Source organism: Acinetobacter amyesii, assembly GCF_023499985.1.
Taxonomy (GTDB): Bacteria; Pseudomonadota; Gammaproteobacteria; order Pseudomonadales; family Moraxellaceae; genus Acinetobacter; species Acinetobacter amyesii.
This window is the reverse complement of the sequence record NZ_JAMCOU010000037.1, coordinates 1-57,671: the sequence shown is the minus strand read 5'-3', so window position 1 is coordinate 57,671 and position 57,671 is coordinate 1. Positions and strand designations below refer to the sequence as shown.

The window sequence follows — 57,671 nt, the reverse complement described above, 5'->3', positions numbered from 1 at the left end:
TGGAAACAACCGAGAGAGCACTGAATTAATCTTCAGTGCGATCCGCATTACCTTTCAACACCATATAAATCAAACCGACAAAGATTAATAATGCACCTGCAAGGCTGCTGACACAGAATAAAACGATTCGGTTATAGGTGGTTAAGTTGAATAATTCATTGGCTAAAATGTAGCGCATGAACAACCATTGTACGACAGAAAAAACAATCAACACGATTGCACGACGACGGACTTCAGGACGCATAGCCATAGGAGAATCACTTAAAGTGGAAATTGAGGTTATTATGCCACTGTCGATAATCGATCTCAATTCAATAAGATTAATCCAAGCCTGTGGAACACAAATCTACAGGTTGAGATGTTCTCAGATCACCTTTATTTGCGGTACATATTGATATTGCCAAAGCAGACCCGAAAGCGTTTATAAGACCAGATATACTGTTCTGGTGCTTGGTTAATGGTGTCTTGCATCGCGATGTTGAGGGTGTCGACAGAGGATTGTAAGTCTTTAGATAAAATCTGGTCTGATAAGGTTTGGCAATGCACATCAAAGTACTGTAGGTTAGGTTGTCGGATACAACTTAAGCCGATGATATTGCATTGGGTTTTTGCAGCAAGCTTTGAAACAAGTGTGATCGATAAAGTATTTTGCCCAAAAAAATTGGAATAAATGCCGCCTGAAGGCTTTGGTAAATGGTCTGGTAAAATCACCGTTAGGCCGCCTTGTTTTAAATGTTTAAAAATGGCACGGATCCCTGTTTCATCTGTCGGGACTAAGGTTGCATTGAACTTCTCTCGTGCTTCTAACAGATACCGATTGATCCCTTTATTTTTATTCGGTTTATACATAATCATCGGTTCTGTATACAAGTTCAGCCATGCATTGAGTAGTTCCCAACAGCCAAAATGCGGAACCACAACAATGACACCTTTTTTATTCGCAAGTGCTTCCGTGAGGATATTTTCACCATAAATATTTTTCAGTAAGCTCAGGCTATAACTTGGTGGCATACCCCAACATTTAATAAATTCAATATAGGTCAAGCATTGGCTGCGGATACTTTGACTGACGAGCTGTCTCTTCGCTGTCGCTGACATATCTGGGTAGGCCAGTTGAATATTGATGCTAGTGATACGTTTGATTGATGAGTTAAACAGGTTAAGAATAAACGCGATCATCAAGGCCAAGTTTTGTAACAGCCAAAGTGGCAATAGCGCGATGATTTTGAATATAAAGTACATGGATCACAAGGTCTCAAAATTGACAGCATGGGATAAAATAAATTTTGCCAAGAGACCGCACTTATTCAGTGAAAAGTACAAAAAGATCTGAATCTAAAAACAAAATAATTGGAAGTGGAAAATTGAGCTGTCCATTGCTCAAAGGATGTAGTGAAACATCATAACGTACTTGAAGCGTTTTGATATTAGCAAAGTACATCAAATCTTAAATTTATGTTTTGTAGGTTTTCTACTACCTTTTGTAGGTTGACATAAAAAACCCTGCATAGCGCAGGGTTTTTTGAAACTTAAAATCTAAATCTTAAAATGTAAGATTATTTAGATTCTTCAGCTTTTGGTTTTTCACGTAAGCGAATACCTAAGTCACGTAATTGGTTCGCTTCAACTGGCGCAGGCGCTTGAGTTAAAGGACATTCCGCAGTCTTAGTTTTCGGGAATGCAATCACGTCACGGATAGAAGATGCACCAGTCATCAACATCACTAAACGGTCAAGACCGAATGCTAAACCACCGTGAGGAGGCGCACCGAATTTCAAGGCGTTAAGCAAGAAGCTGAATTTCTCTTCTGCTTCTTCTTCAGAAATACCAAGCGCTTCAAAGATCGCTTTTTGCATTTCTAGGTTATAAATACGAAGTGAACCACCACCGATTTCAGTACCGTTCAATACCATATCGTAAGCAACAGACAATGCCGCACCTGGATTGTTCTTCACTTCTTCAACGCTTGATTTTGGCAGCGTGAATGGGTGGTGAACAGATGTCCATTTGCCATCGTCAGTTTCTTCGAACATTGGGAAGTCAACAACCCAAAGTGGCGCCCACTCGCAAGTTGCAAGTTTCATGTCGTGACCGACTTTAATACGTAAAGCACCCATCGCATCGTTTACGATTTTCGCTTTATCTGCACCGAAGAATACGATATCGCCATTTTCAGCGCCAACACGTTTCAATAGATCAAGCACGATTGGCTCGATGAATTTAACGATTGGAGATTGAAGACCTTCAATACCTTTTTCAAGTTCGTTGACTTTGATGTAAGCCAAGCCTTTCGCGCCATAAATGCCAACGAATTTAGTGTATTCGTCAATTTGGCTACGTGGAAGCGCGCCAGCACCTGGTACGCGAAGCGCAACAATACGGCCTTTAGGATCTTTAGCAGGACCTGCGAATACTTTGAACTCAACGTCTTGCATCATGTCTGCAACGTCAACCAATTTCAAAGGAATACGTAAGTCAGGTTTATCAGATGCATAGTCACGCATTGCATCTGCATACGTCATACGTGGGAACTTGTCGAACTGAACGTTTAGAAGTTCTTTGAACATCTTAACCGTTAAACGTTCCATCAAATCCATAATGTCATCGTCACTCATGAACGATGTTTCAACGTCGATTTGTGTGAATTCAGGCTGACGGTCAGCACGTAAGTCTTCATCACGGAAACATTTCGCGATTTGGTAGTAACGATCAATACCACCCACCATCAACAACTGTTTGAATAGCTGTGGAGATTGTGGAAGTGCGTAGAAGCTACCGTTAGAAACACGACTTGGTACTAAATAGTCACGCGCACCTTCAGGAGTCGCACGCGTCAAAATCGGTGTTTCAACGTCTAGGAAACCATTTTCTTCGAAGTAGTTACGAATTAGGTTAGTCAATTTAGAACGGAAACGAAGACGATCTAACATTTCTGGACGACGGATATCCAAGAAACGATATTTCAAACGTACTTCTTCAGAAATATTTGTGTTGTCGTCATTCAATGGGAATGGCGGAGTTTCTGAACCAGCAAGCACTTCGATTTCTTTACCAAGAACTTCGATTTGACCGCTAGTCATATTCGCGTTTTCAGTACCTGCGTAACGACGACGTACACGGCCTGTAATTTTTAATACGAATTCTGAACGTGCTTTGTCCGCAGTTGCGAATGCTTCAGGAGTATCTGGGTCAATAACCACTTGAACAAGACCATCACGGTCACGCATGTCAAGGAAGATTACACCACCGTGGTCACGGCGACGGTGAACCCAACCGCATAATGTAACGGTTTGGTCAATTTGAGCTTCGGTTAAAGAACCGCAGTAATGAGTTCGCATCATAGCGTTAGAAATCCAACTATATGGGTTAAGGTCAGCGAATACGTAAACAGCGTACCGCTTTTATTCGAATATGGGATTATGCCTCTTTTTAGCTGTTTTGTCACAAGGACTTATTGCTAAAACAGCCAAATTTACAGCAAATTTTCGGTCAATGATGGGCTTAAGCCGATGACGTTGAAAAAATATTGGTGCTCTTGCTTAAGATCAGAAATATCAGACTACCGAAGCTAAACGTGGCTAAAAATGCACGGAAAAAATAATTAATGGCTTTGCCGACATAGGCATACAAGTCGTGTACAAAAGCATCTGAATAAATACTGTCAGCAAAATAAAAATAACTTGCGATTCCCGCAGCTAAAGACAGGGCCGCTAAACCATATACATAGACTTTGATGGATGTGGGGACGTTTGCAGTACTTCGATAGTGAAGATGATGACGATAAATCATCCATGCCATAACGGGGAGTGCCAAGCCAGATAATCCAATTTGCAACACACGATGTAGGGGATATGAATGACCAAAAAATGGAATCGGCAGACTTAAGAGATCTTTAAAAGCAAAGGTACGAAAGTCAACATGGGTCAAGCCATCCCAAACAATATGCGTCGAAGTTCCAATGATGAGTGCGAGGATGAGACTGAGCATAAACCCACAGCATTGATTGAAATTCTGTAGATTCAGCGGCTTATTTAAACCAAAAAAAGCAAATAACATCGGGCGATAGAGCACATACCACAGCACACAAAACAGCAAACCAAGGATTAAGTTTGGAACAATTAACCCCGACCATTGATGTGAACCTGCATAGTCAGCATTAGTAAATAAACGGAATAAATCTGGCACCATGCTACCAATTGCGAGTGCTGCAATAGGTAGGCGATTTCCGCTTAATTTGGAAATAGGCGGTGCGAGTACAGCATGGGATATGGTAAAAGGCATTGAACTAAAATAAATATATGAATAAATACAATGTGGTATCGGTGAGTGTATATGATTTGGGCAGATTAGAATGTTTTTTATTGCAAAAGTAATGAAATGTTATATTATAACATTATTCAAAATTAGCCAGATTTGAGTCTCTCCAAATGTCTTTTCATAAGAATTTAATCACAATCTCAATTTTTGCAGTGATTGCACCCAATATTTATGCTGATGATCAGCAACAACAGGTACAAACTTTAGAGGCGATTAATGTTCAGGTTCATCCTTTAAATCAAAGTGCTGCAGATTTTGCGGTTGCAGATAACATTATTAAGCATAAAGATTTGGCACAAGGTGGAGTCACTATTGGTGATGCCATTGCCGGACAACCTGGAGTGTATTCAAATCAGTTTGGTGCAGGCTCAAGTCGACCTGTAATACGTGGGCAAGATGGGCCACGTGTCAAAGTGTTGGAGCATGCATCTGAAACAGCAGATGTTTCAACTTTATCCCCTGACCATGCAGTGACGGTTGATCCAATTTTAGCGAAACAAGTAGAAGTGATTCGTGGGCCATCCACTTTATTATATGCAGCTGGGACGGTTGGTGGGTTGGTGAATGTTACCGATCAAAAAATTCCAACGCATATGCCTGAAAATGGTTTAGAGGGGCAGGTTGGGCTACGTTATAACTCAGGTAGCGACGAAAAATTAGTGAGTGCAGGTGTTACTGCTGCGCTAGGTGAAAATTTTGCACTGCGAGTTGAGGGATCAAAGCGTAAAGCCAATGACTATATCGTACCCAATTATTTCCATGATCATGATGGCGAATTAGAAAAAGAACGCCGAGTCGGTAATACTTTTGCAGAAGGGCAAAATGTCAGTGTAGGTGCGTCATGGATTCATGATCGTGGTTTTGCTGGACTGTCTTATAGCAACCGTCAAGACCAATATGGCTTGCCGGGTCATAGTCATGAATATGAAAGCTGTCATCCACATGATGACCATCTACACTGTGATGGTCATGATAACCATGGGCATACCGATGAGCATGACCATTCAGCGCATGACGAACATGATCACGATCATGATGCCGCAGGCCCATGGGTCGACTTAAAGTCAGAACGCTATGATTTCCGTACTGAATTAGCTGAGCCGTTTGCAGGATTCCAAAAACTACGTGCGCATGCGAGTTATACGGACTATAAACATGATGAAATTGAAGGTAACACCGCAGCAACCACTTTTAAAAGTAAAGGTTATGATGGCCGTTTAGAATTGGTCCATAACCCAATTGCTGAATGGGAAGGGGTAATCGGTACCCAGTACAATCAACAAAAGCTCAATATCAGTGGTGAAGAATCATTGATGAGCCCAAACAAAACGCAAAAATGGAGCGTGTTTGGTTTAGAGCATAAACAATTTGGCGATTTCCATGTCGAGCTGGGTGCCCGTGTAGATCAGCAAAAAATTGAGATTGACTCAGAACAAAAAGATTATGACGATTATGGTATTTCCTACTCAGGTGCTGTGAACTGGGCGTTTGCACCCAATTATAAATTATCCTTGGTGGGTTCTCATCAAGAACGCTTACCATTGGCACAAGAGCTTTATGCCAACGGTAAGCACTTTGCGACCAATACCTATGAACGCGGAAATGAAAATCTGGATGTGGAAAAATCCAATAATCTAGAACTGGGTTTCCATTACGAAAAAGATCAGTTGGATTATCACGTTCATGTTTACCACAACTGGTATGACAACTACATTTATGCTGCAACCAAAGATAATTTTGAAAACTTCCGCTTAGTTGATTACACCCAAGACAAAGCCAAGTTCTATGGCGCGGAAGCTCAAGTGGGTTATGCCATTAATGATATGTATAAACTCAGTGTCTTTGGTGATTATGTTCGCGGCAAAATTGATGGTGAAAATGCGCCACGTGTGCCTGCAGGGCGCTTAGGAACCAAGGTCGATGTTGACTTTGCGGATGGTTGGTCAGGCCAGGCAGAATATGTACATGTCTTTAAGCAAGATAAAATCACGGCGTATGAACAAGAAACTGACGGTTATAACATGGTTAATTTAGGTGTCGCTTATAGCGGTCAGTTAAAAGACCGTAATGATTACCATGTGTACTTCAAAGCCAACAACTTATTGGATGAAGATGTTTATTCACACAGTTCATTCATAGCCAATATTCCACAAGTAGGACGCAATTTTACGGTTGGTCTTGAATTTGGTTTTTAAGCTAAATGTGACTGAGTAAGGTGTTCTAATCAAGCTGAAGTCACAGAAATCCTCTTGAAAAATCAATGAATAGAACCTAGTCTGAGCGCATTAGACTAGGTTTTTTCTTATGCGCATCATTCAACGAATACATCACAAGCTCAATTGGTCACGTCGTCGCTATGTGGGTGTGGTCATTGGTTTATTGGTTTTAGGTTATTTGGCATCGGCAACCTATCACACGCTAAAACCACTCCCTGAAGGGCTGAACTACACGGGGAAACTTCGCCATGCTGAAGTGAACTTTTTAGTGGATGAAACCTATATCGATGCGCAAGGAAAGCAGCAACAGGAACATCGCATTTTTAAAGAAATGCTGAAAATGATCGAAGAAGCGCAGTCGACCATTGTGTTGGATATGTTTCTCTTTAATCCGCAAGTGGGCGACTCTCAATTAAAACATGAACAATTAACACAGGAGTTGACCGATGCGCTGATTTTGAAGCGTCGACTATCTCCTCAAGTGGAAATTTTTGTGATTACTGACCCGGTCAATTCGGTCTATGGCGGCATTCAACCCGAGCATTATCGTCAATTACGACAAGGGGGCGTTGAGTTGATCGAAACCAATTTGGTACCGCTTCGTGCATCCAACCCAGCATGGTCAGGTTTTTGGTATATCTGCTGTCAAGATATTGGCAATAATCCTGAACAAGGCTGGTTACCGAATCCATTAGGTACGGAAAAAGTGACGATTCGTAGTTATATGGATCTTTTCAACTTTAAAGCGAATCACCGAAAAACTTTGGTGGTAGATACCATCGATGGCTGGAAAGGTTTAGTCACCTCTATGAATCCACATGATGGTAGCTCACGACATTCCAATGTGGCCTTAACCGTCAAAGGCATGACCGCGATTGATCTGTTAAAGACCGAGCAAGCCGTAGGCATGATGTCCAAAGCCAATATTCCATTTGTGGTGATTAAGGATGTTGAAGCCGCGAAAACTCAGCCACAGGTTCAAGTGCTGACTGAAAAAACAATTTATGATGCCACACTCGACTTAATTGATAGCGCGAAGAAAGCTGGAACTGAAATTGATATCGCGATGTTCTACTTGTCAGAACGTAAAATTATCAAAGCACTCATTGCTGCGCATGAACGTGGCGTGAAAGTTCGGGTATTACTCGATCCAAACAAAGATGCCTTTGGTCGAACCAAAAATGGTATTCCAAACCGTCCTGTTGCTTCAGAACTACATAATGCCGGTATTGATGTACGTTGGTGTAATACCCAAGGTGAGCAGTGCCATAGCAAGATGATTTTAAAACGAACTGCTTATCAAGCCGATATGATTTTAGGTTCGGCAAATTTCACCGCGCGCAACTTGAAAAACTATAATTTAGAAACGGATTTACGCGTGATTGGTCTGAAAAATGCGCAAGTTTTTAAAGATGCATCGCAGTACTTTAATACGGCTTGGTCAAATCTGGATGGTAAACAAATGAGTGTCGATTATAGTAAATATGCGGATGAATCGACCTTGAAATATATGTTGTATCGCTTTATGGAATGGAGCGGAATATCTACTTTTTAGAATTGTCTTAATCTCCCAAATCCCTCTTTTAAAAAGAGGGACTTTCCTCCCTTTTTTAAAGGGAGGTTAGGAGGAATTTAATCAGTTTTAATTCTTCGGTACAGGATTCGGCGGAACGATTTGATCTAAATCTTTATCTGACATTTGATCCAATTCTTTAATATCGGTTTTGATTTTCCATTTATCGGCATCATCTACTGGTTGTGGCAAACGAGCTTCTAACCAGTCACAGATGACATCTGGTGGAAAATCGGCGTGGTTACATTGAATCACCCAAGACAAGAATTGTTTTGCTTCGCCATTCATATATGGTGGCGGAGAAACCGGTAAAAATTGAGTCGGTAAGCGTTCATTTTTAGAAATATAGTTCAATACATGACCCAATTCTTGAACGGTTTGCCATGCTAAAGGGTGATCTACATTAATTTGAAATTTGAACCACCACGCATTTTTGCCATCGGTGCCATATGAGTCGATTAAGGCTTCTTGGATACTTGGTACTTTCGAAAAAAATTGATGAAGTCGGTCAAAACTTAATTCAGACACAGCGTTTGATCCACTACGAAATAAAATCAATCTTAGCATAATCCAATCAAAAACAGGCTAGCATGAAGGTGCGATCAGCTTGGTCGGAAAATTAACAAATTCTTGCATTTGATGGATTTTTATTCATTTTTTCTCCTAAAATGGGTTTTATACTTAATCTATATACCGTGAAGGAGAGCTTGAGTGAAAGCAACATTATTCTATGCAATGGCAGGTGTGATGCTGATAATGACTTCAGCCAGTACTTTTGCGGAAAACAAATGGTCAAACTATCAAAGTGTGGATACATCAAAACCACAACACCGCCCACCGTCGATGAATCGGCCTGGCTATCCGCAGCATGCGCCGAATTATCCTCAACATTATCCTCATTATCCAAGTCGCCCGCCGGTTTATCCGCAATATCCAAATCGACCTTATCCGCAGTATCCACAAAGTGGCATTAGTATTCAATACAATGCGCCGACCACCATTACTCAAAATTCGCAGAGCTATAGTTGGGTGAATGGTGATCCTGCCAGCGCGAGTATTTCGAGTTCGACCTATACGTTTATCAGTGATTGGCAGCGTTTAGGTTTACCTGCACCCCCAAGTGGCATGTACTGGATCTTTGAAAATGGTCGCTATGTGCTGGTGCCTAATCGATAAGGTTTATAACCTCTCCCTTGCGTAGCAGTGCTACTCATCTCCTAAAAGGAGAGGGAACGATTTAGTGTTTAAGCCAATTCATCATCTTGTGGGCGAGGGGTTTTTCCTTCAGGCAGTGGCTTTTCGGAATGCTTGTCTCGAATAACCGAAGGGTAAGTCCAAGAGGCATAGCGCACAATCAAAATGGCCACAGCAAGAATGAGGATCGAACCTGTAGTAATGACCAAGCCCATATCTGCTTTATGGTCATGTTGAATGTCCGAAATCAGTAAACGGGTCAGGGCAGTAATGGCAATATAAATCAGGAAGCGTACTGGCATGTGGTTGGTTTTAAAATAAATACCGACCATGGCACCGAGTTCAAGGTAAATAAACAATAATAAAATATCGTCAATCGTGGCGAATTGTTTAACCGTAATAATTTCAAAAATGGTATGACCCGCAGACCATAAAATCATACAGCCGATGACAAACAGCGCAAGATAATGAAAACCTTCTACAGCAATATTGCCAAGTCGGTCGAGGAGGGCTTCGATTTTTTCTACTTTGGGATCACGATGTGTCATATATATTCCTCCTGTGTAAATTGCGTGAATATTCAATGAAGAACAAGTCATTAAATACCAAGCAAATTTCATGCACATGAAGCGCATATGACAAAAATATTTTTTAGGTTTAATAAAGTTTTTAATGTTAAGTTTGAGCTTAAATTTTGTCCTATAAGAATGAAGCGACGATGTATCAACCAACGCATTTTAAACATGATGAACTCCCTGATCTGATTGATCTTATGCGTAAGTATGCTTTGGCGACAGTAATACTGACTGCACCCAATGGTGAGTTGGAAGTGAATCATTTACCACTAGAATATGACGCTGAGTCAGGCGAATTGGGCATATTGCGCGGTCATATTGCCAAGGCTAATCCAATGTTTGAATTGCTAAATCAGTCAGCGCAAGCCTATGTGATTTTTCATGCCGATGATGCATATATTTCGCCAAGCTGGTATGAGGGAAAACAGGAGCATCATCGCGTTGTACCGACATGGAATTACCGCGTGGTACATGTCAAAGGCAAGATACGTAAAGTTGCAGATGAAAAATATATACGAGGTGTTTTGGCTCGATTGACTCGACAACATGAAGCTAGCCAACCCGTGCCATGGAAAATGGGTGATGCACCGAATGATTTTATTGCAGAACAACTGGAAAAAATTGTAGCAATTGAAATCGATATTCAGTCGATGATCGGGAAATTTAAATTGTGTCAAAATCGCAGCGCTATAGATGCGATGAATGTGGAAAAAGCTTTGGAAAGGTCAAATGCTGAAATGGTTGAGTCGATCAAAAAATTTTATCCCATGAAATAACAGGCTAAAGAATCATGCCCAATATGATTGAAACTGAACGTTTATGCCTGAGAAAGTATCAGTTAGGAGATGAAATTTCATTATTTGATACATATTTTTCGAATATAGAAGCAACTCGTTATCTGCAGCGGTTACCACATTTAACGATTCAACAGACGAAGAGTGTTTTAGAAAAGTGGGAAGATCATTGTTGGTCGACACATAATCCTGATTTTGCATGGGTGATTAGTGATAAGAATACGCAGTTAGCGATGGGCTTACTGTATTTCTTCAATCAAAAAAACCATGGAGAAATACATTTTGGGTTAGGGGTGAATTTTCATGGTTGTGGTTATATGACTGAGGCCTTAATTGGGGTAATTAAGTATTTAAAGCAGAATCATGTCACGAAGGTTGTTTCATCGTTTTGTGCTGAGGAACATCTAGCATCACAAAATGTCTTAATGAAGGTAGGATTTAAACAAGATAAAGATAAAACGCATTGGGCGAAATTTCCAATGCTAGACGATCAGTTCCATCCTTGTTTTACATATCGAATGGAATTAGGAGATTGTGAATAAGTAAGTATGCTTATGATTTTTTGAAAAAGTTGCACTCAGTGTTTATGTAATAAGAGCAGTAAAATAAAAAAAAATGCCCGATAAATCGGGCATTTTTGATTTTGTACGGCTAATTAAGCTTGGTTGGTAAAGTAATCTTCAGAGAAGTTCATGATCACTTCAGAACCTGCTTTTACTTTAGCAATGCGTAATGCCAATTCAGGTAAAATACGCTGCGTGAAGTAAAGAGTCAGTGCAAGTTTGTTTTGGTAGAACTCACCATCTTTGTCTTTTGCTGCATCTGCAATGCGGGCAAACATATAGGCAAAGCTGAGTAGGCCTACAGCATGTAGGTAATCAACTGCTGCTGAGTTCGGGAACTCAATGTTTTCACGAGCAGCTTCAAGTACATATTGAGTCACCGCTTCAACTTCAGCTGCTGCATCTAATGTTGCATCTTTGATGTAGTTCAAGCTGGCATCTAAGTTGTTGGCAAAATCACGAATTTCTTGGATATATTCAGCAATGAATTCACCATTGCACTTAATGGTTTTACGACCAATTAAGTCTTGAGATTGAACGCCGTTGGTCCCTTCGTAAATCTGTGCGATACGCAGGTCACGAATACATTGTTCCATACCCCATTCACGAATAAAGCCGTGACCACCGAAGACCATTTGGGCATCTAGCGTTGCTTGGAAAGCTGTATCTGTTAAATACGCTTTCGCAATAGGTGTTAACAGCGCAACACGGTTATTGGCTGCTTTGACTGCTTCTGGGTCAGTAGAGAACTTGGTAATGTCTAATTGTTGACCGACATAAACCGCAAATGCACGAGACGCTTCATTGTTGGCACGTGCGTTCAGCAACATACGACGTACATCACCATGAACTAAGATGCTGTCTGCAGGTTTTGCAGGTGATTGAACGCCAGACGCGCTACGGCCTTGTAAACGATCAGTCGCATATTGCGCTGCATTTTGATAAGCAAATTCAGAAGCACCTAGGCCTTGAATACCCATAGACAGACGTTCGTAGTTCATCATGACGAACATCGCTGCAAGGCCTTCATTTTCTTTACCAACCAGGTAGCCTTTCGCACCATCAAAGTTCATCACACATGTTGCAGACGCTTTGATCCCCATTTTATGTTCAATAGAACCAGGGCCTACAGCATTACGCTCTCCCAATGAACCATCTGCATTCACCAAGAATTTAGGTACGATGAATAGTGAAATTCCGCGTGAGCCCGCAGGCGCATCAGGCGTTTTCGCTAAAACTAAGTGGATGATATTTTCAGAAAGGTCATGGTCACCGCCAGTGATGAAGATTTTCGTACCAGTAATGTTATAAGTACCGTCTTCATTACGTTCAGCTTTAGTTTTGATAATACCTAAATCTGTACCTGCATGCGGTTCAGTTAAGCACATCGTGCCTGACCATTCGCCTGTATACATTTTTGGCAAATAAGTTTCTTTTTGCTCTTGTGATGCATAGCTGTTTAATGCCATGCCTGCACCTACAGAAAGAAGCGGGTAGAGCATGAATGATGGGTTGGTTGCAAACAGCATTTCGTCAGACAGAACAGTCAGCATTTTTGGCATGCCTTGACCGCCCCATTCTTCATCTGCGCCTAGACCAATCCAGCCGCCTTCTGCATATTGTTTAAATGCTTCTTTGAAACCAGCAGGAGTCGTGACATTGCCATTGCTATAGGTTGCGCCTTCTTCATCACCTGTGCGGTTTAAAGGATGAGTGACGTTTTGCGCAAATTTTGCCATTTCTTCAAGAATGGCTTCTGCAGTAGCAGCATCAACGTGAGCAAGATTTTCGTTGTTTTGCCAGAATTGTTCTGCTTTAAAAACATCATTTAAGATGAATTTCATATCTGCAAGCGGCGCATTATAAATTGGCATGTTCGTTCACCTGTTTATTGTTTGAATCTGTGGACTTGGGGCAATTTGTATCAACACAAAGCGTGGCGAAAATTGACCAAAGTAAAATTATGGGACTATTTATAAAGAAAAAGGACTGCCAATGCTATGACCGTCCTTTCTCTATTTCTGCACTCACGAGTACAATTTTTTGAATATGTTTTAGATATTCACATTAGAATGCAAAGTGTTCTGCATCCAATGCCATAAGAGGATCTAGGCCACCTGCAATCACTTCTACATGAGAGCGAACGCGTGGTAAGATTTTCTTGAAGTAGAAGCGAGCAGTCGTTACTTTTGCATTGTAGAAATCAACATCTGTTGTTCCTGCAGCTAAAGTTTCTTGTGCAACTAAGGCCATGCGAGCCCATAAATAAGCAAGCGTTACATAACCAGAGAAGTAGAGGTAATCGACTGCAGCAGCACCTACTTCTTCAGGGTTTTGCATTGCTTTCATACCAATCTGCATGGTTAAGTCGCCCCATTCTTTGTTTAGCGCAGCAAGCGGCTCAACAAATTCTTTCATGGCAGCGTTGTCTTTGTTAGCTTCAACAAATTTATGGATGATCTTGGTGAAGTCTTTCAACATTGCACCTTGAGTACCCAATACTTTACGGCCTAACAAGTCAATTGCTTGAATTTCAGTCGTACCTTCGTACAAGCAAGAGATACGTGTATCACGTACGATTTGCTCCATACCGTGTTCTGAAATGAAGCCGTGGCCACCAAATACTTGAACACCGTGTTTTGCAGATTCAGAACCTGTTTCAGTCAAGAATGCTTTAGCAATTGGAGTTAATAATGACAAGATATTGTCAGAGAACTTACGTTCTTCTTCAGTTGCACCTTGTTCCACGATATCGGCATGGAAAGACAATAAGTAAACCAGAGCACGACCAGCTTCAGCAAATGATTTTTGCGTAAGCAGCATGTTGCGCACTGCAGGGTGCACGATAATTGGATCTGCTTCTTTTTCAGGTGCTTTAGGGCCTGAAAGTGAACGCATTGCCAAACGGTCTTTTGCGTAAGCAAGTGCACCTTGGAAAGCGCCTTCAGAAGCTGAAAGACCTTGTACAGCAGTACCGATACGTGCAGTGTTCATGAATGTGAACATGCAGTTTAGACCGCGGTTTTCAGGGCCAATCAAGAAGCCTTTTGCGTTATCAAAGTTGATGACACAAGTCGCGTTACCATGGATACCCATTTTGTGTTCAATCGAACCACAACGTACCGCATTGCGCTCACCAATTGAGCCATCAGCATTTACATTGAATTTAGGTACGATGAATAATGAAATACCTTTCGTGCCTTTTGGTGCACCTGGAAGACGAGCAAGTACGATATGGATGATATTTTCAGCCATGTCGTGTTCACCAGCAGAGATAAAAATTTTCTCGCCAGAAATTGCGTAGCTACCATCTGCTTGTGGTTCAGCTTTAGAGCGGATAATACCTAAGTCAGAACCTGCATGAGATTCTGTTAAGCACATGGTACCTGTCCATTCACCTGAAACAAGTTTAGGCAGGTAAGTGTCTTTTTGTTCTTGAGAACCGTGATGTTCTAATGTGCGGACAGCACCGTGAGACAGACCAGGGTACATACCCCATGCCCAGTTCGACGTACCCACCATTTCTGAAATGATGTTACCTAGTGAAACTGGCAGACCTTGACCACCATACTGTTCTTCAGCAGACAAAGACGGGAAACCGAGTTCGATATATTTTTGATACGCTTCTTTAAAACCAGTTGGTGTTGTTACAACGCCATCATTCCAAGTACAACCTTCACGGTCGCCGACTTGGTTAAGAGGAGAAAGTTCATTTTCACAGAAGTCAGCAGCAGCTTCTAGATATTGGTCAACCAACTCACGACTTACGGTGTCAGAAAATGCAGGCAGTTGTGCATAGTGATCTTCTGCTTTTAAAAGTTCATGCAGAACAAATTGCATATCACGTAAGGGCGCTTTGTATTGTGGCATATCGTTTTCCTCAATACTGGTTTCTACCAGCGTTAGTAATCCTAAATAACATTTGAACGTGTCTTCAATGACACGTATTGGAATGGTTCTAATCGTGCAACATCTTCTTATTGGGTACAAGCATTTCAGGGTGATTTGTTGGTGACTGTAAAGTCAAAGAAATATCCCTTGAAAAAGCTAAGTGCATTGAGTGTAAACGCTTTTAGATGAAAATGAATGACACAAATAGTCAAAAAGCGTAAAAAGATATGTCCAATAAAAAAGGCACTCATGGGAGTGCCTTTTTTACGCAATGATATTGCGATCTAAGTTTGGATTATTTCACTGGTGCTGGCGTCGGGGCAACAGGGGCTTTAGGTTGGAAGCGAACTTCACATTTACCATTGATTTGCTGTTCGCCAACTTTAATCGCAACCGCGCTGCCATCGGTTTTGCCTTGGCATACTTTCATAATCGCTTGTTGTTTGGCTTGGCGTTCCGCTAAACGCTGATCAAACTGTTTAGTCAGCTCTGCACGTTTTGCATCAGTCAGTGGCTCACCGCGTTGCATCTGACCACGTATGTCGCCACGCATTGGACGATGTTCACCGCGCATTGGTTTGTGTTCACCACGTGCTTTTTTCATGTCTTGACGGTCTGCTTTGAACACCATGGTACATGTACCATCAATATTTTTATCGCCAGCTTTTACTTGAACTGTTGAACCTGTAGCCTTACCATCGCAGGCTTTTTGCATATCAGCAAACACTTGACGTTGCTCTGCACGCATTTGTTTAAAATGTTCACGTTGCTCAGGTGACATACGACGATCGTGATCACCATGATGTTGTTTCATCATACGGCCATGATCGTTATCTTTTGGTGCGGTTGTCGATTGACAGGCAGTTAATGCACCCATGCTCAATACGCTTGCACCGATTAAAGCAATTTTGGTCATTTGTTTCATAGTCTTTACCCCACCAGATTAGATCTTTTTCCGATGGTTAAAGATTAAATAATAAAGATGTAGAAACAATGGAGAGTTTTTTAGTTGCGTGTTCGCTACAATAATGAATATAGAAGAAAAATGAGAGTTCTCGTTTGAAAATACGTCGTATCCCGATTGCCCTACGCTTGTTTCTGACTGTGCTGTTGACGACGCTCGTCATCACAACGGTAAGTCTTGGCGTTTTGCATTGGAATATGCAGCGTAATTTCACCAAATATGTGGCCGATGTCGAGATGCAAAAGCTTGACCATGTCATTGAAAATTTAGCCGATGTGTATACGGTCTATCATGATTGGGGCAATGCGATTCAGGCACAGATTCTGCAAATTGAAGGGCAGGCAGCGCCAGATGACTATGATCGTCTCTCTCGGTGGTGGCTACGTCGTCAATATGACATTGCATTGCAGCAGCGCTATTTCCAAGATCATAGTTTAAATGCAGCATCGATGCTGGCAACACCACAGCATACGGCAGAGCAAAAAATTGAAGAGCTGAAATGGCTGGAACAAAACTTACCATCTGAGTTCCAACCCTTTGAAGGTTTAAAATTTCCTTTAAGTACGAACCAAAATGTATTCCGTCCAAAAGAGTCGAACACAGATGAAAAAGATGCAGATCAATCCTCACAAAGTAACAGTAATAATGGTGGTAAGAAACAATTTATCCAAATGCCTGACCGCTTGGGCTTGAGTTCGCGTTTATCTTTATATGATGCACATCGCCAATTTGTTGTGGGTGAGCCGACAGATGAACAAATCTCTTATCGTCCGATTATGGTGAATAATCAAATCGTGGGATATTTGGGGCTCAAACCTGTACTCGATCAAGATGATGCGATCAGTATTAACTTCTTTAGTAAGCAAAAACGTTATTTATTATTGGTTTATGTTATTACGTTTATTGCAAGTTTGATTGCAGCATTGTTATTGGCAACATACTTTAAAAAACCGATTCAGCGTTTGTTAATGGGAACACGTGAATTAACCAAGGGCAATTATCAACATCAAGTTGCAGTGAACCGTAATGATGAGCTTGGTGATTTATCGAATGAATTGAATCAGTTGGCCGTAATTCTCGATCAGCATGAAACGTCACGTCGTCAATGGGTGGCTGATACTTCACATGAATTGAAAACGCCATTGGCCGTGTTACAGGCTCAAATTGAGGCGATGCAGGACGGTATTCGTAAGCCAACGCCAGAGCATTTTACTTCGATGTTGAATCAAGTCAGTAGTCTGAAAAAATTGACCAAAGATTTGGCTGATTTGGCGCAAGCTGATGCACAGCAATTAAATTGTTATCTCACTACGATTAATCCGTGGGATGTAGTGATGCAAGAGGTTGAAAGCTTTAAGCCGAAGTTTGAGCAAGCAGATTTGAAAATTACCGCAATGGGCGAAGGGACTTCATTACAATTAGATATAGACCGTTTTAAACAGATTATGGTCAACTTATTGGGTAACAGTATTCGTTATACGGAAGCTGGTGGTGAAGTGCATGTTCATACTGAGCAAGATGAAACCCAGTGGACCGTGTATGTTGATGACAGCCCATTTGGTTTAACTGATGAACAGTTGGCACGTTTAGGTGAGCGTTTCTATCGTGTGGATGATTCACGTACGCGTGCAACTGGTGGTACAGGATTAGGATTGGCGTTATCCGTAAAAATAGCTAGAGCATTGGGTGGAGAGTTGAGTTTTGATCATTCTCCATTGGGCGGTTTGCGTTGCAAATTGACATTTCCCAAACAGATGAAATATTAAAAGGAAGCATGCATGAAACATATCATGTTGGTTGAAGATGAAGTGGAACTTGCACAGCTAGTGCGTGATTATCTAGAGGCTGCAGGCTTTGAAGTCAGCATGTTTCATGATGGTCAAGAAGCCTATGACAGCTTCACGCAGCGTAAGCCGAGTCTAATGATTTTGGACCTAATGGTGCCACGTATGGATGGCTTAACCATTTGCCGTAAAGTCCGTGAGCAGTCTGATTTGCCGATTATTATGGTGACTGCACGCACTGAAGAAATTGACCGTGTATTGGGGCTTAATATGGGTGCTGATGATTATGTCTGCAAACCGTTTAGTCCGAAAGAATTGGTGGCACGTGTGCAAGCAGTATTACGTCGTTTAGAACGTAAAGCAGAGCCAGAGGTGAATGATTTATTCCGTATGGACAAAGCACAGCAGCGCATTTGGTATCAACAAAAAGCGTTGAGCTTAACGCCAACAGAGTTTCGTTTACTAGAGTTGTTTTTAGAGCATGTAGGGCAGGTGTATTCACGTGCGCAGTTACTGGATCATATCAATCCAGACAGTTTTGAAGTGGCTGACCGTGTGATTGACAGCCACATTAAAAACCTGCGCCGTAAAATTTCGGATGCTGCTGAAACTGGCAACCGTCATGAGTGGATTCAAGCTGTGTATGGCGTCGGCTACCGTTTTGAATATCCAGAAGATTAAAATAGATTGTAAATACTATAAGGACAGGCTTCGGCCTGTTTTTTTTTGCTACGTGTATAGCTAGTTGCATTAATTTTAAATACAAGAAGAACCGAAAGCCATAAAGGCATAAAATGTGAAATTTGCGCATTTAATGAAAATTGGTTATTATTTTGCTGGAATTTTAACCAGTATGTTTGGGCTGGCAGAGTTCAATGTAGACATAACAATTTTTAAAAATGGAACAGCCAGAGGGCAGAACAGATGAAAAATAGCGCTTTTGTAAAAATAATAATGGTCACGGGTGTCTTGGGTTTAACGGCATGTGGTGGTAGTGATCGTGATGAGACAGGGAGTGTACCGCCAGAGCCAGTTGCCGATGCTATGGTACAAAAGAGCGTAGAAGAGCTGACTTTATTAGATGTGAATAATCTTGCTTTAAATGCTGCGTCGATTCAGATTTTAAGTGATGAAGAATGGCAAAAAGTACAAGCAGGCAGTCTGAAAATAGCAACGAATACAATTACAGCAGATGATTCTGAGCAGCTCTTTCCACCGATCAATAGTTTACCGACAGCAACTCATTTTAAAGGTCAAAGTTATCTTGCAAATGCTCAAGGCATCGTTAAACTGCCTAAATTGGCTGCAGGCACATATTATGTTTTGGTCACTAAAAATGGACAGTCTGCAGTTTCGGCATTCTTGATCCATCCTAAAAATACCAATAAGAGCATTGTGTTGAATGTGGTTCTCAACTGCTTAGACCAAGACTGTCAGACACTAAGTGATGCACCAGTCAATGATGCAGTGGTCGGAACATTGTCTGGTCAAGTGATTTTTAAAGGGAAACCTTTGGCGAATGCGCAAGTGTCATTGTCTGGCGGTACAGCGACCAATGGCGCATTTGTTAGTGCTTTGACTGATGCCAATGGATATTTCACGCTTTCATTTAATGTATCCAGTGCGCTGCTTGAAGCATTGAAAAATGCCACGCTCACCATTAACGGTGCAGGAATTAACACTATTACGAAAAAAGTTACGGTCATTGCTTCTTCTGCATCGGGCTATCAATTTGAAGTGCTGCCTGAAACAGTGTCTGCAGATGCAGTTTGGCGTGAAACTTTTGAAGCGGATTCTGCTACTCGCAATGCATGGACAAGGTCGCAGCCAAGTGTGGCCAATGTTGATTGGCAGTTGCTAAACAAAGGTCACAACATCCGTAATAATCAAGTGAATCAGCGTGTACGCTTAGCGCCGAATGACCAAAGTCAAGGCAAGGTGCCTGAGCCACTGCAAGGTAATACGGCATATTGGTATGGCGACAAAGTAAATGGCAACTTTATTGGCGCTTTAAGTGATTCATCTTTGGCTCCAGAGTTTGATGGCGGAACATCTAATACCCATAATATGGGTGAGTTAATCTCACCTGCCATTAATCTAAGCCAGTATCAAGCGCCTTTGAGTTTAAGCTTTAAAACATGGTGGGAAATTGAGTCTGTCAATCCAAATAATCAGGGATTCGATTTGATGAATATTTTAGTTTCTACCGACGGCGGCAATAGCTTTAAGACTTTAGCTCGTTTAAACCCGCTGGCAGATCCATCCTCGGCATATGAGCGCGCGCCGATTCCATACAGTAATTTAGGCTTTAACCTCGCACCGGCTGCTGTTCAGCAAGAAGCAATTTCATTAGATGAATATGCAGGCAAGGCCAATGTTCAGCTGAAATTCCAATTCAAAACGGTCGATCAACTTTATAACGGTTTCCGCGGTTGGATGATTGATGATGTGGTGATACAGAAAAAAGCCGGAACTTTCCCATTATTTGATGGTGCGAGTTTTGATGAAAATTCGGATAGTTTCTCTCAGGACTATAGTGGCGCAGCTGCAAAACAAGCGGGCACTGTGCTGAAAAGCACGAAGAGTTATGCACGGTGGGCTGAAGTGCCACAGCGTAAATAAAAAATTTACATGACACCGCAGCATGAATAAATAGGTTTGACGTTCTGCATTCACTATCAATCATCCATCAATTGAAGTGAATGCTAAAAAGCAGCTCTCTATTGAGGGCTGTTTATATTTAAAGGGACAATATATTCAGCCACTTTAGTATACTGGCGGCTAAAGCTGCCGGCTGTTCGAGTGGAATCTTATGGCCCGTATTGTCCATCCTATCAATTTGACCAAGTGCTATGGAGAAATGCAGCTCACGCGCTGTATTCCATAATGATTCATACAGAAATGATCTGCGAATATTTGGCTGCAAAGAGCTGCACAGGCTACAATCCACTTTTTTATAAGATGAGAACGTGTTGTGAGCAGCGAAATGCCTCAACTGCAGCGCCGATTAAAGAACCGTCATATTCAGCTGATTGCAATGGGTGGCGCAATCGGGACAGGGCTATTTTTAGGCTCTGCGCATATTATTGAGTCGGCTGGACCATCGATAATTCTGGGCTATTTGATTGGTGGTTTGATTGCTTTTCTGATTATGCGCCAGCTGGGCGAGATGATCGTGCAAGAGCCAGTCACAGGTTCATTCAGTCATTTTGCTTTTAAGTATTGGGGCAAGTTTGCGGGCTTTTTAACGGGCTGGAACTACTGGATTCTGTATATTTTAGTAGTGATGACCGAGCTGACCGCGATAGGCAAATATGTCAATTACTGGTGGCCGCATGTGCCTGCTTGGATTTCAGTTTTGGTGTTTTTTGCTGTGATTACGCTAGCCAATTTAGCTAATGTCAAACTGTATGCAGAATCTGAATTTTGGCTGTCGATGATTAAGGTTGTGGCGATTGTTGCCATGATTATTTTTGGTATATACCTGCTACTTACAGCGGGCGCAGACTCTACCGCTTCGATTAGTAATTTATGGGTACATGGCGGCTTCTTCCCGCACGGTTTTGAAGGCTTATTCTACATGCTAGCCTTTATGATGTTTGCTTTTGGCGGCATTGAATTAATCAGCATGGCGGCGGCTGAAACTGAAAATCCTGATCAAAATATCCCGAAAGCGGTGAATCAGACCGTAATCCGCGTGTTCTTATTTTATATCTGTTCCTTGGCGGTACTGCTGTCGCTGGTGCCGTGGAATCAGTTGAAACTTGGCGGTTTGGATCATAGTCCTTTTGTGATGATTTTTAATCAGATGGGGATTGATTGGGCGGCACATTTGCTGAACTTTATTATTTTGACTGCATCCGTTTCGGTCTGTAATAGCGGCATGTATGCCAATAGCCGCATGCTGCTGGGCTTGGCAGAACAAGGCAATGCGCCAAAAGCATTTAAGCAGGTGAATAAACACGGTACGCCGATTGCCGCGGTTTTATTTTCTGCTTTGCTGATTTTTGGCTGTGTACTGCTGAATTATTTCTTGCCTGAAAAAGCATTGAGTTATTTGATTTATATCGTGGTGAGCGCTGCGGTGCTGAATTGGATGCTGATCAGCTTGATTCATTTGAAGTTTAGAAAAGCGATGCAGCAGCAGGCTATTCAAACTAAATTTCCTGCTTTATTTGCGCCGTTCACCAACTACTTTGTCTTAGTATTCATGCTGATGATTTTGTACATCATGTGGAATCAGGGTTTTATGTTGTCGGTGCTGATGCAGCCCGTATGGATTTTATTGCTGTTTGTACTGTTTAAAGTGATACAATTGAAGAAGATTTAATACCATGAAGGCTTAGGGAAGAGCCTTTGTTCACTGTCACTAAAAAATGATTTTGAAAAATTCTGACAAAATACGCAAATTGAGTGAATATTCATATAAAAACTGCTCTAGTGCACTCAATTCTAGGGCGAATTTATATAAGATTATGATTTATATTGGATAAAACAAATTATTTCGTATAACGTGTATTATGTTAATTTTAGGAAATCTTTAGAATCACTATGCAGATAATCAATTCAATTGCGAATCACTTTATATTGTTTTCTACACAATAGTTTTTCCATTTATTTTTAAAGTCTTCTATAGCTTTTTCTGCTTCTTCCTCTTTGGTATAGACAGGTGATTTCTTCACTTCATCTACTATCTGATTGAAAATTTCACCTTCCTCTTTGAAGAGGTTGCTATAAATACTTTTAGCTTTTTCTACATCTGAACCCATTTGATGAAAAGTCATCAATGTGTCTGCTGCATATGCAATTCCATCACATTGTTCATTGTCATCCGCATTTGAAAAGGAACAAGTTAGTAATAATATCGAAAAAATTATTGGTTTTTTCATAATGGGAAATTTCATTTTAAATATGAATACTAAAAGATTTCTATGGATATTAAAATCCATAGAATTTTACTTCACTTAACATAATTGCGATTATACTAAATTTGCAAAATCAACCAGATCGAAAGGGAAATGTTATCTAAACACTTCTCAGCAATTCAATCCTCTGCCGTTGTCCTTTCTTTAACTTCGACACCACCAATTCATAAGAATTTAGCACCAAATCTTGCAGCAGTTCTTCTTCCAATTCTTCATCTGCAAATACAGAAATCCAATGCTGCTTATTCATATGCCAACCCGCACGAATAAAGGGATAAATATCTCTAAACATTGCGCCATTGTCTGGCAGCACTTTCAAATTGATCGCTGCTTTGCCTTCTAAGTGAAAACTCAGCAAAAAAACCTTATCCATCACTTTAAACACATCACAGCCTTCACCAAAAGGCTGGCTGCATGTGGTTTCAGGCAAGGCTAAGGCCGACTTAGCTGCTGCAGCGTGTAATGCAATCATAGGGGATAACCTAAAAATAAGCTTGAACGTTAAAACCTAAGGATGAATATGAATAACGGTATCATTATTTACCAATTGCCAAATTTCATCCATATCAATATTGCGCACTGCAATACAGCCCCATGTCCAATCTTTTTGCGGGAAATACGTCATCAGTTGTGGTGCAGCTTTCATTTGTAAACTGGTCGCCGAACCATGAATCATAATGTCACCACCTGCAGAAACCCCTAGATTTTTAGCCTTCTGTTTATCGGCCGCATTGGGGTAAGAGATATGCAAAGATTTATAAAATGCGCTTTGCGGATTGCGCCAATCTATATGATAAGTTCCTTCTGGCGTCTTGCCATCACCTTCTTGAACTTTATGTCCAAGCGGTTGAAAACCCAGACGCATCGGGTAACGCCGAATGACCTGATCCTGATGTTTTAACTCTAAATAACGCTCAGCTTTATGTACTTGAATACTGTCGATCGGCGTTTCTGTGCGAATTTTTTGAATTTGTGCATCGCTTAATTCAGGTGGAAAGGCTAGTGCATTGGTAGGTGTAGGTAGATATTTTTCAAATTTTTGATAGGCAAGGTAGGCCGCCACAATACAGAAGAGGGTAGCGAAACTAAAAATAGCGATACGTTTTCTTGTCATTATTTTTTAGAGGATGGACGGCATTACAGTCCATCCATTTCGGTATTGTGGATAATGTCTAAATTATCCACAATTTTGCTTCGATTGATGCATGAATTTCTGGATAAATGTTTAAGACGAGCAGCTCACCATCACTTCAGGCACATCACTTGGCAAGGGGCCTAAATCTTCTGTTGTTTCCAGTTCAGGCTGTTTCAGATAAGGCTGGCTTAGTAATATAAATAAGCGTTCAATTTCAGAAAAATCATTACGCTCTGCCAGTTCAATGGCTTTTTGCGCCATGTGATTTCGCAAAATATAATGCGGATTGGCCTTTGCCATTTCAGCATCTAAAGCATCGGTGTCCTGATGCGCACGGATGCTTTCATATTGGGCCAAGAAACCTTCAAATGCGCGACGGTCTAAACAGTCATCTTTAATGGCTTCATATTCATGATTTTGCAGACGAATAAAGCTTTGCGTGTAATCCAGCTGTTCACTTTGCAGAATACGCAAAAAGGCCATGGCGCAGTCAAAGCTGTCTTTATGAAAACTTGGCAAACCCATTTTCTGAGCTAAGCCCAATTTATAATGTTCCAAGAAGGTCAGTTCAAAATGCTCTAAGCATTTGGCTAAATCTTCTTTCCACTGTTCTTTGTCATAGTCCGTAGGGCAGAGCGGAATGAGATTATTCAGCCATTGCCATAAATTCCAATGCCCAATGCTCGGCTGCTGCTGATAGGTATAGCGGCCTTGGTAATCCGAATGGTTGTTGATCCAGTTTGGGCGGAAGCGCTCCATAAATCCATAAGGTCCAAAATCGAGCGTTGAACCAGTAATATTCAGATTGTCAGTATTCATCACGCCATGTGCGAAACCAATGAGCTGCCATTTGGCAATCATCACTGCGGTACGCTGAATGACTTGAGTGGCAAAAGCTAAAATCGGTTGTTCGGCATCCAAGCATTCAGGGTAGTGCCATTCAATGCATTTTTGCGTGAATTCAGGTAGTAAATCACCCTGATACTGACTGATCCATTCAAAATGTCCCAATCGGATATGACAGTCAGATGTACGTAGCATCATCGCGCCAAGCTCGAGTTTTTCACGCTGTACGCCTTGCTCAGAACTGGTAAAACCCACGGCATTGCTTGATGCAACACCTAAGCTGTTCAGCGCATGTCCTGCAAGATATTCACGAACTACTGAACGTAGCACTGCACGGCCATCACCCATGCGTGAATAAGGCGTAGAACCTGCACCTTTGAGATGGAGGTCAATGGTTTGCCCATGTTTATCTACTATTTGCGCAATCAGTAAACCGCGTCCATCACCAAGTTGACCGGCCCATTGACCAAACTGATGACCAGCATAGACCATCGCTAGAGGCTCAAATTCCTCAAATGTTTTTTGCCCACTGCAAATCTCTACCCATTGAGCTTTATCTTCATCCGACCATTGTAACTGTTCAGCCAAAGCAGCATTGAAATGTCCTGCTTTTGAGCCTTTTAAGGGTACAGGTTGCTGATGATGGTACAGGCGAGGTGGCAGGGTGTTATATCGGGCATTGAACAGCATAATGATCTTTAAAAATTCAAATTATGTAGAAACTATAGCAAAGACCAGATAGAAAAACTGTAGCTTAAAATGATAAAGCCTCCACAAGGGAGGCTTTATCATTTGAGAGGCTTAAAAGAATTAAGCGGTTTTCTTTTTCAAGTTACGCATCAATTGATTCAGTGTTTCACGGTGCTGTGACAAACGCTGTTCAACTTGTAGGAATTCAAGTTTGAGTTTGTCATCCATCTGATGAATTTTTTCAGCAACGGCGGTTTTCTTCGCTTGAATTTCCTGTTCTTTTAATTTTGCCCAGTCATTTAAGGTTTGCGAAAACGCATCATATTCTTGAGAAATACGTTGTTTTGCTGTGGCGATGTCATCGGTCATATTCAGACCATAAATCGCAAGGTCTTGTTCAGCATATTTAAACTTCATTGCCAACTCAGCTTTTTTAATATTAAAGCTTGGAATACGGCGTAAGTTCTTTGCCAAACCTAATTTAGAACATGACCAAATTAGCCATTTAGTTGGGTCATATTGCCACCATTTCACACCATTACGGTAGTCGTATTGGAAAATGTGATGGTAGTTATGATAACCCTCACCCCAAGTAGCAATAGCTAGAACAAAGTTGTCGCGTGCCGTATTTTCATCAGTATAGGGACGTTTGCCCCACATATGGCAAAGTGAGTTAATAAAGAAAGTTACGTGATGGCTTAAGATTAAACGCATTAAACCGCCCAATAATAGAACGCCCCACATGTCGCCTACAGCCCAACCAATTGGCAACAAAATAGCTGCGTGAACGGCAATCACTAGAGGGATGTAATATTTGTCTTGGAACATCACGACTTTATCTTTTAATAAGTCAGGTGCATTTTTATAGTTTGGTGCTGCTGCTGGATAATCACGAAGCATCCAACCAATGTGTGCATACCAAAAACCACGGTTGATTGAGTATGGATCTTGATCCACATCATCAACATGACGGTGATGTGTACGGTGGCCTGAAGCCCAAAATAAAATACTATTTTGAACTGCAAAAGTACCCATGAGCATTAAAATGATTTTTAAAGGCAAGGTTGCTTCATAAGCACGGTGTGCCCATAAGCGGTGATAACCTGCGGTAATACCTAAACTACTGACACCCAGTAAAACAAACATACTGATCCAAGCAGCGGCACTAAAATCATGATTAATGGCATATAACGGAATTGCAATAACTGCGACAATAGGTAAAAACACCAATGCAAAAATGGCAATCCAGTTCATTGGGGCTTTGGGTAGGGGAGCATTCATCTCCAACAGCACTCCTGAAACCTTGGGAGGTATAGATAGGACGAATCCCATTAAATTTTTAAGGGATTTTAAACGTACAGAATAGTAGCACGGGAAAACCCGTTTTCACCACTGTTATTGTACAGTTGTATTGTTCTAAACAGTAACATAATACGACTGAAGTTATTTGACTTTTTGTGGAGTAAAAAGATGCCAAAAAATCAGCAAATTTGTCAAAATAATCTGAAATTACTTATCAAATACTGCATCTGGGGCAGCTTTCTGATCAGTTGTCTTGGACTGATGGCTTGTCAAAATTCTCCTACACGGACAGTGACTACAAAGTTACACGGAAAATCACTGGGCAACAGTATTGAGCAGCCATTAAAAGTTATTCGCGTGAACGATGGGATACAAGATATTCCATGGACGATTGTGAAAATCGCTGGACAAAAAGCAAAGTTCTTTCATCATCAACCTTATCTTCAGTTCAATTCGCAATTTCGACAAATTCAGGGAAATACGGGATGTAACAATATCAGTGGCACTTATGTGATCGATACCTTAAAACACAGCATTGATCTGAATGCCCGAGCAGGTTATTTCAGCTGTGATTCGGCTTTGGCTCAAGAGGCTGAACTTTCAGATGCCTTGCAAGCCGCAACACAATTCCAAATAAAAGGGAAACAGATGACGATGCAAAACAGTCTGGGAAAAACTGTATTGGTTTTGGAAAGAAAATAGACCGATTAAAATAGCGACGTGTTGATCGAGAAGTGAATTACACAAATCTAGGTGAATAAAGCAGCATTAAAAATGCTGCATCATTAATTTAGGATAGTCGGTAATTAAACCGTTGATGCCCCAATCTTTAAGCTGTTTAGCACGATCAACGTCGTTGACGGTCCATACACTCACATTTAATTTTGCCTGCTGTGTGGCCTGAATAATGTCTGAATTGGCAAGTTGGTTCATCCAACCGATTTGGATACAACCTAATTCAAGTGCTTGTTCAATCGCTTTAAATTTTACGTCCGTTTCAACCAAAAGCCCGCGTTTGAAGCCGGATTTTTTTTGTTGCAAAGCAAGATGAATTTTAGGGTCAAAACTGGTGATCACCGCGGAATGTTCGAAACCTTGGAGCTGTTGTTCCAAGGTTTCAGTCAGTGCTTCAGCTTCAGTCTGTGTCTTCACTGCTTTCACTTCGACTTCAATATGATCGAAGTTATGAATAATTTTGAGCGTTTGTTCGAGCAGTGGCGTCGGCTCAACTTTATTCCATTCTGACCAAGTCACAGCATGGTTATAGGGTTCTAACTCTTGTGAACTACATTCATATAGATGTTTATCTTGACCTGTCGTTCGCATAAATTGGTCATCATGCATGATCACTAGGGCACGATCTTTAAGTTGCCGAACGTCAAATTCGACAGCACGAATCCCTAAGTCTTGAATATATTGAAAACCACCAAGGGTGTTTTCAGGTGCTTCGCCACGAGCGCCACGGTGTCCGATTATGCGCATAAAGGGCCTGCAAAATTGAAAGATAAAAACATAGTGTCCTGTAAGCATGACAGGGAAATGACACTATTATTTTGAGCCGATCATTTTGAATTACAAGAATGATCGGACGAAATGTTTCAATTTATTTCAATGTAAAATAGACTTTTAATTGGTCAAAGGATTTGAGCAATGTTTTGATCCAATACTTATTGATCAATCGTGTCATTAATATTCTTTTGCCATAACACTTCAGAACCACCTTCGGCGCGCTGTAAAGTTCTTGATGCGACAAATAACCAGTCTGAAAGTCGGTTCAAAAGCTGCAATGACGGTGCTTGAATGTTCTGGTCACGGTTATGTACAGCCATTAAACGACGTTCTGCACGGCGGCAAACTGCACGCGCTTGATGGGCAAAGCTGCACACCAATGTTCCTGATGGCAGGATAAAGTCTTTGAGCATTGGCAGCGCTTCATTCATACGGTCAATGTCATTTTCCAAAAACTCAATTGACACAGGTTGTACCAAGTTGAAGTTTGGAATGCAGACTTCACCGCCAAGGTCGAATAACCAATGCTGAATCAGGCTGAGGGATTTATCCCAAGTCGCTTTGTCTTCAATACTGCTAAGTGCGATGTGCGAACGCAGAATACCAATGCTTGAATTGAGTTCATCGACATCTCCTAAGGCTTCAATACGTAAATCATCTTTGGCTACGCGTGATCCGTCGCCAAGACCTGTCGTACCTGAATCGCCTGTGCGGGTATAAATTTTACTTAAACGGTGGCCCATTTTAATTGTCCATTTTTTGATTAAAAGTTGAATAAAGTGATGTGTATTAATATTTAACAGTGACACCGATAGAGGCTAAACGCCCGCCATTCATATAATACAAACCTGAACCATACGATGAGGTTTTGTATTCGACATCACCAATATTTTGTAAATTGGTAAAGACTTTGAGGTTGGGATTGATATTCCAAAATGCACTCATATCAATAGTGGCATATCCGGGATTGCGTGCCTGATAATCCACGGTATCTGACTTGGCATTTAAGGTTGCATTCATGCCATAAATGTCATTGCTCCAACCTGTAGTCAAGCTTAAATTCTGACGTGGGCGACGCTGTAAATCTTGTTTTTTCTCATCATCTTGCGCTTTCACATAATGATAGCTGAGTTTGCTTGACCATCCGCCATTTTGCCATTGCAGATAGGTTTCCACACCTTTATACACCGCTGTATTTAGGTTTTCTAAGGTGTAATTTGGACCGTTCACAATCAAATGATCGACTTTGGTGTGGTACAAGGAAAGGCCGGTACTTAGCCCATGATTCAGCTTTTGATCGACGCCAATTTCATAAGAAATACTTTCTTCGGGCTTTAAGTTTGGATTGCCTGACCAACTGTTATAGCGTTCGTCTAAGGTTGGTGACTTAAATGCAGTTCCAATATTGGCATACACGCTTGTTAAAGGCAGTGCTTGCAGACGAATTGCAGCTTGACCAATGGTATGGCTACCATATTTTGCATCGTCTTCTAAACGGATGCCGAGCTGTGTATTAAGACCATCTTGATGATATTGATGCTGTAAGTAATAACCTGTGCTGCGGTTATCATCTTGATAAGCCGTGCCATAAGACACAATATCACCGCTGATTTTGCGGTGTGTAATCCCGCTTAAAAGCGTTTGCTTTGGCGTCAGCTCAAATTTGGAATAGATTTCCGCTTCTTGGGTTTTATTGTGTGTGAAGTCGGTGGTTGTGACCTGATCTAGCTCATCTTTAAACTGAGAAAGTCGAGCGTGCAGTTCTAAAGCAGGTAAAAGATGCACTTCACCACGGAGGTTGATCATTTCATTGTTAAAGTCTTGCGCGACATTGCTGTAGTTCAAGCAGTTATAGTCTTTATCTTCATTGCTACAACTGACATAAAAGCTGCGACCATCGTTATGACTGTAGTCCAATGAATATGCATGATTTTCTTGTTTTGATCCGACTTTTGCACTCCAGCCTTTTTGGTCATAGCTTGCTGTACTCAGTTCATCTAGGTCAAACACTTTGGTGGCATCTGATTCTAAGCGTTGCCCTCGAATCTGTGCGTAATAGCCATTTTTTGTGGCATCTGCACCAATAATGCTTTTATAGGTTTTGTGTTCACCCACTTCGGTACTGGCAAAGGCTGTATTTTCTGTGGGTGTCTTGGAAATAATTTGTACCACACCGCCAATCGCATCTGGGCCATACAACACAGAGGCAGGGCCTTTTAAAACCTCTATTTGTTGAATATCGGTAGTATCCAAAAATTGTAATGGCGCCATGCCTGATGTTGCCGAGTTCAAACGCACGCCATCGCGCAGTACTAAGGTATGGTCGGATTCTGTGCCACGGACAAAAATCGAAGCAACTTGTCCTAAACCGCCGTTTTGCACCATATTGATAGATGCATCGTTACGCAGTAAATCACTCATTTGGGAAATAGGGGATTGCGCTATGGTTGCAGGTTCAATAATAGATATACGCGCAGGCACATTTTCTAATTTTTCTGCAGAACGTGTTGCTGTGACGACAATGGTATCCATTGTTGGTTGAGCAATGCGCGATTCATTTGCAAAACAAGATGTAGAAAAAGCCCAAGCGGCAGCAATGCCTGTAGCGAGTGCTGTAGGGCGAGCTAAAGTTGACATGCGATGCTCCATACATTTACCCCACGTAAATGATTGAGTGATAGAACACAGTGAGCAGGTATCGGACTGGCAAATTTACTTTTGCGCACCGTTGCGGGGGCAGTGTTGTGGAAACTTCCCATGCCAACTGTTGTGAATGGCTTAAGTATAGAGAACTCCGATTTATCAAACAATCGAAACTATGGGGTATTTGAAGATAGGTACATATACAGCTTGACTTGCTGTGGAGCAGAAATTAATCTGCCTGCGCTTCAGGTGCTTTCTTAATTGAGAAGTGAAACTGGGAAGTCAGTCCAGCAGTATAGAGCTGTTGTTATCTGACACTGCCCCCGCAACGGTGAATCGTTATTCATAACGTAAGTCCGGAGACCGGCCTGATGCAGACCTATTCATAATGCGGCGGGCGTTATAGCGGGATTGCATGCTTTTGTCTGAAAAATGGCAAGCCTTGTCTTACCCCAAAACCGCCTCGCGTTATCCAACTTTTATTTCGCACGGGCGGTGCGATCGGGGAATACAGCATGCATTCTTTCTCTAAGACTCTTATCGGGTCGCTTTTTGTTTTATCTCCACTTTCTGCTGCGATGGCAGCAGACCAAGTTCATCAGCTTCCAGTCATTACCAACACGGTTGCCAATATTGTAGAGCAAGACTCACAAAAAACTTTGGCGGCAGTTACCGTCATTAACCGTGAAGAAATTGAACGTAAGCAATTTACGTCTTTGCAAGAATTGCTACGTACCGTACCAGGTGTGACCTATACCAACTCTGGCGGCCTAGGCCAGCCAACCAGTATTTCCATTCGTGGTACTGGCTCTACGGCGGTATTGGTGTTGGTGGATGGCCAAAAGCTTGGCTCGGCAACTTCTGGCCAAACTTCATTTGAGCATTTGCCAGTTGATCAAATTGAACGTGTAGAAGTGGTCAAAGGTCCGCGCTCAAGTTTATATGGTTCTGAAGCTGTAGGCGGTGTGATTCAAATCTTCACCCGTAAAGGGACGCAAAATGGCGTAAAACCATTTGCTTCGCTCAAGTATGGTTCACATGAAACTTACGATGCAAATGTCGGTGTGAATATTCGTCAGGATAATTCTTGGGCGACGCTGAGTTTGGCAGGCTTGAAAACACAAGGTTTAGATGTAACAACTTTGCCGACTGAAACAGATAAAGATGGTTATGAAAACTATTCTGCGTCAATTAAAGCGGGTCATCAGTTTAATGATCAATTTGCAGCTGATTTTAATGTTCTCTATGTAAATGGCGAAACAAATTACGATAGTCCATATAACCTAAATCCTTATAACAAGGTTGAACAAAATGTGTATGGCGTTGGCTTTAGCTATTCTCCTGTAGATCTTTGGAAAACGCAGCTTAAATTTGGCCGTTCAGAAGATAAATACGAAACCTTTAGTGCAGATAAATCAACTGGTGTATTTGATACCACAAAAGACAGCATCAGCTGGTTAAACACATTATCTTTCAATGCAAACAACACACTATTGGTGGGTGTGGATTACTTAAATGATCAAGTCGACAGCACCACCAATTACGATGAAAAAGAGCGTGATAATGTCGGTTACTATGCGCAATATCTTGGCGATTTTGGTCGAGTGAACCTGCAAGCTGCTATTCGTTTAGATGATAACGAACAGTTTGGTGATCACACCACAGGCAATGCCGCTGTTGGTTATTCATTTAATGACAACTACAGCACTTTTGTTTCATACGGTACAGCTTTCCGCTCACCGACATTTAATGACTTATATTATCCGGGTTGGTCAAATCCAAATCTAGTACCTGAAGAGTCTGAAAACATTGAAATTGGATTCAAAGGGTCGCAATGGCTGAACTGGTCTGTTTCTGCCTTCCATAATGAAATTGATAATATGATTTCAGGCGGAACCAATATTGCAAAAGCAAAAATTAAGGGTGTGGAAGCTGAGTTCGGACAGTCACTGGGCAACTTCACGTGGAACTTAAACTATACTTATCAAGAGCCTGAATATAATTCTGGGGCGACCAAAGGTAATCAAATTGCGGGTCGTGCAGGCCAATTATTGAATGTATCTGCAGATTATACGATGGATAAATGGACGCTAGGTGGCTCTGTACACGCAGAAGACCAGCGTTATAAGGATGCAGCTAATACAACAAGCTTTGGCAGTTTTGCGACAGCAGATGTGCGTTTAACCTATCAAGCGACACCTGAATTTTCTGTACAAGCCAAACTTGCCAATATGTTTGATAAAGAATATTACACTGTGTATGACTCATGGAGTGATTACTACTACCGTCAAGACGGCCGTACTGCTTGGCTAACCTTACGTTATGCAATGAAATAATTGAATCAATTATTTAAAAAGCCCTGATCATTCAGGGCTTTTTATTTTTGCGCAGCAATCATGCTGAAAATCCACGCAATTCATGAAAATTGCATTACAATGATTCGCCTTCATATTCATAGATAGGCTATGAATAGGGCGGAGTCAGAGCCAAAACAACATGCGAACCCGTGCCAAAATCTGCGGAATTACACGTACTCAAGATATCCAATCTGTCGTCCAAGCTGGCGCAGATGCGATCGGATTTGTATTCTTTGCGCCAAGCCCGCGCAGTGTAACGGCAGCGCAAGTTGCTGAGCTGATTCAGCATGTGCCGCCTTATGTGCAGACAGTGGGTTTATTCGTGAATGCATCAGCTGCAGAGATACAGGATATTTTAAAAATTTCACCTGTAGATATCCTGCAGTTTCATGGTGATGAAAACCCTGAACAGTGCCAAACAATTGCGCAGTCCGTTGGGCGCCGCTGGTATAAAGCCATTCAGATGAAACCTGAACTGGATGTGATTGCCGAAATCCAAGCTTTTCAGCAGGCAGGGGCAAGCGCCGTACTGCTCGATGCATGGCATCCAGAACTGAAAGGCGGTACAGGGCATAGCTTTGACTGGGCACAGTTCCCAAATCTCGATATTCCTTTAATTTTGGCCGGCGGTTTAAAGCCTGGCAATATTGAAGAAGCGATTCAAATCACTGGTGCTTACGCCGTAGATGTGAGTGGTGGTGTAGAATCGGCAAAAGGTATTAAAGACCAACAACTCATAGAACGCTTTATGCAAGGAGTCCATCGTGGATCAGCAAAATAAGATTGACTATACCCAATTCCCTGACGCACAAGGGCATTTCGGTATTCATGGCGGGCGTTTTGTGTCAGAAACTCTAATGGCAGCACTTAAGGACTTAGAAAAGCTCTATTTCCGCATGAAAGATGATGCCCAGTTTTTGGCAGAATTCGACCGTGACTTGGCGTATTACGTCGGTCGTCCTAGTCCTTTGTATTATGCTGAGCGATGGTCGAAAGAGTTGGGTGGTGCGCAAATTTATTTAAAACGTGAAGACCTGAACCATACAGGTTCACATAAAGTGAATAACACCATTGGTCAGGCGTTGCTGGCTAAACTTTCAGGTAAAAAACGTATTATTGCGGAAACTGGCGCAGGTCAGCACGGTGTAGCAACGGCAACAATTGCAGCGCGTTTAGGCCTTGAATGCGTTGTGTTCATGGGTGCGGAAGACGTAAAACGTCAAGCGATGAACGTGTACCGTATGCGTTTGCTTGGCGCGACAGTTGTACCTGTAGAAAGCGGTTCAAAAACATTGAAAGATGCCATGAACGAAGCGATGCGTGACTGGGTAACCAATGTTGATTCAACTTATTATGTGATTGGTACCGTTGCAGGTCCGCATCCGTATCCGCAATTGGTTCGTGATTTCCAATCGATTATTGGTCGTGAAGCGCGTAAACAAATTCAGGAACAAGCTGGCCGTTTACCAGATGCGCTTGTTGCATGTGTGGGTGGCGGTTCAAATGCGATGGGCTTGTTCTATCCATTCTTAAATGATGAAGATGTGAAAATGTACGGTGTTGAAGCTGCAGGCTACGGCATTGAAACGGGCAAGCATTCTGCACCATTAAACGCAGGTCATGTCGGTGTACTTCACGGTAACCGTACGTACTTGATGTCAGATGATCAAGGTCAAATCATTGAAACACATTCAATTTCTGCAGGTCTAGATTATCCAGGTGTAGGCCCTGAGCATAGTTTCCTCAAAGATATGCACCGTGTGAACTATGTGCCAATCAATGACACTGAAGCTCTACAAGGCTTCCGTGATTTGACCCAAATTGAAGGCATTATCCCTGCATTGGAAAGCTCACATGCGATGGCTTATGTGACGAAACTTGCACCGACCATGGACAAAGATCAAATCATTATTGCGACTGTATCAGGCCGTGGCGATAAAGACTTAATGACCGTTGCCCGCATTGATGGCGTGGAAATGGTTGAGATGTAAACTCCTTTAAACCTCTCCCTTTGGGATGAGAATCTCGGAATATATTCTGAGTTCGCAAGTGGAGAGGGTGAATTAAAAAATCGCGCAGAAGCAATTCCGCGCGATTTTTTTTGGCTGAAAATTTTATTAAGGCAAATCACTACAAAACTGATGCAGAATAAAAGTGTGAAATAAATCACAATACTGTGTAAATTTTATTGCTTTAGAAAGACTTTATAACAATGACGTTTACCCTATTGGTTCGTGCAGAATCCTTTCCAACCCATATTTATTGGCAATGGCGTGATACTTTTGCGCTGTGCATTCTTCCGCTGATCTTGTTCAACAGTTATGTCTTAGACCAATTTTTTGGTGTTTCAGCTCAGGTTGCTTTGGGGGATTCGATCTTTCGCGGTATTTTATTTATTGCCGTGTGTTGGCTCTATAAAACGATGCTGTATACGCACTGGCAAAAGTATAAACAGGCCTTTTGGCGTTCAAGCCTGTTGGTGGTTGTCGGTGCAGTCGTCTTACAAGTATTGATTTCTTTTACACGCAGTCTGTTGCCAGTGGGAGAGAGCATTGAAAAAGAATCGACCATTGATCCCAATACGATTGCCTTTTTCAGCTTGCTGATCATCAGTCTTGTGCCATTATTTACCGCATTGCTCGAAGATATTATTTTCCGCTATACCTTGCTACAAAAGCTGTTTGTACAGCCGTGGCTATGGCGAGTGATTTTGGTCTTACTGAACTCAATCTTATTTGGCTTGATTCATTATCATAATTTTGATGGCGATTTGATTGCGACCATCAGTTTTATGGCGGCAGGCCTATTTCTCAACCTGATCTATTTGTGGACGCGTAACATTTGGCATGTCTTACTCATTCATTTCCTCAACAATGCAGTACTATCGTTAGGCGCCGTGATTTTGTTGAAATTACTTCAGCCCTATGTGGGCAGTTGAAGTCAAAAATAGGGGGAGATTGTGTCCAGTTTATTTATGGTGATGCTCGGCGGACGCCATCCAAGAGCAAATATCGAAGTGCATGATGTCATTCTTGCAGTGGGTAACGCATTAGAAGAGGTTTATCCACAACTGAGAACGGCATGGTTTGGTGAGCAAAAAGGCTTACATATTGATGCTTGGGCACAGGTACATACAGTCAGCACTGAAAATCGGCATTATCGTATCCAATTTTGTGATGCCGCGCCCCGAGCTGAAGATGAAAAATTATGGCTGATTAATCTCGGGGGATATGATGCCCGCGAATTTGGTGAATTACATCGTTATGTTTTGGTGACAGGACAAAATGCCAGCGTTGCAAAACAACGGGGCAAAGCTTTTTTTGAGTCACATTGGCAAAAACAACATACCGACCGAACCCTAGATGTCGATGATTGTATTGCGATTGATCATGTCTACGGGCGCTATATCGAATTGGTTGAAACGCCGTATAGCCAGCAAAATTCATGGAAAAATGATTACATCTTAATAAATGAACATTTGTGATGATTAAGAGCTGAAATGTCAGCTTTTATATTTTTTTGTGATATTCGCCTGAAATCAGATGGATTGTCTTTTCAGGCGTTAAATAATAGGCATAATAACATTCAGGATTTAGACCTTAAACCTCAATGGAATGGCGTATATGGATTTAATACGGCCGAATGGACAGCCGCATTATGGGCGTTTTAGTGAACTTCCCAATCGCATCGATTTAAGTAAGTATGAATATAAGACACCGTATGGAAAACGACTTCAAGGTTGGCGTAAGCGTTTAAAATATAAAAAATTTAAATTTTGTTGTATTCAGCATGAACATTATACGATTGGTCTAGCGATCGCCGATATCGCGTGGGCGGGGCACGGTTTTGTCTATGTGTATGATCATATTACGAATGAAGTGTTGGAATGGAATTCGATTAATTTCCTATCACGCAATACCGTTTTAGATGAACAACCTTTATTTAATCAGAGTCATTTTATTAAGTCAGGGATTCAACTGGACATTCAGCATGCCAATGGTGTGCGATACATTCAAATGTCAAAACATGGCGAACTCAAACTGAGCGCTCGAGTGTTTTGCGCAGGGACTGATCCACTGAGTATGTGTAGCCCTACAGGGATTAATGGTTGGACCTATACTCAAAAATTGACGACGTTAGGCTGTGAAGGTTTCTTTATCAATAAGCAAGGCAAGACCATTCAATTCCATGACCGGACATTGGTGTCTTTAGATGATACCTGTGGTTTTCTTCGTCCTGAAACCGCATGGTTCTGGCTGTCGTGTAACTTTTGGGATAGTCAAAATCGACGCGTTGGGATCAATCTTGCCTCTGGGGTAAATGAAAGCTTTGGTAATGAAAATTGTCTGTGGGTCAATGGACATCTATATGCCATGTCTGATGTGCTGTTCCAGCAACAAGGCGATAATCAATGGAATATTAGTTCATTAGATAACAGCTTAAATTTGATTGTCACCACAGGTTGGCGGCGCTATGAAAACCTGAATTTAAGATTGGTTGGTAGTCAATTCAGTCAATGGCAGGCAAAAATTAGCGGTACAATTCAACGTGATGGCGAAGAAATTGTATTCTTAAATGAATATGGTTTACTTGAGCAGCACTATGCCAAATGGTGAGTCTAAGCCTATAAAAAAGCCGCAATCGATGCGGCTTTTTTTATTCAATTTTTATTTTGCAGCTTGCCAAAACACTTCTGCAGCTTGAATTGGATCATTGGTTTCTTCATAAGTTTTTAACCAAAGATCATAATTTTGCACAATGGGATGCTGACTCGGATGGAAGTCTTTTTTAAACCAATCTCGATATGGCTTGCTCATTCGGGTGAGGGTGCCATTTTTACCAAAGAACCACGGTAAGCCTTTCATATTTAATTTTAAACGTTCAGTGAAACTGAAGCCGTCATGTTTCAGCATCACATTGGCACGGTATAAGGTAAAGCCGAGCATCAATCCACTGGTCCAAACCAAAGTGAATTTCTTTAAATTTTCATCGACCTTAGCCACATCTTTCATCACATCAAAAGCCACATCGCGATGTTCCATTTCTTCTATCGCATGCCAAATAAATAATGCACGGACATAAGGATGCGCAGATTCTAGTACGGACTTTTGGCTACAGAACGTTTCAGCCATCAGCGCAGTCAAATGCTCGGCAGAAGCCGTCATGGCAATGTTGTATTCAGGTGAGCGTTTGCTCAGTTCAAATTTAAAAATTTTATTCAGACGTTTAATGAACGCATCGACAGGCATGCCTTGTTGTTTCATCAACATATTCATTTTGTCATGCGCCATACCGTGCTGCGCTTCTTGACGAATAAAGTCAGCGACACGTTGCTGTAAATCAGGGTCTTGAATTTGACTGCGGAACAGTCGTACAGATTCAATAAAATAGCGCTCGCCATCAGGAAAGGTCAGGCTCAAGGCATCAAACATACGAGTTAAAAAGGGGTCTCCGCCAAACCAATAGCGCGGGATTTCTTCCAACTTAAAATTTAGTTTTGTGCGAACAATGGGTTCGACTTGATATTTGACGATAGCATTCATGATATTTTTTCTGTGCGAGTCGTATTGATTGCAGTATGTCGGAGAAATTGCACTTTGTTTTGACAGATATTGCCAATTTTTATACATTTTACGCCATGATGAAAATATAAAATGTCAGAATTGGCAGGTCAGAAAGAGGGGAGAGATGGCTGAAATTCAGATCCCAAATGGTTACTTCCAACTGTGGAATATGGTCTTAATTGAGCGTGAATTAAACTATACACAGCTCGAATGGATTGCCCCGTATGCTGCGCAAATTCAGCATGTGCTGTCTTTGCCGATCGACTCTCAATCGCCGAATTCTTTTTTTAACAGCATCATGCAACTGACTCAGCAGCATCTGGATTGTCCGCAATTGGTTTTTGAAATGGCCAAGTATATTCGTGCGGAGCATTTTGGGGTGTTAGGCTATATGGCGACACTGAGTAATAGCGTTGCAGATGCTTTGCAATATGTGATGCGATTTAGTCGTTTGGTGATTGATGGGGCGCAAATTGTGCCAATGAATATGAGCCATCAAGATCATCAAATTATTCTGTCTTGGCCACAGCATGATGATGAATATGCTTTGGTGAATGAGTTGACCATGGCCTGTATGGCACATTTGGCCAAGCAAATTTTTCCAGATTCTTTAAAGTTACTCTGCATTCATTTTGCCCATGCGCCGCGGATGGCACGTTATCACTATGAAAAGTTTTATGGCTGCCAAATGGAATTTTCGACCCTTAAATATTCATTTGTGATTCATGCCGATAGTTTGGATTTAAAGTCAGAACTTGCTGATCCGTCACTGATGCAATTGTTATTACGTCAAGCCGAAGAGGCGATAGCTGCTCGTTCGCAACATTCAGATCCAATTCAACAGATGCAACAATGCATAGCAGATTATCTCAAATTACAGCAGCAAGCCCCTAAAATAGAATGGTTAGCAGAGGAGTTACATCTGTCAGTCAGAACCCTGCAACGACAGTTACAGGAGAAAGGCACTTCGTTTAAACGGCTTTTGGAGCTTGAACGGATGAAACGCTGTGAATATCTACTTTCACAGCAAACCCATTTGACAGATATCGCTTTACAGCTAGGTTATTCAGATCAGTCTGCTTTGGCACGTGCTTTTAAGGCATATAGCGGAGAGACATTATTAGCGCGAAAAAAAGCCTTGAGATTAGAATAAAACGTGCAGATTGCTCGTTAAGAAAAGCCTTTCAAACAACATTAAAAAAAGCGGTCAAACGACCGCTTTTCTTTAAAGCCAAACTTATGCCGCAGCTTTTAATTTTGGATACCGAAGTAAAATGGCAAGGATGGCAAAGATTGCCAAGACCCAACAGTAATACACACTACCAATCAGTTCCACAGGCGAAAGTTTTGCGATCGAACAAGCCAGTAACAGCTGTGCGCCATAAGGAATGAGACCTTGGACTACGCAAGAGAAAATGTCCAAAAGTGCAGCAGCACGTTTAGGGTCTACACCATATTCTTTCGCGACTTCACGTGCCATGTCACCAGATAAAATAATTGCGACAGTGTTGTTTGCTACAAATAGGTTGGAGAAAATCACCAAGAAACTGATACCAATTTCACCTGCGCGTTCAGCACCAACTTTAAAGCAGCGTGTCATGCTGTAAATACGTTGAATCAGCCATTCTAAACCGCCTTCTTTTTGCATAATGGCAGAAATACCACCTAAGAAAATAGAAAGCAGGGCAACTTCAAACATGCCGGTAAAGCCCTCATAAATAGAATTATTTAAGCTTAAAAAATTAAATTCAGGTTGAATGACCAAACCAATCAAGCTAGACAGTAAGACACCAATAGTCAGTACAGCAAGCACGTGCAAACGTGAAAAGGCCAAAATAAATACGGCTAAATACGGCAAGATCAGCCACGCATTATAGGCTTTGTGTTCAATCGCTTGTGAGCCTTGACTCATGAATAAATAAATACAGATGCTGACGATCGATGCAGGAACAGCAATCCAAACATTGACCTTAAATTTATCGCGAAGTTGAACTTTTTGACTGTTCGTTGCAGCAATGGTGGTATCTGAAATCATCGACAGATTATCACCAAACATAGCACCGCCGACCACAGCACCAATGGCATACACCACTTCAATTTCGGTGACTTGAGTAAAACCAAAGGCAATTGGTGCACAGGCTGCAATAGTACCCATGGAGGTTCCCATCGCTGTGGCAATAAAGGCCGCAATAATAAACAGCATGGGCAGCACGAACTCAGGCGCAATCATCGATAGTCCCAACTGCACTGTTGCATCGACACTACCGATGGCACTGCTGACACTGGCAAAAGCACCAGCGAGCATAAAGACCATGAACATTAAGATCAAATTCGGGTGGCTAGCACCTTTCATAAATGTATCAATCGCGTCATTTATCTTGCCGCGATAGAGCAAAATTGCCAATACAATTGCAGGAAGAGCAGCGACTGGGGCTTTCACTTGATAGAACGCAAACTCAGTTCCAATGATGGAATGGTAAATACCACTGCCCAAAAAAATGGTCAGAAAAACAATAAGCGGGAGCAGTGCAAATGCCCGAGCAGGCACTTTCACTTGTGAATCGGAGGACATAGGAGATAAAAAAATAAAAGTATGCGGCTAGTATAAAGCAGGTTTTGCAATTTAAGGAAAATTAAAATGTAAATGCTAAGCCTGTTATTTTTAACATTTTTTTGATGATAAAATTAAGTTAATCTAAAACCTTATAATTTTGCCAGATCCTAAAATTAGGCATCTTTGATCATTGTGAAAAAAACTGAAATATCGGTAAATGATGCTTTCGGGTTGTTCTGGAAAATTATGTTTGCATGAGAAATGCCGACTGAGGATTGTATGCCCTGTTCAATGGGTAAAAAATAGCGTTACAATGCGATGTCTTGTATTTCGACAAAACCCACATCATAGTTTTGATTCATTCAAGGAAAGTATAACCCTATGTCACGTTTAGCCACTCGATTTGGAACGCTTAAATCTCAACAGCGTAAGGCCTTGGTTTCTTATGTTATGGCTGGTGACCCTCATCCACAAGTAACGGTACCTTTGTTACATCAAATGGTTGAGGCAGGTGTAGATGTGATCGAATTAGGTCTTCCATTTTCAGACCCAATGGCGGATGGTCCTGTTATTGCACTTGCTGCTGAGCGTGCGCTTGCTGGGGGAACCAATACTCTAGATGCCTTGAACATGGTGAAAGAGTTCCGTAAAAACGATTCAGAAACACCGGTAGTACTGATGGGCTATTTAAACCCCGTTGAAGTAATCGGCTATGAAAAGTTTGTTGCCTATGCACATGAATGCGGTGTAGATGGCGTGCTCTTGGTGGACCTTCCACCAGAAGAAGCAAAAGATCTAGATGTAGTATTGAAAAAATACGACATGGATCAAATCTTCTTACTTGCGCCAACATCCACTGATGAACGTATTCAGCATGTGGTGAAACAAGCCAGTGGATTTATCTACTATGTTTCTTTGAAAGGTGTGACAGGTGCAGCGACGTTAGACGTTGCTGAAGCTGCGGCACGTATTCAAAAAATCAAGTCGTATACTCAGGTACCTGTCGGCGTTGGCTTTGGTATCAGTGATGCAGCATCTGCGAAAGCCATGGGTGTTGCTGCAGATGCGGTGATTGTAGGTAGTGCTTTTGTTAAACAATTTGCAAACTTAGCGCCAGAACAAGCTGTAATCGAAACAGTGAATAAAGTGAAGGAGCTTCGAGCTGCGCTCGATGAGTTAGTATGAGTCAAGACGCAAAAACAGGCAAAATTCTGAGCGCATCTACGCCATGGACAGAGCGTGCGGTACCAGGTATTCATGTACCTGATGAACAGCAAGCATTAAAGGCGACATTTACTGAGCCGACGATTGAATGTCCTGAGTGTCATGCACTTGTGACTCGTACTGCAATGTCATTTAATGCCTACGTTTGTCCGCAGTGTGATGAACACTTGCGAATGAAAGCGCGTGATCGTTTGAACTGGTTCTTTGACCAAGTACAAAAAGAATTGGGTCAAGAATTTAAAGCCAAAGATCCACTGAAATTTGTTGATAGCAAAGCGTATCCAGACCGTATGTCTGAAGCGCAGAAGAAAACCGGTGAAACAGAAGCTTTAGTGGTGATGCAAGGAACGCTGAAAGGCATTCCAATGATTGCAACCGCATTTGAATTTGATTTCATGGGCGGTTCAATGGGTACTGTTGTCGGTGACCGTTTTGTTCAAGCAGCTGAACTTGCGATTAAATCCAAACAACCACTTATTTGCTTTGCTGCCTCTGGTGGTGCGCGTATGCAAGAAGGCATGTTGTCTTTAATGCAAATGGCGCGTACTTCTGCTGCCATCCAAAAAATGAAAGATGCAGGCTTGCCTTATCTAGTGGTGCTGACACATCCAGTCTATGGTGGTGTGACTGCATCATTGGCAATGCTCGGTGATGTTCATTTGGCTGAGCCGAAAGCCATGATTGGTTTTGCTGGTAAGCGTGTAATTGAGCAAACTGTACGTGAAAAATTGGAAGAACCGTTCCAACGTGCAGAATACTTGCTTGATCATGGTGTAGTCGATCAAATTGTTCATCGTCATGCATTACGTGATACAGTTTATCGTATTGTAGCGAAATTGATGAACTTGCCTTGAACACAGCACCACTTGCAACTGATTCTTTAAACACATGGCTCGATTATTGGAGCCATGTTCATGTTACGGGTATTGATTTAGGACTGGAGCGGGTAATTCCTGTTGCAGATCGATTGGGCGTAACTCAGCCTGATGCCAAAGTTCTGACGGTTGCTGGAACCAATGGGAAAGGCTCAACCACAACGACATTGGCTGCCATTTTAAATGCGCAAGGTTATAATGTGGGTTTATACCAATCACCGCATATCTATCGATTCAATGAACGTGTAAAGCTTCAAGGTGTTGAAGTGGCTGACCAAACCCTGATTGATGCTTTTGTAGCTGTTGATCAGGCGCGTCGTGAATGTGAATTAAGTTTATCTTTTTTTGAAGCGACCACTTTGGCCGCTTTTGTTATTTTTAAACAACAACATTGCGATGTATGGGTACTTGAAGTAGGCCTAGGTGGTCGACTTGATGTGGTCAATGTCGTCGATCCAGATGTTGCAGTGATTACCAATATTGGTTTAGACCATACCGATTGGTTGGGCGACACCATTGAAAAAATTGCTTTTGAGAAAGCAGGGATTATTCGTCCAAATATTCCCGTGATTTTTGGTGGACAGCAAGTACTGCCTGAAGCCATTCGTCAAAAAGCAGAAGATTGCCAAGCTGCTTTACATGTACTCAATCGTGATTATTTTTATCAGTACAGTGATGATGGACAATCTTGGATGTTTGCCTCATCAGGTTCAACCTTAAAACTCCCCGTGGGTTCTTTGGCACTCGAAAATATCTCTACGGCTGTAGCAGCAATATTGGCCAGTGGTTTAGAGGTCTCTCAGCAGTCGATCGCTCAGGGGATTATCAATGCCAAGTTACAAGGCCGTTTTGAAGTTAGAGAAATTGCAGGTAAAACGGTGATTTTCGATGCGGGACATAACCCGCATGGTGTTGAATTTTTGTTAAAGCAATTGCGAAATTTCCTCCAGTACAATAAACAATACACAGAAGTGATCAGCGTTTTCTCCATGCTGACTGATAAAGACATAAATTCTGTCGTTAACTTATTGAAAGATACGGTAAGAATGTGGAAAATTGCACAATTAAATGTGCCACGTGCGGCATCTATCACACAATTGGATAGCGCACTGCAGCATCAAGTCGTAGAACATTATGACAATGTGCAATTAGCTTTTAAGTCCGCGCTGGAAGAAATAAAGAATAATCAGCTGATTCTGGTATGTGGTTCATTTCATACCTTAGAAGCGGTATGGGAGTATCTGGAAGAATGTCAATGAATAACAAACAACGCTGGATGGGTGGTGTTGTTTTATTAGGTGGTGGTGTACTGCTGGCCGCACTTTTACTTAAAGGCAAAGAAGAAATACATCAAAATCAAAGCCAAACCCCTGAAATGGCTCAAGTTGAGCAACAAGGTCAGGGTGCGGGTAAAATGTCATCATTGACTGTTGATGTTGAAACTGAAAAGCGTTTGCTCGAAGAACAACGACGTACCCGTGAAAAATCGGTTGCGGAGCAAGAAGCACGTGCAGCAGAATTTTTAGCGATGCAACAACAAGCGGAAGCGGATGCAGCACGTAAAGCAGCAGAAGAATATGCGGCTTTAAACGCACATCGTTCAGCTCAACAAAGTTCGGATAATATTCCGCCCGAATTGGTTGAAGATGAAAAAGCAAAGCAAAAGCGTTTAGCTGAGGATAAGTTGGCGGCTCAAAAAAAGTTAGAGAGTCAGTCGGCGCAGCAAAAGGCTGATCAGGCACGTATCGCAGCAGAAAAACAAAAAGCTGAAGCAAAACGTAAAGCGGACGCTCAAAAAGAAGCTGAACGTAAAGCACATGCTGAAGCTGAGAAAAAAGCTGCAGATAAGAAAGCAGCCGAAGCGAAGCAACAAGCTGAAGAAAAGCGTAAAGCCGAAGAAAAACACAAGGCGGAAGAAAAGCGTAAAGCCGAAGCCAAGAAAAAAGCTGAAGCTGAAAAAGCACGTGATCTGTTGGAAAATGGCGATAAGCAATGGATGGTACAAGTTGCACTGGCTGCCAATGAAGCCAATGCAGATGCCGTCGCTGCAAAATTACGTGCAAAAGGCTATAAAGTGACAAAGAGTCCGACATCTAAAGGTATTCGTATTATGGTCGGCCCTTCGAAGGACCGTGATGCTGCGGACGCAACACGTAAAAAGATCAATTCAGATGCAAGTTTGAATATGAAATCGGCTTGGGTGATTGATTGGGTACCACTCGATAAACGTTAAGTTTATTTGAGGAATGACCTTTAATAAGATGGATTCAGTAGTTGCTGCTGAATCCATTTTACATTTTCAGGGCTGAATAATCGGTCGATATTTTTCCAAATAGGGTGGAAGCCATAGCCACCTTGTTTCATTTCACGTTTTGCTTCCTCAATGGACCAATGCTGAAAAATAATACGGTACATGGCCACACTCGCGCCTGTACGGTCTGAGCCGTGGTAGCAATGGATTAACACTTTTTGCTGCTGTTGTTTAGCTTCTTTTATGGTTTTCATCACCGCCAGTAAATCTTCACGATCGATTTGCCACGTGTGTATCGGAACATGTACAAATTTAACCTTTTGCGTATCAATGACATTTTTTAAGCGTTCTGGGTCATGGTGCCGTGAACGTAAATTTATGATCACGTCGATGTGCTGTTCTCGTAGAACAGGGGCGAGATCTGCATCAGGTTGTTCACTGCGAAATAGCATTGGGCTGATTTGATAAAAATTATGCTGTTGATGAACGACTTTCCCCCAATGCTTAGGACGTTCATTTAATGGTAATGGATTTGATGTCATGCAACCCGTGAAGCTGAAGCTAACACTGAGGAGGATCATTGGCAGGATTTTAGCGGTCATAGCTTGTGTTCTGATAGCGAGCGAGTTCGAATGGGTCATGTGCGCAGATGAGATCGATGTCCGGATGCTGCGCTAACTGCTGAATCTTATGAAGGGAGTGCAGTCGCTGTGTATTGTCGGTGGCAAATAAACGCTCAAACTGATTTAAGGCCCGCGAATGAAAATTTGGATTTAATTGATGCTGTGAGTAATAAGCATCGCCACAATATAACAACCAGCGATGCTTGTTCTTAATAGCAATACCGGCATGACCCGAGGTATGTCCCAAAAGTGGAAGCATTAAAATATCCTCTTGAAAAATAGACAGACCGGCAGTGTGTTCTAAGTTAAACCATGCTTGCGTCCCGATGTTTTCGATAAAGTTCCAATAACGATGCTGTTGGAACTGCTGTGGTCGATAGCGCAGTCGTGATTTTAAGCTATGAAGGTTTTGAGTGGCGTTATATTCACTGGCTAGCACATGCACGGTTGCCTGCGGAAAATCTGAGATCCCGCCAGCATGATCAAAATCTAGGTGTGACAACAAAATGTGTTGAACATCTTGAGCCTTAAAACCTAATTTTTGAATTTGATGAATTGCACTTAGCTGCGGATTAAATTTGATCTGCGCTGTGCGTGAAATAAACCGACCTAAACGATTTTGTGGATGCAAATAATCTTGTAAGCCCAGTCCTGTATCGACTAAGACGAGCCCTTTATCGGTTTCAATGAGCAGGCAATGACAGACCAAATGTGCGCGAAAGCCTTTCTGTCCAAATAAAGGGGCACACGTTGGACAAAAACTACCACAATGTAAATGATGAATTTGATGAATCACGGTTTGTTGTTTTCAAGTTTTTCTTAGTTATAACGGAATTGTGATGTTTAACCAATCTAATCCCAGAGAGGAATTTGTAATCAAAAAAAAGCTCATCCGAAGATGAGCAGGTTGGAGAATGCCAGAACGGGCTTGTCATTCGTTCTGAGGGGAAAACTATAAGTAACTATGGTTGTGATTCTGAGTTGGGTCAGGTGCTGCACTTAAAAATAGTTAAATTTGTACCTTCGCTTTGGTCACTCACAGCAGAGCTTCTTATCTTGCGCTCGGACAGCGTAATGCTCCGTTTTATCCTCACTTAGGTTGAGGCGTTAAACGAAGGTAAGGCGTAACTGCGTTATATCCTTGAGGAAAGCGTTGTTTGATTTCCTCTTCATCTTTTAATGACGGCACAATCACCACATCTTCACCTTGTTGCCAGTTGGCCGGTGTTGCAACTTTATGGTTGTCTGTCAGTTGCAAAGAGTCAATGACACGTAAAATTTCATGGAAGTTACGCCCTGTAGATGCAGGATAAGTAATGATTAAACGGACTTTTTTATTTGGATCGATGATCACCAAAGAGCGAACAGTTAATGTCTCGCTGGCATTGGGGTGAATGAAATCATAAAGGGTGGACACTTTACGGTCTTTGTCTGCAATGATCGGGAAGTTCACCGTGGTATTTTGAGTATTATTAATGTCGTTAATCCAACCATGATGCGACTCAACATCATCAACAGACAGGGCAATGGCCTTGACACCACGTTTGCTAAATTCATCTTTTAGTTTTGCGGTAAATCCAAGTTCTGTGGTGCAGACTGGGGTGTAATCGGCAGGATGCGAAAATAAAATGCCCCAACTGTCACCTAAAAAGTCATAAAAATGAATGCTGCCTTCGCTTGAGTCTTGAGTAAAGTCTGGTGCAGTATCACCTAAACGAATCGTCATGGAATATCCCCGTATTTATTGAATTTGTTTAACTTGAAAATAAATATGAAGGATTTTTTTTATGATTAAAAATAGTGTTTTTTCATTTCTTTATGAATATATTTCATATAAAACAGTTTTATTGGGGGATAAATGCGAAATATCTCACGACAGAGTCACTATGTTGTCTGCAGAAAATTTGTTACATTAGCTTGCCTTAAGTCTCCGGGGCTAGAACCCGAGCGCAGAATATTTAAGGGGATTTTTGTGCAAAACCCTTGTACTTCGAATTTCTAGCACCATAATAACGACTAAGAAAATATATTCATTTGACAAGCAAGATTTAGAGAGTCTATTCATGTTGGCAAGTCTGATCGGAGGAATCTTCGGTACCAAAAATGAGCGCGAACTCAAACGCATGCGTAAAATCGTAGAGAAGATTAATGCGCTCGAGCCGACGATATCTGTTCTAAGCGATGCAGACTTATCTGCAAAAACTGAAGAATTCAAAGAACGTTATAAAAAAGGCGACAGCCTTGATAAATTATTACCTGAAGCGTTTGCTGTTTGTCGTGAAGCTGCGAAGCGTGTCATGGGCATGCGTCATTATGACGTACAGCTGATTGGTGGTATTACCTTGCATGAAGGTAAGATCGCAGAGATGCGTACCGGTGAAGGTAAAACCCTCATGGGAACGCTTGCTTGTTACCTCAATGCGATTAGTGGTGAAGGTGTTCACGTGATTACGGTGAACGACTATCTCGCACAGCGTGATGCTGAATTAAACCGTCCATTATTCGAATTTTTAGGTTTAAGCATTGGGATTATTTACTCAATGCAAGACCCAACTGAAAAAGCTCAAGCGTATCGAGCTGACATTACTTACGGTACCAATAACGAATTCGGTTTCGATTACTTGCGTGACAACATGGTGTTTTCTGCTGCTGAGAAAAAACAGCGCAGCTTAACCTATGCCATCATCGATGAAGTCGATTCGATCCTGATTGATGAAGCGCGTACACCGTTGATCATTTCTGGTCAATCAGAAGACTCATCTCAGTTGTATGCTGCAATTAACAGCATTCCACCAAAACTTCATGCACAAAAAGAAGAGAAGGTACCAGATGGTGGTCACTTCTGGATTGACGAAAAACAGCGCTCTGTAGAAATGACCGAAGTCGGTTATGAAACTGTTGAAGCTGAATTGATTCAAATGGGCTTGCTTGCTGAAGGTGAAAGTTTATATTCATCTGCTAATTTAAACTTGGTACACCATGTTTCTGCGGCCATTCGTGCGCATTACCTATACCAACGCAACGTGCATTACATCATCCACGAAGGTGAAGTGATCATTGTCGATGAAAACACTGGTCGTACCATGCCGGGTCGCCGTTGGTCAGAAGGTTTGCATCAAGCAGTAGAAGCAAAAGAAGGTTTGGAAATTCAACCTGAAAACCAAACTTTAGCAACTACAACATTCCAGAACTATTTCCGTCTATACAAAAAATTATCAGGTATGACGGGTACTGCAGATACTGAAGCTGCAGAAATGAAAGAAATTTATGGCTTGGATGTTGTACTTATTCCAACCCATCGCCCAATGATTCGTAATGACCAAAACGATTTAATCTATTTAAACCGTGAAGGTAAATACAACGCCATCATTCAAGAAATTCAACGTATTCATGAAGCGGGTGTTGCGCCGATTCTGATTGGTACAGCAACCATTGAAGCCTCTGAAATTTTATCAGATAAGCTGAAAGAAGCTGGTATTCAACATGAAGTACTTAATGCGAAACAACATGAGCGCGAAGCGGATATTATTGCGCAAGCAGGTTCACCTCGTGCAGTGACCATTGCGACTAACATGGCTGGTCGTGGTACTGATATTCTGTTAGGTGGTAACTGGAAAGCGTTGCTGGCGAAGATTGAAGAGCCGACTGAAGCAGACGAAGCACGTTTGAAAGCAGAGTGGGAACAAAATCATGAAATGGTGCTGAACTCTGGCGGTTTACATATTATCGGTTCAGAACGTCATGAATCTCGTCGTATCGATAACCAGTTACGTGGTCGTGCGGGCCGTCAAGGTGACCCAGGTGTGTCACGTTTCTACTTGTCGCTTGAAGATGACTTGATGCGTATCTTCGCAGGTGATCGCGTAGTTGCAATGATGCGTGCCATGGGTCTGAAAGAAGATGAAGCCATTGAGCATAAAATGGTTTCACGCTCGATTGAAAATGCACAACGTAAAGTCGAAGCACGTAACTTCGATATTCGTAAAAATTTATTGAAATACGATGACGTAAACAACGAACAACGTAAGATTATTTACTCTCAGCGTGATGAAATTCTTGTTGAACCGTCTTTACAAGATTACATCGAAACGATGATTCAGGATGTGACTAAAGGCATGATCGAAATATATATTCCACCTGAGTCTATTCACGATCAGTGGGATATTGAAGGTCTTGAAAAGGCGCTACGTGAAGATCTATCGATTGAATTGCCAATTTCGCAGTGGTTAGAGCAAGATCGTCGTTTGGATGAAGAGGCTTTGGTTGAACGTATTACTGATGAAGTTCTTCAGCACTACCGTTCACGTCGTACGCAAATGGGTGACGAAACGGCTGCAATGCTCGAACGTCACTTTATGTTGAATTCATTGGACCGCCATTGGAAAGAGCATTTGGCAGCAATGGATTACTTACGTCAAGGGATTCATTTACGTGGTTATGCGCAGAAAAATCCTGAGCAAGAATACAAAAAAGAAGCCTTTAATTTATTTGTAAACATGCTTGCTGTGATTAAGTCAGATGTCGTGACAGATTTATCTCGTATTCATGTGCCTACAGCCGAAGAGCTTGCAGAAATGGAAGCTCAAAAACAGGCTCAAGCTGAATCAATGAATCTTCAATTGTCACACAATGACTTTGATAATTTGTTGGCTGAAGCCAACGGTAATGATGTTATCGATGCGCAATATACACCTGCAGAGCAAGTGATTGTTCCGCCAGAAAGTCGTAACTCGCCTTGCCCATGTGGTTCAGGTCTAAAATATAAACAATGTCACGGTAAAATCTAAACAGCATTGTTTAATTTCAAATAAATCAGAGCCTTCGCGCTCTGATTTTTTATTTACACTACTAATCTGACCTGAATAGTATTTGCAGTTCAGTAGATTAAATGTTATTTAGTTTCTATCAATAACCGTAAGACGGAAAAGACAATGAAAAAAGTACTAAAACCGTTCATGATTGCTGCTTTGGCTTTGCCAACTTTTGCCTTTGCAAACGCTCCTCAGACGACTTCTTTAGAGAAAGTTCAACAAGCAGTTGGTCCAACAACAACTCAAGTACAGGTTGGTACTGACGGTCAAGTGACTGTAGCAAGCCCGCGTACGGGTATTCGTTATACCTTTGCCAATCCAAATCGTCCAATCGTATTGCAAACTGCAAAAATTGCAGCAGCCAATGCGGCGAATGCTGACCGTATTGTGGCTGAAAACCCAGCCCTTTCTGCTGCGAGTCAACAAAAAGCGAAACAAGTGCTTCTTGATGAAGCAACTCAGCTGGCGCGTAACTAATTTACGACGAACAGCGATAAAGACCAGTCGAAAGGCTGGTTTTTTTATGTGCAAAAGAAATCCACAATAAAATTACAGCAAAACCGTGCTTCTGCTCGATTTTTTATAGATTTTGCACTAAGCTGTATTTTTTATAACTCATATAGTTGGACGTTGAAAAATGGCAGTTGGTGACGTATCTATGCCACAGATGCATGTGGTGAAAGGTGTAAAAATCGGTTCGGCTGAAGCATATGTGCGCTATCAGAACCGACGTGACCTTGTCATTTTTGAATTTGCTGAAGGTTCTAATGTCGCAGGCGTTTTTACTCAAAATGCATTTTGTGCAGCACCGGTCCATATTTCGAAAGCGCACTTATTGGCAGGTAATCCACGTTATTTAGTGATTAACACCGGAAATGCCAATGCCGGTACTGGCAAAATCGGCATGGCAAATGCTGAGGCGACGTGTGCGAAACTGGCAGAACTGACAGGTGTTCAAAATACAGAAGTTCTTCCATTTTCAACGGGTGTAATTGGCGAGCAATTACCTATTGATCGTTTGGTTCAAGGCTTGCAACCAGCATTAGATAGTTTGCAGGAAGATGCATGGTTGGATGCGGCAACGGGCATTATGACCACAGATACCACACCTAAAGGTGCATCTGAACAATTTGAGTTAGATGGCGTCCTGTATACCATGACAGGTATTTCTAAAGGCGCTGGCATGATTCGTCCAAATATGGCGACCATGTTGAGCTATGTGGCAACTGATGCACCCATTAGCCGTGAGCTGGTGCAACAGCTTTTGAAAACCACAGTTAACCTGTCGTTTAACCGTATTACGGTGGATGGTGACACTTCGACCAATGACTCATGTATTTTGATTGCAACGGGCCAAGCTGGTGGCGTAGAAATTACTTCAGAATCAGATTCACGTTATGCTGCTGTTTTAGACGTGTTAACACGTGTAATGAAACGTCTTGCACAGCTCATTGTCCGTGATGGTGAAGGTGCGACGAAGTTTATTACTGTGGCGGTAGAAGGCGGCGCAGATACTCAAGAATGTTGTGATATTGCTTATAGCATTGCACATTCACCGTTGGTTAAAACTGCAATCTTCGCATCAGATCCAAACTGGGGCCGTATTTTGGCAGCTATTGGTTATGCAGGTGTGCCAAACTTAGATGTTGAAAAAATTCAGGTCTGGTTAGGTGATGTTCAAATCTGTAAAGACGGTGGTGCCGCAGCAGATTATACCGAAGCAGCAGGGGCTGCAGAGATGGAGAAATCTGAGATCACGATCCGTGTAGATTTAGGACGTGGCAGTGCGCGAGATACTGTGTATACCTGTGACCTGTCGTATGATTATGTCAAGATTAACGCAGATTACCGTTCATAAAATATTTGATGTTTTTGAAAAGCCTCCGTTGTGAGGCTTTTTTATAAGTGGAACTTTTTAATGACCGGTAAAAAATAGCCAAGTGCCATATTTATGGGTCAGTTGTGAAGCACCTGTGTAGTAGCAGGCATTAAGGGTAGAGAAGACGTTGTGATGAATAATGCAAACAACTTAATTGCAAATGAAGCAAAATCAATTGTACAAGCGCATTTGGATCGTTTGGGTGATGTTAAAGAGCATCACTTAACGGAAGCTGCAAAGCTTGAAAAGTTTGAATTAATTAAAGCGGAACTCAAAAAACGTAACGCTGTCCTTGTTGCACACTATTACTGTGATCCTGAAGTACAGGAACTAGCAGAACAGACCGGTGGATGCGTTTCGGATTCACTTGAAATGGCACGTTTTGGTCGGGATCATGAAGCAACGACGTTGGTGGTTGCAGGAGTGAAATTCATGGGGGAGACCTCGAAGATTTTATCTCCTGAAAAAACCGTACTGATGCCTACTCTAGAGGCAACATGCTCACTTGATTTGGGGTGTCCTGTCGATGAATTTACCAAATTTTGCGATGCACATCCGGATCATACGGTTGTGGTATATGCCAATACCTCGGCGGCAGTGAAAGCGCGTGCAGATTGGGTGGTAACCTCGAGCTGTGCTGTTGAAATTGTTGAGCATTTAGATAGTTTAGGTGAAAAAATTATTTGGGCACCCGATCAGCATCTCGGTCGCTATATTCAAAAGAAAACCGGTGCAGACATGTTGCTATGGGACGGGGCATGTATTGTCCATGAAGAGTTCCGTGCACGTGGTATTGCCAATATGAAAGCGCTGTATCCTGATGCAGCAGTTTTGGTACATCCAGAGTCACCAGAATCTGTGGTGGATATTGCAGATGCCGTCGGTAGTACTTCACAATTGATCAAGGCTGCACAAACCTTGCCACATGAACGTTTAATCGTGGCAACTGATCGCGGTATTTTTTATAAAATGCAGCAAGCTGTACCAAATAAAATTCTCATCGAAGCACCGACGGCAGGTGAGGGAGCGACTTGTCGTTCATGTGCGCATTGTCCTTGGATGGCGATGAATGAATTGGATGGCATTCTGGAAGTTTTACAAAAAGGCGATCAGGAAATTTTTGTAGATCCGGCATTGGCTGAACGTGCTAAATTGCCTTTAGATCGGATGTTGAATTTCAGCGCCAGTTTAAAACGTTAATTTTTGCTTGAAAAATGATTAAAGTGCTTGATAAATAATCGCTTGAAATGATTTTTTATGTTTTTTTGAAGATAGGTGTTGACGTTAATCAACGTCACGCCTAGAATGCACACCGTACCGCACGATATGCGATACAGCGAAAGCTGAGATGAAACGGAGCATAGCACAGCCTGGTAGTGCACCTGGTTTGGGACCAGGGGGTCGTAGGTTCGAATCCTACTGCTCCGACCAATTTCTCAAGGCAAAAATCGCGTGATAGTCTATGTCATCGGTAATGCGCCTGTAGCTCAGTTGGATAGAGCATCCGCCTTCTAAGCGGATGGTCACAGGTTCGAATCCTGTCAGGCGCGCCATTTTAATGGTGTTCTGATAATAGAATCTGAAACTTGTTGTGACGGTGGATGTAGCTCAGTTGGTAGAGCCCCGGATTGTGATTCCGGTTGTCGTGGGTTCGAATCCCATCATTCACCCCAATTCGGAGCATAGCACAGCCTGGTAGTGCACCTGGTTTGGGACCAGGGGGTCGTAGGTTCGAATCCTACTGCTCCGACCATTTTCTCAAAGAAAACGGTCGATAAAAGATACCGCATACAGCGGTTTTTTTATGCCTGTAATTTAAAATGCGTTATATTGGTTATTCACAAGCAAGAACATGATGGTGGATGTAGCTCAGTTGGTAGAGCCCCGGATTGTGATTCCGGTTGTCGTGGGTTCGAATCCCATCATTCACCCCAACTTTTAAAGTTGAAAGCGGAGCATAGCACAGCCTGGTAGTGCACCTGGTTTGGGACCAGGGGGTCGTAGGTTCGAATCCTACTGCTCCGACCATTTATTTCAAAAACAATACTGTAAAAGATGCCGCATATAGCGGTTTTTTTATGCCTAAAATTTATAAACACAATAAAAAAGCCACCATAAGGTGGCTTTTTTATATTCTGCTATTTAGGGAATGATGGTGACATTTACGCGACGGTTGATGGCACGATTGGTTTCAGTGTCATTAGAGACCATCGGCTGTTCAGCACCACGGCCAATAATTTGAATATTTGAACTGTTATAACCTTGCTTTAAAAAGACGTTTGCGACGCTTTGCGCACGTTTTTCTGACAGTTGTTGGTTGTAATTGGCTTGTCCAACATTATCCGTATGACCAATAAACTTAATTTTGTTTAGGTCATATTTAATCAGTTGAGTGGCGAGGGTATTTAGTTTGCCTTCTTGGTGAGGTTGTATTTGATAATCATCAAAACCAAATAAAAGTCGTTCTGGTAGGGCAAGTGTCCAACCATCATTGGTCAAGACAAAACCTTCTTTTTTAAGCATACGTGCTTGTTTATAGCTTAAGTTACCTAAACTCATGCAGGCTGTCATAGTAGCCGTGAATGCAAGTATAAATAAAACTTTAAATGCGTTCTTTAACATAGCAAATCCTATGAGTTGGGGCGTTGTAGTGCAATGCACCAATGATTATTAGAAAGTTTAGCATCATACATGGCGCGATCCGCATCTGCGATCAAATCTTCTGGCGATTTTGCATTTTGGATCAGTGCTACACCAATATTAGCTTGTAATGCAATATTATGTTGCTCATAAACAAATGTGGAACCATAGCAGTCATGTATTTTGTGACAAAAGACTTCGAGTTCCGTCAGGAAGTTTAAGCGATTGATAATAATTGCAAATTCATCACCACCGAGTCGCGCAACGAAAGCATCATCTGGAAGTGCTTGTTTTAAACAATGTGATGAGGCACGCAGTACTGCATCACCAGCTAAGTGTCCATATTGGTCATTCACATGTTTAAAGTTTTCAATATCGACAAAGAACACAGCAGCGTTCACTTTTAAGTCAAATAGCTCAAACAGCTTTTCATAAAAATAATTACGATTTGGCAATTGGGTTAATGCATCATGACGTGCTAGATGAATTAGCTTGTCATTTTCTGAAATCAAGTTTTTATTTGACTGTTCAATTTCACTAAGTAAACCATTAAAGGCGGTACTGAGTGCGTGTAATTCTTGAATATCAGAGTTTGAAACCCGCATTTTATAATCTTTCTTAATGCTAATGGTTTGGGCTGATTCAACAATAGAGCGAACAGATTGCATTAAGTATTGATAAACAGAATTTACCGACCAAAACACAGTAGCTAATAAAAGAATAAAACCTAAAAATAAACCCAATAAAATTTTATGGAAGAAACTAACTAAATCTGACGAGTTTCCATATACGACCAGTTCGCCGTAACTTTTCTGATCATGATGAATATCTAAACGAATCGGTTGGCTAAAAAAGAAATAATCTAAAATCGCTTGGCTAGAAAATGTTGAAATTTCTTGTTGCTCAGCATGAGCAAGCGACGCATTTTGAAGGTTGGTAATTTCTATCGATCGAATGGGATACAGTTGAGTGTATTCATTTAAAATTTGACGCATCGTTGTTTGGTCATTAAACACCACAGCCGGTTGAACACGTTCGTTAATCGCATTTGATAAAATCGTTAAGCTGTTTTTTGCATAGGTATGCATTGTATAGGTTGAAATCACCAAAAAAATCGCAGAACAAATCGTAAATGTTAAAGCAAAGATGGTGAGCTGCGAACGCGTAAATAATTGGTGTAATGTAATAGGGTTATAGAGTTGTTTCATTCAGCTGACTCCGATGACTTCGCCAGTAATAAAACGCGTGGATCAATATGTATTTGTGACTGCGTTAAGCTTTCCATATTAATTTTAAACGAATAACTCTGATTTTTTTTATACAAACAAAATGCACTGCCAGACTCACACTCACTATTGTTACTACTTAGAGAGAGGGCGGGGAAATTAACATGGTTGTTTAAAATACTTTGTTCTTCTTTTGCTGATAGATTGGAAAAAAATAAAACTTGGCAATGACTAGATTTGATGTCATTTACATTGATAGCTGTAATTTTATAAGTGCTGTGGGTTGGCGCAAGTTTTTTAAAATCATTGACTAAACTTGAATTATTAATCACACAAAATTTGGGTGAAGTGGTTTCCCACTTGGCATAACTCAAAATAGAGAAAGTGGTTGTGAAAATATTTGCTGTGGGAGCTGCATATAATAAGGGTGAAATGGAGCACGCCATTATTAAATAGGCAGTTTTTTTAAAAACAACCATACGAAATCAAAAATGTCTTAAATTAAATGGAATGAAGATTGGGTTTATATACGTTTTATTATATGAAATAGGGCGTATATAGCCCAATAATAATACAAAAGAATGTTTATGTGTTTAAAAAAACGACATGCGTAAAATAAATCATAAAAAAGGTGTTGCGTTGGATCAGAAATGCTGTAGAATGCACATCCATCGGCGGTGATGAAGATTAAAACTTCTGATAAAACAATGACTTGGTTGAATTGATTAAGTTTGGTTTTATTTGAT

Annotated in this window: 51 protein-coding genes, 6 tRNA genes and 1 riboswitch (1 of these 58 running past the window's edge); of the genes, 32 read left to right on the top strand and 25 right to left on the bottom strand. The window is 41.6% G+C overall.

Translation table 11 applies throughout. The features are described from left to right. Positions 1-29: the end of a hypothetical protein gene (locus M5F03_RS14235; RefSeq protein ID WP_249708712.1), read on the top strand. The gene continues 895 nt to the left of window position 1, outside the view; only the last 29 of its 924 coding nucleotides appear in the window; the start codon falls outside the window, past its left edge; its stop codon occupies positions 27-29. Here the strand turns inward: M5F03_RS14235 and M5F03_RS14230 are convergent. The 4 genes from M5F03_RS14230 to M5F03_RS14215 all read right to left on the bottom strand — a co-directional run bounded on the left by M5F03_RS14230 (position 26) and on the right by M5F03_RS14215 (position 4,281). Continuing rightward, positions 26-250 carry a hypothetical protein gene (locus tag M5F03_RS14230; protein ID WP_067767767.1) on the bottom strand — a complete coding sequence of 75 codons (225 nt, stop codon included), beginning with the start codon at positions 248-250 and terminating at the stop codon, positions 26-28. The two genes, M5F03_RS14235 and M5F03_RS14230, sit on opposite strands and share 4 nt — an antisense overlap. A 125-nt stretch (positions 251-375) precedes the next feature. Continuing rightward, positions 376-1,242 (bottom strand): lysophospholipid acyltransferase family protein, encoded by an 867-nt coding sequence (locus M5F03_RS14225; RefSeq protein WP_180121875.1) that lies wholly within the window; start codon positions 1,240-1,242, stop codon positions 376-378. 314 nt (positions 1,243-1,556) lie between these two features. Continuing rightward, the gene (aspS, locus tag M5F03_RS14220) at positions 1,557-3,341 is read right to left on the bottom strand and encodes an aspartate--tRNA ligase (protein ID WP_078194161.1); all 1,785 of its coding nucleotides are present in this window, start codon (positions 3,339-3,341) and stop codon (positions 1,557-1,559) included. 160 nt (positions 3,342-3,501) lie between these two features. Continuing rightward, positions 3,502-4,281: a DUF4184 family protein gene (locus M5F03_RS14215; protein WP_249708711.1), complete on the bottom strand. Its 780-nt coding sequence runs from the start codon at positions 4,279-4,281 to the stop codon at positions 3,502-3,504. Positions 4,282-4,427: 146 nt separating this feature from the next. Here M5F03_RS14215 and znuD point away from each other — a divergent pair, with 146 nt between their 5' ends. Next, positions 4,428-6,512: a zinc piracy TonB-dependent receptor ZnuD gene (gene znuD / locus M5F03_RS14210; protein WP_249708709.1), complete on the top strand. Its 2,085-nt coding sequence runs from the start codon at positions 4,428-4,430 to the stop codon at positions 6,510-6,512. A 109-nt stretch (positions 6,513-6,621) separates the two neighbouring features. Continuing rightward, entirely contained in the window at positions 6,622-8,088 is a 1,467-nt protein-coding gene (locus M5F03_RS14205; protein WP_249708707.1) for a phospholipase D family protein, read from the top strand. 87 nt (positions 8,089-8,175) lie between these two features. Here the strand turns inward: M5F03_RS14205 and M5F03_RS14200 are convergent, their stop codons facing one another. Continuing rightward, positions 8,176-8,634 carry a hypothetical protein gene (locus M5F03_RS14200; protein WP_180035824.1) on the bottom strand — a complete coding sequence of 153 codons (459 nt, stop codon included), beginning with the start codon at positions 8,632-8,634 and terminating at the stop codon, positions 8,176-8,178. Between the two features lie 183 nt (positions 8,635-8,817). Here M5F03_RS14200 and M5F03_RS14195 point away from each other — a divergent pair, with 183 nt between their 5' ends. Further along, positions 8,818-9,282: an RcnB family protein gene (locus M5F03_RS14195; RefSeq protein WP_372491155.1), complete on the top strand. Its 465-nt coding sequence runs from the start codon at positions 8,818-8,820 to the stop codon at positions 9,280-9,282. A 68-nt stretch (positions 9,283-9,350) separates the two neighbouring features. Here M5F03_RS14195 and M5F03_RS14190 read toward each other — a convergent pair whose 3' ends face one another. Beyond that, the gene (locus M5F03_RS14190) at positions 9,351-9,848 is read right to left on the bottom strand and encodes a phosphate-starvation-inducible protein PsiE (protein WP_078194156.1); all 498 of its coding nucleotides are present in this window, start codon (positions 9,846-9,848) and stop codon (positions 9,351-9,353) included. 170 nt (positions 9,849-10,018) lie between these two features. Between M5F03_RS14190 and M5F03_RS14185 the strand changes: the two genes are divergently transcribed. Further along, a complete protein-coding gene (locus tag M5F03_RS14185) occupies positions 10,019-10,651 on the top strand; it encodes an FMN-binding negative transcriptional regulator (RefSeq protein WP_180121869.1) in 633 nt (210 codons plus the stop codon). A gap of 14 nt (positions 10,652-10,665) precedes the next feature. Further along, a complete protein-coding gene (locus M5F03_RS14180) occupies positions 10,666-11,211 on the top strand; it encodes a GNAT family N-acetyltransferase (RefSeq protein ID WP_249708705.1) in 546 nt (181 codons plus the stop codon). 113 nt (positions 11,212-11,324) lie between these two features. On the opposite strand, the gene M5F03_RS14175 is transcribed toward M5F03_RS14180, so the two are convergent. The 3 genes from M5F03_RS14175 to M5F03_RS14165 form a co-directional block, all read right to left on the bottom strand. Next, a complete protein-coding gene (locus M5F03_RS14175) occupies positions 11,325-13,106 on the bottom strand; it encodes an acyl-CoA dehydrogenase C-terminal domain-containing protein (protein ID WP_078194153.1) in 1,782 nt (593 codons plus the stop codon). Positions 13,107-13,299: 193 nt separating this feature from the next. Next, positions 13,300-15,102 carry an acyl-CoA dehydrogenase C-terminal domain-containing protein gene (locus tag M5F03_RS14170; protein ID WP_078194152.1) on the bottom strand — a complete coding sequence of 601 codons (1,803 nt, stop codon included), beginning with the start codon at positions 15,100-15,102 and terminating at the stop codon, positions 13,300-13,302. Between the two features lie 316 nt (positions 15,103-15,418). Next, positions 15,419-16,048 (bottom strand): hypothetical protein, encoded by a 630-nt coding sequence (locus M5F03_RS14165; protein ID WP_249708704.1) that lies wholly within the window; start codon positions 16,046-16,048, stop codon positions 15,419-15,421. Positions 16,049-16,182: 134 nt separating this feature from the next. Here M5F03_RS14165 and baeS point away from each other — a divergent pair, with 134 nt between their 5' ends. The 4 genes from baeS to M5F03_RS14145 all read left to right on the top strand — a co-directional run bounded on the left by baeS (position 16,183) and on the right by M5F03_RS14145 (position 22,201). Then, a complete protein-coding gene (gene baeS, locus M5F03_RS14160; RefSeq protein WP_180035828.1) occupies positions 16,183-17,853 on the top strand; it encodes a sensor histidine kinase efflux regulator BaeS in 1,671 nt (556 codons plus the stop codon). A gap of 12 nt (positions 17,854-17,865) precedes the next feature. After that, a complete protein-coding gene (locus M5F03_RS14155) occupies positions 17,866-18,552 on the top strand; it encodes a response regulator (protein WP_078191240.1) in 687 nt (228 codons plus the stop codon). 243 nt (positions 18,553-18,795) lie between these two features. Continuing rightward, the gene (locus tag M5F03_RS14150; RefSeq protein WP_180035829.1) at positions 18,796-20,493 is read left to right on the top strand and encodes a carboxypeptidase regulatory-like domain-containing protein; all 1,698 of its coding nucleotides are present in this window, start codon (positions 18,796-18,798) and stop codon (positions 20,491-20,493) included. Positions 20,494-20,845: 352 nt separating this feature from the next. Next, the gene (locus M5F03_RS14145) at positions 20,846-22,201 is read left to right on the top strand and encodes an amino acid permease (RefSeq protein WP_249708702.1); all 1,356 of its coding nucleotides are present in this window, start codon (positions 20,846-20,848) and stop codon (positions 22,199-22,201) included. A 247-nt stretch (positions 22,202-22,448) separates the two neighbouring features. Here M5F03_RS14145 and M5F03_RS14140 read toward each other — a convergent pair whose 3' ends face one another. The 5 genes from M5F03_RS14140 to M5F03_RS14120 form a co-directional block, all read right to left on the bottom strand. Beyond that, entirely contained in the window at positions 22,449-22,760 is a 312-nt protein-coding gene (locus M5F03_RS14140) for a 3-hydroxybutyryl-CoA dehydrogenase (RefSeq protein ID WP_180035831.1), read from the bottom strand. Positions 22,761-22,896: 136 nt separating this feature from the next. Then, positions 22,897-23,268, bottom strand: a complete 372-nt coding sequence (locus tag M5F03_RS14135) for an MmcQ/YjbR family DNA-binding protein (RefSeq protein WP_218950078.1) — start codon at positions 23,266-23,268, stop codon at positions 22,897-22,899. 36 nt (positions 23,269-23,304) lie between these two features. Next, positions 23,305-23,910 carry a L,D-transpeptidase family protein gene (locus M5F03_RS14130; RefSeq protein WP_249708700.1) on the bottom strand — a complete coding sequence of 202 codons (606 nt, stop codon included), beginning with the start codon at positions 23,908-23,910 and terminating at the stop codon, positions 23,305-23,307. Positions 23,911-24,021: 111 nt separating this feature from the next. After that, a complete protein-coding gene (locus M5F03_RS14125) occupies positions 24,022-25,467 on the bottom strand; it encodes a protein adenylyltransferase SelO (RefSeq protein WP_249708699.1) in 1,446 nt (481 codons plus the stop codon). Positions 25,468-25,587: 120 nt separating this feature from the next. Then, positions 25,588-26,748, bottom strand: coding sequence for an acyl-CoA desaturase (locus tag M5F03_RS14120; RefSeq protein WP_180078779.1), 1,161 nt, complete (start codon positions 26,746-26,748; stop codon positions 25,588-25,590). A 189-nt stretch (positions 26,749-26,937) separates the two neighbouring features. On the opposite strand from M5F03_RS14120, the gene M5F03_RS14115 reads away from it, so the two are divergent. After that, positions 26,938-27,471, top strand: a complete 534-nt coding sequence (locus M5F03_RS14115) for an META domain-containing protein (RefSeq protein WP_249708697.1) — start codon at positions 26,938-26,940, stop codon at positions 27,469-27,471. A gap of 66 nt (positions 27,472-27,537) precedes the next feature. Here M5F03_RS14115 and M5F03_RS14110 read toward each other — a convergent pair whose 3' ends face one another. From M5F03_RS14110 to M5F03_RS14100, 3 genes are all read right to left on the bottom strand, one after another. Then, positions 27,538-28,251: a glycerophosphodiester phosphodiesterase gene (locus M5F03_RS14110; protein ID WP_180063997.1), complete on the bottom strand. Its 714-nt coding sequence runs from the start codon at positions 28,249-28,251 to the stop codon at positions 27,538-27,540. Between the two features lie 185 nt (positions 28,252-28,436). Further along, positions 28,437-29,021 (bottom strand): cob(I)yrinic acid a,c-diamide adenosyltransferase, encoded by a 585-nt coding sequence (locus M5F03_RS14105; RefSeq protein ID WP_067767700.1) that lies wholly within the window; start codon positions 29,019-29,021, stop codon positions 28,437-28,439. Between the two features lie 46 nt (positions 29,022-29,067). After that, positions 29,068-30,915, bottom strand: coding sequence for a TonB-dependent receptor plug domain-containing protein (locus tag M5F03_RS14100; protein WP_372491154.1), 1,848 nt, complete (start codon positions 30,913-30,915; stop codon positions 29,068-29,070). 236 nt (positions 30,916-31,151) lie between these two features. Beyond that, positions 31,152-31,307: riboswitch (cobalamin riboswitch) on the top strand. Positions 31,308-31,436: 129 nt separating this feature from the next. On the opposite strand from M5F03_RS14100, the gene M5F03_RS14095 reads away from it, so the two are divergent. The 6 genes from M5F03_RS14095 to M5F03_RS14070 all read left to right on the top strand — a co-directional run bounded on the left by M5F03_RS14095 (position 31,437) and on the right by M5F03_RS14070 (position 37,894). Then, positions 31,437-33,257, top strand: a complete 1,821-nt coding sequence (locus M5F03_RS14095) for a TonB-dependent receptor domain-containing protein (RefSeq protein ID WP_249708693.1) — start codon at positions 31,437-31,439, stop codon at positions 33,255-33,257. Between the two features lie 160 nt (positions 33,258-33,417). Then, positions 33,418-34,059, top strand: a complete 642-nt coding sequence (locus tag M5F03_RS14090; RefSeq protein ID WP_249708691.1) for a phosphoribosylanthranilate isomerase — start codon at positions 33,418-33,420, stop codon at positions 34,057-34,059. Then, positions 34,043-35,269, top strand: a complete 1,227-nt coding sequence (trpB, locus tag M5F03_RS14085; RefSeq protein WP_180024528.1) for a tryptophan synthase subunit beta — start codon at positions 34,043-34,045, stop codon at positions 35,267-35,269. Before M5F03_RS14090 ends, trpB begins: the two co-directional genes overlap by 17 nt. Before the next feature lie 221 nt (positions 35,270-35,490). Further along, on the top strand, positions 35,491-36,216 hold the full coding sequence (locus tag M5F03_RS14080; protein WP_249708690.1) for a CPBP family intramembrane glutamic endopeptidase: 726 nt from the start codon (positions 35,491-35,493) through the stop codon (positions 36,214-36,216). Between the two features lie 21 nt (positions 36,217-36,237). Beyond that, on the top strand, positions 36,238-36,762 hold the full coding sequence (locus M5F03_RS14075; protein ID WP_249708688.1) for a DUF1543 domain-containing protein: 525 nt from the start codon (positions 36,238-36,240) through the stop codon (positions 36,760-36,762). 139 nt (positions 36,763-36,901) lie between these two features. Further along, positions 36,902-37,894 carry a DUF2804 domain-containing protein gene (locus M5F03_RS14070; protein WP_078194136.1) on the top strand — a complete coding sequence of 331 codons (993 nt, stop codon included), beginning with the start codon at positions 36,902-36,904 and terminating at the stop codon, positions 37,892-37,894. A gap of 51 nt (positions 37,895-37,945) precedes the next feature. Here M5F03_RS14070 and M5F03_RS14065 read toward each other — a convergent pair whose 3' ends face one another. Then, on the bottom strand, positions 37,946-38,821 hold the full coding sequence (locus tag M5F03_RS14065) for a metal-dependent hydrolase (protein ID WP_078191325.1): 876 nt from the start codon (positions 38,819-38,821) through the stop codon (positions 37,946-37,948). Positions 38,822-38,966: 145 nt separating this feature from the next. Between M5F03_RS14065 and M5F03_RS14060 the strand changes: the two genes are divergently transcribed. Next, positions 38,967-39,995, top strand: coding sequence for a helix-turn-helix transcriptional regulator (locus M5F03_RS14060; RefSeq protein WP_249708686.1), 1,029 nt, complete (start codon positions 38,967-38,969; stop codon positions 39,993-39,995). 84 nt (positions 39,996-40,079) lie between these two features. On the opposite strand, the gene M5F03_RS14055 is transcribed toward M5F03_RS14060, so the two are convergent. Continuing rightward, a complete protein-coding gene (locus M5F03_RS14055; RefSeq protein WP_249708684.1) occupies positions 40,080-41,414 on the bottom strand; it encodes a Na+/H+ antiporter NhaC family protein in 1,335 nt (444 codons plus the stop codon). Between the two features lie 363 nt (positions 41,415-41,777). On the opposite strand from M5F03_RS14055, the gene trpA reads away from it, so the two are divergent. The 4 genes from trpA to M5F03_RS14035 are packed head-to-tail and all read left to right on the top strand — an operon-like array spanning position 41,778 to position 45,728. Next, a complete protein-coding gene (gene trpA, locus M5F03_RS14050; RefSeq protein ID WP_249708682.1) occupies positions 41,778-42,581 on the top strand; it encodes a tryptophan synthase subunit alpha in 804 nt (267 codons plus the stop codon). Continuing rightward, complete coding sequence (gene accD, locus M5F03_RS14045) at positions 42,578-43,474, top strand: acetyl-CoA carboxylase, carboxyltransferase subunit beta (RefSeq protein ID WP_111885388.1); 897 nt, start codon at positions 42,578-42,580, stop codon at positions 43,472-43,474. The genes trpA and accD overlap by 4 nt, the downstream gene beginning before the upstream one ends. Next, the gene (folC, locus tag M5F03_RS14040) at positions 43,471-44,754 is read left to right on the top strand and encodes a bifunctional tetrahydrofolate synthase/dihydrofolate synthase (RefSeq protein WP_249708681.1); all 1,284 of its coding nucleotides are present in this window, start codon (positions 43,471-43,473) and stop codon (positions 44,752-44,754) included. The genes accD and folC overlap by 4 nt, the downstream gene beginning before the upstream one ends. After that, positions 44,751-45,728 (top strand): SPOR domain-containing protein, encoded by a 978-nt coding sequence (locus tag M5F03_RS14035; protein ID WP_180108124.1) that lies wholly within the window; start codon positions 44,751-44,753, stop codon positions 45,726-45,728. Before folC ends, M5F03_RS14035 begins: the two co-directional genes overlap by 4 nt. 20 nt (positions 45,729-45,748) lie before the next feature. On the opposite strand, the gene M5F03_RS14030 is transcribed toward M5F03_RS14035, so the two are convergent. The 3 genes from M5F03_RS14030 to M5F03_RS14020 form a co-directional block, all read right to left on the bottom strand. After that, positions 45,749-46,348 carry a dual specificity protein phosphatase family protein gene (locus M5F03_RS14030; protein WP_249708680.1) on the bottom strand — a complete coding sequence of 200 codons (600 nt, stop codon included), beginning with the start codon at positions 46,346-46,348 and terminating at the stop codon, positions 45,749-45,751. Next, positions 46,338-47,165, bottom strand: coding sequence for an MBL fold metallo-hydrolase (locus tag M5F03_RS14025; protein WP_249708679.1), 828 nt, complete (start codon positions 47,163-47,165; stop codon positions 46,338-46,340). The genes M5F03_RS14030 and M5F03_RS14025 overlap by 11 nt, the downstream gene beginning before the upstream one ends. A 294-nt stretch (positions 47,166-47,459) precedes the next feature. After that, positions 47,460-48,095, bottom strand: coding sequence for a peroxiredoxin (locus M5F03_RS14020; RefSeq protein ID WP_078194127.1), 636 nt, complete (start codon positions 48,093-48,095; stop codon positions 47,460-47,462). A gap of 337 nt (positions 48,096-48,432) precedes the next feature. Here M5F03_RS14020 and secA point away from each other — a divergent pair, with 337 nt between their 5' ends. The 10 genes from secA (at position 48,433) to M5F03_RS13970 (ending at position 55,087) form a co-directional block, all read left to right on the top strand. Next, entirely contained in the window at positions 48,433-51,156 is a 2,724-nt protein-coding gene (gene secA / locus M5F03_RS14015) for a preprotein translocase subunit SecA (RefSeq protein WP_111885392.1), read from the top strand. A 144-nt stretch (positions 51,157-51,300) separates the two neighbouring features. Beyond that, complete coding sequence (locus M5F03_RS14010) at positions 51,301-51,657, top strand: hypothetical protein (protein WP_078194125.1); 357 nt, start codon at positions 51,301-51,303, stop codon at positions 51,655-51,657. 160 nt (positions 51,658-51,817) lie between these two features. Next, the gene (gene argJ, locus M5F03_RS14005; RefSeq protein WP_180085460.1) at positions 51,818-53,038 is read left to right on the top strand and encodes a bifunctional glutamate N-acetyltransferase/amino-acid acetyltransferase ArgJ; all 1,221 of its coding nucleotides are present in this window, start codon (positions 51,818-51,820) and stop codon (positions 53,036-53,038) included. 153 nt (positions 53,039-53,191) lie between these two features. Further along, a complete protein-coding gene (gene nadA / locus M5F03_RS14000) occupies positions 53,192-54,259 on the top strand; it encodes a quinolinate synthase NadA (RefSeq protein ID WP_111885394.1) in 1,068 nt (355 codons plus the stop codon). Positions 54,260-54,413: 154 nt separating this feature from the next. Beyond that, positions 54,414-54,490: transfer RNA gene (locus M5F03_RS13995), tRNA-Pro, on the top strand. Between the two features lie 45 nt (positions 54,491-54,535). After that, positions 54,536-54,612 (top strand) — tRNA-Arg (locus M5F03_RS13990). A gap of 44 nt (positions 54,613-54,656) precedes the next feature. Further along, a tRNA-His gene (locus M5F03_RS13985) sits at positions 54,657-54,732 on the top strand. A gap of 3 nt (positions 54,733-54,735) precedes the next feature. Beyond that, positions 54,736-54,812 (top strand) — tRNA-Pro (locus M5F03_RS13980). A gap of 105 nt (positions 54,813-54,917) precedes the next feature. Beyond that, positions 54,918-54,993: transfer RNA gene (locus M5F03_RS13975), tRNA-His, on the top strand. Between the two features lie 17 nt (positions 54,994-55,010). Then, positions 55,011-55,087: transfer RNA gene (locus M5F03_RS13970), tRNA-Pro, on the top strand. 114 nt (positions 55,088-55,201) lie between these two features. Here the strand turns inward: M5F03_RS13970 and yfiB are convergent. The 3 genes from yfiB to yfiR are packed head-to-tail and all read right to left on the bottom strand — an operon-like array spanning position 55,202 to position 57,404. Continuing rightward, a complete protein-coding gene (gene yfiB, locus M5F03_RS13965; protein ID WP_180005407.1) occupies positions 55,202-55,681 on the bottom strand; it encodes an outer membrane lipoprotein YfiB in 480 nt (159 codons plus the stop codon). 8 nt (positions 55,682-55,689) lie between these two features. Beyond that, entirely contained in the window at positions 55,690-56,907 is a 1,218-nt protein-coding gene (gene dgcN / locus M5F03_RS13960) for a diguanylate cyclase DgcN/YfiN (RefSeq protein WP_249708678.1), read from the bottom strand. Beyond that, complete coding sequence (gene yfiR / locus M5F03_RS13955; RefSeq protein WP_078194120.1) at positions 56,904-57,404, bottom strand: regulatory sequestration protein YfiR; 501 nt, start codon at positions 57,402-57,404, stop codon at positions 56,904-56,906. Before yfiR ends, dgcN begins: the two co-directional genes overlap by 4 nt. Positions 57,405-57,671: the final 267 nt, after the last annotated feature.

Bases quoted from the DNA above. Each gene is read 5' to 3' on its own strand.
- M5F03_RS14065 (WP_078191325.1), bottom strand. From the start codon at position 38,821: ATGAATGCTATCGTCAAATATCAAGTCGAACCCATTGTTCGCACAAAA.
- M5F03_RS14060 (WP_249708686.1), top strand. From the start codon at position 38,967: ATGGCTGAAATTCAGATCCCAAATGGTTACTTCCAACTGTGGAATATG.
- dgcN (WP_249708678.1), bottom strand. From the start codon at position 56,907: ATGAAACAACTCTATAACCCTATTACATTACACCAATTATTTACGCGT.
- M5F03_RS14080 (WP_249708690.1), top strand. From the start codon at position 35,491: ATGACGTTTACCCTATTGGTTCGTGCAGAATCCTTTCCAACCCATATT.
- M5F03_RS14090 (WP_249708691.1), top strand. From the start codon at position 33,418: ATGCGAACCCGTGCCAAAATCTGCGGAATTACACGTACTCAAGATATC.
- M5F03_RS14190 (WP_078194156.1), bottom strand. From the start codon at position 9,848: ATGACACATCGTGATCCCAAAGTAGAAAAAATCGAAGCCCTCCTCGAC.
- M5F03_RS14125 (WP_249708699.1), bottom strand. From the start codon at position 25,467: ATGCTGTTCAATGCCCGATATAACACCCTGCCACCTCGCCTGTACCAT.
- M5F03_RS14225 (WP_180121875.1), bottom strand. From the start codon at position 1,242: ATGTACTTTATATTCAAAATCATCGCGCTATTGCCACTTTGGCTGTTA.
- argJ (WP_180085460.1), top strand. From the start codon at position 51,818: ATGGCAGTTGGTGACGTATCTATGCCACAGATGCATGTGGTGAAAGGT.
- M5F03_RS14215 (WP_249708711.1), bottom strand. From the start codon at position 4,281: ATGCCTTTTACCATATCCCATGCTGTACTCGCACCGCCTATTTCCAAA.
- M5F03_RS14115 (WP_249708697.1), top strand. From the start codon at position 26,938: ATGCCAAAAAATCAGCAAATTTGTCAAAATAATCTGAAATTACTTATC.
- M5F03_RS14205 (WP_249708707.1), top strand. From the start codon at position 6,622: ATGCGCATCATTCAACGAATACATCACAAGCTCAATTGGTCACGTCGT.
- M5F03_RS14100 (WP_372491154.1), bottom strand. From the start codon at position 30,915: ATGTCAACTTTAGCTCGCCCTACAGCACTCGCTACAGGCATTGCTGCC.
- nadA (WP_111885394.1), top strand. From the start codon at position 53,192: ATGAATAATGCAAACAACTTAATTGCAAATGAAGCAAAATCAATTGTA.
- M5F03_RS14170 (WP_078194152.1), bottom strand. From the start codon at position 15,102: ATGCCACAATACAAAGCGCCCTTACGTGATATGCAATTTGTTCTGCAT.
- M5F03_RS14135 (WP_218950078.1), bottom strand. From the start codon at position 23,268: ATGATTGCATTACACGCTGCAGCAGCTAAGTCGGCCTTAGCCTTGCCT.
- yfiR (WP_078194120.1), bottom strand. From the start codon at position 57,404: ATGGTTGTTTTTAAAAAAACTGCCTATTTAATAATGGCGTGCTCCATT.
- accD (WP_111885388.1), top strand. From the start codon at position 42,578: ATGAGTCAAGACGCAAAAACAGGCAAAATTCTGAGCGCATCTACGCCA.
- M5F03_RS14150 (WP_180035829.1), top strand. From the start codon at position 18,796: ATGAAAAATAGCGCTTTTGTAAAAATAATAATGGTCACGGGTGTCTTG.
- M5F03_RS14120 (WP_180078779.1), bottom strand. From the start codon at position 26,748: ATGAATGCTCCCCTACCCAAAGCCCCAATGAACTGGATTGCCATTTTT.
- M5F03_RS14110 (WP_180063997.1), bottom strand. From the start codon at position 28,251: ATGCGCATAATCGGACACCGTGGCGCTCGTGGCGAAGCACCTGAAAAC.
- M5F03_RS14165 (WP_249708704.1), bottom strand. From the start codon at position 16,048: ATGAAACAAATGACCAAAATTGCTTTAATCGGTGCAAGCGTATTGAGC.
- M5F03_RS14030 (WP_249708680.1), bottom strand. From the start codon at position 46,348: ATGACCGCTAAAATCCTGCCAATGATCCTCCTCAGTGTTAGCTTCAGC.
- M5F03_RS14035 (WP_180108124.1), top strand. From the start codon at position 44,751: ATGAATAACAAACAACGCTGGATGGGTGGTGTTGTTTTATTAGGTGGT.
- M5F03_RS14175 (WP_078194153.1), bottom strand. From the start codon at position 13,106: ATGCCAATTTATAATGCGCCGCTTGCAGATATGAAATTCATCTTAAAT.
- M5F03_RS14130 (WP_249708700.1), bottom strand. From the start codon at position 23,910: ATGACAAGAAAACGTATCGCTATTTTTAGTTTCGCTACCCTCTTCTGT.
- M5F03_RS14055 (WP_249708684.1), bottom strand. From the start codon at position 41,414: ATGTCCTCCGATTCACAAGTGAAAGTGCCTGCTCGGGCATTTGCACTG.
- M5F03_RS14155 (WP_078191240.1), top strand. From the start codon at position 17,866: ATGAAACATATCATGTTGGTTGAAGATGAAGTGGAACTTGCACAGCTA.
- M5F03_RS14180 (WP_249708705.1), top strand. From the start codon at position 10,666: ATGCCCAATATGATTGAAACTGAACGTTTATGCCTGAGAAAGTATCAG.
- M5F03_RS14105 (WP_067767700.1), bottom strand. From the start codon at position 29,021: ATGGGCCACCGTTTAAGTAAAATTTATACCCGCACAGGCGATTCAGGT.
- trpA (WP_249708682.1), top strand. From the start codon at position 41,778: ATGTCACGTTTAGCCACTCGATTTGGAACGCTTAAATCTCAACAGCGT.
- M5F03_RS14140 (WP_180035831.1), bottom strand. From the start codon at position 22,760: ATGAAAAAACCAATAATTTTTTCGATATTATTACTAACTTGTTCCTTT.
- M5F03_RS14070 (WP_078194136.1), top strand. From the start codon at position 36,902: ATGGATTTAATACGGCCGAATGGACAGCCGCATTATGGGCGTTTTAGT.
- M5F03_RS14185 (WP_180121869.1), top strand. From the start codon at position 10,019: ATGTATCAACCAACGCATTTTAAACATGATGAACTCCCTGATCTGATT.
- yfiB (WP_180005407.1), bottom strand. From the start codon at position 55,681: ATGTTAAAGAACGCATTTAAAGTTTTATTTATACTTGCATTCACGGCT.
- M5F03_RS14010 (WP_078194125.1), top strand. From the start codon at position 51,301: ATGAAAAAAGTACTAAAACCGTTCATGATTGCTGCTTTGGCTTTGCCA.
- secA (WP_111885392.1), top strand. From the start codon at position 48,433: ATGTTGGCAAGTCTGATCGGAGGAATCTTCGGTACCAAAAATGAGCGC.
- aspS (WP_078194161.1), bottom strand. From the start codon at position 3,341: ATGATGCGAACTCATTACTGCGGTTCTTTAACCGAAGCTCAAATTGAC.
- znuD (WP_249708709.1), top strand. From the start codon at position 4,428: ATGTCTTTTCATAAGAATTTAATCACAATCTCAATTTTTGCAGTGATT.
- M5F03_RS14095 (WP_249708693.1), top strand. From the start codon at position 31,437: ATGCATTCTTTCTCTAAGACTCTTATCGGGTCGCTTTTTGTTTTATCT.
- M5F03_RS14230 (WP_067767767.1), bottom strand. From the start codon at position 250: ATGGCTATGCGTCCTGAAGTCCGTCGTCGTGCAATCGTGTTGATTGTT.
- M5F03_RS14020 (WP_078194127.1), bottom strand. From the start codon at position 48,095: ATGACGATTCGTTTAGGTGATACTGCACCAGACTTTACTCAAGACTCA.